The sequence below is a fragment of the Pragia fontium DSM 5563 = ATCC 49100 genome, from assembly GCF_900112475.1.
Lineage (GTDB): Bacteria > Pseudomonadota > Gammaproteobacteria > Enterobacterales > Enterobacteriaceae > Pragia > Pragia fontium.
This window is the reverse complement of the sequence record NZ_FOLW01000018.1, coordinates 1-45,786: the sequence shown is the minus strand read 5'-3', so window position 1 is coordinate 45,786 and position 45,786 is coordinate 1. Positions and strand designations below refer to the sequence as shown.

Here is a 45,786-nt window from a genome sequence, read left to right as displayed (position 1 = left end):
ATCAAACTCTTCAATTAAAAGCTTGATGCTCAAAGATTACTTTCAATAATTCACAAATGAATTACTGTCTGGTCACTCTTTAAGACTTGGTATTTTTTGTTGCTGAACACCGAAGTGTTACAGCGTGAGATACCGTCTTGTGAGTGCCCACACAGATTGTCTGATAAATTGTTAAAGAGCATGGCCAACAGTAAGCTTCGCTTGCCGTGGCACGGGCTGCGTATACTACGCTTTCCCGCTACAGAGTCAAGTGTTAAATCACAGATTTATTCATCTTAACCTCTGTCTTCGCCGGCTGTTGCCGGGTCAGTGGAGGCGCATTATAGGGACTCAGATTTATCTGGCAAGCGCTAATTGCAAAAAAGTGACTGAACGCTCTAATTTTCACCAAAATGGCCTAATTGATTAAATAGTGTCTGGTAAGTTCACAGTATTCAATAATACTGACTAAATGAAATCTCATTTAGTTACATAGATAAAAACACATTATCTACTTTCTATAGTTCATAATATAAAGATTACGTTATTACTTTTCCTATTATTAGGACAATAAGGCTTCTCCATCTATCCGGCTCGTTATACATTACCTATAAAAAGAAACAGATTTACCTAATATCTGCTACTAGCTACTACTCGCATAAAAGGATAACAAAATAATGCAATTTAACGTTCAGCAACAAGCTGCCCATCGAAATCTGTCTTATCTTGTGGCAGAAAAAATAGCGCATCGTATTCTTTCAGGTGAATTTGCCGCCGAAAGTATACTCCCCGGTGAAAATGAGCTCTGTGAAATATACAGCGTAAGTAGAACAGCTATTAGGGAAGCAGTAAAAATGCTAACGGCAAAGGGAATGTTACTCGCCAGACCACGCATAGGTACTCGAGTCATGCCTCAGTATTATTGGAATTTCCTTGATAAAGATCTGCTATCTTGGTGGATAACTAAGGATAACTTTTTTGAAGTCACCCAACATTTTGTCGTATTACGCCGAGCGCTTGAGCCACAGGCTGCGGCATTAGCAGCCATCAATGCCAGTAATGAACAACGCTATCAACTCTCACTGCTGATGGCTGAAATGCGTTCGTTGCACAAGGCGTTTGATGCTGAAAAATGGGTAAACGTTGACACCGAATTCCATAAGCTCATCTATAATGCGAGCTGCAATCCACTATTAACTTCATTTTCCAGTTTATTCAGTTCGATTTATCAAACGTACTTTAAATCCGTTACCAACAATGAAGTTATAAAATTAGAACATCACCAGTCTATTGTTGATGCAATTCTGAAGAAAAATAGCGCTGATGCACTCAAGGCAACTCAGGACTTATTAGAGAAGGACATAAAAGTTTATAATATTTAACTCCGGCAGGCCAAATAGAGCAATGAATGACTCAATTAGCTCATAATGTCGTTGGCCTACCCTAAGTTGCGACAACTAAATAAAGAAAAGAGTGCTAAGAAGCTCGTGAGCTTTCTAGATATGATTTCAAAGAGAAGCCAATAAAGTGCTTCTCCTTTCAATTCTGGATTAGATTTTTCTAATTTATAACTATTTTAAAATTAAATATCTATTTGGGTACCTAACTCAATAACCCGGTTAGGCGGTATTTTAAACTGATCGGGTGCCCGCAGCGCATTACGGTTAAGCGCCAGAAACAGTTGCCCCCTAACCCTTAAATACCATGGTCGTTTACTCAATTTAACCGACTCATGAGACAAGAAGAATGATGTTTCTTCCATGCGAAACGACAATCCTTCCAACCCACATAAATAGAAAATATTCTCAACGTTTGGTGTTTCTTTATAGCCATAACGAGTGACTACACGCCAAAATGTTGGCGATAACTGCTCAATAGTTACTCGTTGCGCATTATGTACATAAGCGGTATCCACCGTCTTGATAGTCATCAAAACGACTCTTTCATGCAATACCTTATTGTGAGTTAAATTATGCAGTAATGAGAATGGAATAACATTGGTTGTTCGTATCATAAATACCGCCGTTCCTTTAACTCTGGTAGGCGGATTTTTTTCTAATGAGGCAATCAATGCTTCCAATGAATTACCGTGTTCATTTAGTCGACGCAGCAACCGGAAACGCTCACTTTTCCAGGACGTCATAATAATAAACATACACAGCCCCAGCAACAATGGGAGCCAACCACCAGAGAACACCTTAATCAGGTTAGCGGTAAAAAGAGGTACATCAATGCACAGTAAAATAGTCAGAATGGTGACAGTAGCAATTTTAGGCCAGTGCCAGTTTTGGTAGGCCACGGTGCAAGAAAGTATCGCCGTAATAACCATGGTTCCGGTTACGGCAATACCATACGCAGCGGCCAAATTACTTGAGTGCTTAAAGGTAACAATAACCATAACAACAGCAATAAACAGCAACCAGTTAATGACCGGAATATAAATCTGCCCGGCCTCCATATCAGAGGTGTGTAAAATGCGCATTGGTGGCAGATAACCCAAATGTACTGCCTGCCGGGTCAGGGAAAATACGCCGGAAATAACCGCCTGAGAAGCAATCACCGTGGCTAACGCAGCCAAAATAAGCAAAGGTATTAATGCCCAGTCAGGCGCTAGCAGGAAAAATGGATTTTTAATCGCTTCTGGATTTCTTAACAATAATGCCCCTTGGCCAAAATAGTTCAGAACCAGACAGGGCAACACTACGGTAAACCAAGCATAACGAATCGGCATTTTGCCAAAATGTCCCATATCAGCATACAAGGCTTCAACCCCGGTAATCGCTAATACAACAGCACCTAAAGCAAAAAAAGATAATGATTTGTACTGAAGAAAAAATCCTATCGCCCAAGATGGATTAAGTGCATAAAGAACTTGAGGACTGGCAAGAATACTGCGGAAGCCTAGCAAGCCAATAACAATAAACCACAGCAGCATAATCGGCGCAAAAACCTTACTCACGCCCCCCGTTCCATGCTTTTGAATACAAAAAAGAATCGTTAAGACGACAACAGCACAAGGAACAATATAGGCTTCAAGAGAAGGCGCTAATATTTCCAAACCTTCCAACGCAGACATAACAGAAACGGCTGGAGTAATTACAACCTCACCATAAAAGAAACTACCGCCGATCAGTCCGATAACCACCACTAGCGCCGTTTTTTTATCGCTGGCATATCTTCCTGCCAGTGACATTAAAGTCAGAATACCGCCTTCACCCGCGTTATCTGCCCGCATAACAAAACTAAGATACTTTAGGGAAACAACAATAATTAACATCCAGAAAATTAAAGATAAAAAACCAAAAATAACATCTGGTTGAACGCTAAATCCATAATAGCCAGAAAAACATTCTCTTAATGTATAAAGAGGACTGGTACCTATATCACCATATACAACACCAATTGTTGCTAACATCGCGGCTGGTAATGGGCGTTTATTATCTGTACTCATCATTATTTTTTGTTGTCCGCAGTTTACACGATCGTTCCATAACCCAAAGGTATAACAATATGTTTGGCTTTAATATAAACCAGATTTCAATAGTATGTTCCGGCTGCTATTTTTACAAAAAAATAAATGTGTTATCTGATAAAGCGCTTTTAATTCTAAGATAAAAGCATTATTAATCATATATCTGCTATAATTTTCTAACTTTATATTATTTAGTTATATTTATTATGCTTAAACCTAAAACACTATCTGAAAGGATGACTCACCTAAGTGCTATTTTGGAAACCGGACTCTATGAACGACAGCATGTCGTCAGGTTATGTCTATTAGCGGCACTCTGTGGAGAAAGTGTATTTCTACTTGGCCCACCAGGAATAGCAAAAAGCCTGATAGCACGACGTTTAAAGCATATGTTTAAGCATGCCAATGCTTTTGAATACTTGATGACGCGTTTTTCAACCCCAGAAGAAGTATTTGGCCCCTTATCTATTCAGGCCTTAAAAGAAGATGGGCGCTATATCAGGTTAACCAAAAACTACCTTCCTGAAGCAGAAATCGTTTTTCTGGATGAAATATGGAAAGCAGGTCCGGCAATACTCAATACATTATTAACAGCAATAAATGAAAGACGATTTCGTAATGGCGATACAGAGTCCGCTATTCCAATGAGGTTATTGGTCACAGCCTCCAATGAATTACCGGAAGATGATAATAGCCTGGAAGCGCTCTACGATCGGATGTTAATTAGATTATCCTTAAATAACATACAAGAAAAATCTAACTTCCTGTCACTGATCGGTCATCAAAAAGATGAAAAACTAAACCCTGTAATCGAGTCACTTAGCATTAGTGATGAAGAGTACTGCCAATGGCAAGAAGATATTAATCACATTAAATTACCTAATGATGTTTTCGAGCTTATTTATAAACTACGTGAGAATATTAATGCATTAGATAATGGCCCTTATATTTCAGACCGACGTTGGAAAAAAGCGATTCGTTTATTGCAAGCCTGCGCTTTTTTCAACGATAGAGAATCCATTAATCCAGTCGATATCATTTTATTAAAAGACTGTCTTTGGCACGATATCAATTCATTAGCCTTAATAGAACATCAAATAGACCAGTTAATCACTGAACAGGCATTCCAACAAAAAAGCATTCTTTTACAAATTCAACAAATTAATAGTGACTGGTTAAAATACAAACAACAACAATCAAACCAGTTATCACTCAAGGTTGAGCGTAAAAATAACTTATTTAATCGTAAACAAATCTATTCCTTATCCACCATTATTGATGAACCAAAGATAACTTTAATGTTAGAAACTCCACTGAAGTTACACGGTATGGAAGTCACCCATATAATCATTGAAAAACAGCAACTTGATTTATGGTTAACCAAAGGTGAAACCTTAAAAGGCAAACTAAATGGCATTGGTTTTTCACAGTCTCTGGATATTAGCGTTGATGATAAACAACAGTTGATTATTCGCGATTTGTCCCTTGCCTCTTCAACATTACACTTATCAAACAAGACGTTTCATATCGAACCAACCAATGAACTCTCCCAACGCCTGCAAAATGCACAATTTAGATTGAACGAGCAGCGTAAACGTTTTATGGATGTTCAACCTTGTTTGTTTATCAATAAAGAGTGGCTTGCCAGAATAGAGGCTAGTTTACTGGCGGTTAATGACGAAATAGACAAACAAAAACAGCGCTTTACTGGGGCTGAAATATAATTATGAGTCTACAAACTATTGAGTTATTGCTCTCTATTAGCGAGAGCGAAATAGTTGAAGAATTAATTATAAGTCTGTTAGCTGCTCCTCAACTGGTTATTTTCTTTGAAAAATATCCCAAAATTAAGCATGCCTTCAACAAAGAAATTACCGCATGGAAGGCCAAATTAGGTTATACGCTACAACAATCTGAAATTCCGCCAGCAATATCAGCAGAGTTTTCTTTATATAAAGAAACCTTATTGTTGGATAACCTTTCATTTTTTAACCAACTGAATAATCTTGTCCTAAAGCTTGAAGATATTGGCTCCTCCTTTGCCCAACAGGCTAAAAAGCTGGCATCGACTTCTGAACACCGCAACGATAGCTTCCAAAGCCTATTTTTACGCGAATGGCGAAAAAGCTTCTCAGTTCAAGTAACCTCATTGCACAAATCCCTAATAGAAGAAGATTGGGAACAATTAATGTCTCAACTTCAGGAGCGTCTGGCAATAAACAGTATGCTGGAACCTTTTCTGGTAGAGAACGATAGAAGTTCAGGTCACTTATGGGATATGAGCCGCGGTGAAAAATACCGATCGGACTGTAATCTACTCATTGAATACGGCAAGTTTTTATCTCAACAGCCTGAATTACAAAAACTGGCTGAACAATTAGGTCGAAGCTATCAGCCAACGTCCATCGCTCGTAAAGATACCCAGTATGAAAAATATCGTATCATGGTCAGAGAACCCGCTACGCTACCGGAAAGCGTCAACGGTATTTATCAAAGCAACGATATTATTCGTATGCTGCCCACCGAAATGACGCTACTGAATATTGATGAGCTGGAACTGGAATTCTATCGCCGATTTCTGGAACAGCGACTACTCACCTATCAGCTCAAAGGTGAAGTTTGGCGCGAACAGGTGAAAACCCGGGCAATAACCAAAACGGTAAATGAACAGCTCCCCAAAGGACCATTTATTATTTGCGTTGATACTTCCGGTTCTATGGGCGGTTTTAATGAAAAATGTGCCAAAGCATTTTGTCTGGCGTTATTACGTATCGGTATGGCTGACAATCGGCGTTGCTATATTCTACTATTTTCAACGGAAGTCATTCACTATGAACTGACTTCTCAGACCGGTATCAATGAAGCTATCCGTTTTCTTAGCCAAAGTTTTAGAGGAGGTACCGATCTGGCCGCCTGCTTATCAGAAACACTGGAGAAAATAGATCAAAAAGCGTGGCAGGATGCAGACGTTGTCATTATTTCAGATTTTATCGCTCAACGTTTACCGGAAGATTTGATCGCTCAAATAAAACTAAAGCAGAAAAAACATAGCCACCGTTTTCATGCGGTGGCTATGTCAAAACACGGTAAACCTAACATTATGAAGATATTTGATCACGTATGGCGGTTTGATACCGGTATTAGCCAGCGGCTACGCCGCCGCTGGAATATGAATGCCGATTAAAGCATGCAGTCTACAGATTCACGTAATTCAGGAGACCAAACACCACACTGAACCTGACCAATATGCTTCTGCTGTAGTAACAGCATAACCAAACGAGATTGACCAATACCACCACCAATCGTTTGAGGCATCTCTCCTTTGATTAAAGCTTTATGCCACTCTAACTGTAAACGATCTTCATTATCTGTCATGGCCAGCTGGCGTTTCAGCGTTTCTGCGTCAACGCGAATTCCCATTGAAGATAATTCAAAAGCATCTTCCAAAACAGGGTTCCATACCAGAATATCCCCGTTCAGACCTTCGCCATCTGCGCCAGGTGTTGTCCAGTCATCATAGTCAGGTGCACGCACATCATGTGATTCACCATGAGATAACTTAGCCCCAATACCAATCAAGAATACTGCACCCAGCTCTTTTGCTATTGCACGTTCACGGCCTTTAGCATCCAAATCGGGATAACGTTGTAGTAACTCTTCACTATGCACAAAATGAATTTCTGCGGGTAAAAATGGCTTCAAACCAAATTCCTGAGCTACCGCAGCTTCAGTTTCTTTTATTGCCGCATAGATAGTACGAACCGTTTGCTTCAGATAATCAGAGCTACGTTCTGAATCAGACATAACGCGCTCCCAGTCCCACTGATCAACATAAACAGAATGAATTGGGCTTAAACGATCTTCATCAGGACGCAGAGCCTTCATGTTGGTATAAATACCTTCACCGGCAGTAAAACCAAAACGTCCCAGAGTTTGACGCTTCCATTTAGCTAATGAATGAACCACTTCAAAGGTTGCACCAGGAATAGCTTTAACTTTTACCTGAACCGCTTTCTCAGATCCGGACAAGTTATCCTGAGTACCATCACCAACACGACTTAAAATAGGTGCCTGAATTTCAACCAGACCCAATTTTTTTTCCAACTGGCGGGAGAAGAACGATTTTACAAAACTGATTTGTTGCTGCTTTTGAATAAAGGGCTGTTTCATTATGGTTATCTCAATACTGTGATGTCATTGCTAAGTATTAAGCAACAAAACAGGTACACAATTCAATATTCAATAGCAAATATAGCCAAACAGATTTCAATTATTCATTTTTTTAGCTAAATTTATAACAATCATGCAAAAAAGGGGATTAAAAATGGCCGATAATTACCAGATCGATAATTTGGACCGTGACATACTTAACGAATTAATGAAAAACGCTCGTATTCCTTATGCTGAATTAGCTAAAAATTTCAGCGTTAGTCCAGGAACAATCCACGTCCGAGTGGAAAAAATGAAACAAGCGGGAATCATTCTGGGCACACAAGTAGAAATCAGCCCAAAACAGCTTGGATATGATGTCTGCTGTTTTATCGGCATTATTTTGAAAAGCGCCAAAGACTATCCCTCTGCATTAACCAAACTGGAAAACCTGGAGGAAGTGGTTGAAGCCTATTACACCACTGGCCACTACAGTATCTTTATTAAAGTCATGACCCGATCGATTGATGGACTACAGCAGGTACTTATCAACAAGATCCAGACCATTGATGAAATACAATCTACGGAAACACTGATCTCTCTTCAGAACCCAATCATGCGGACGATCCGTCCTTAACATATTTTTACTATACCCACATTATCCACAGGTAGATCCCAGCTCTTTCACAGCGTACAATAATCAGCAAATGAAAAAAGAAAGAGCCTTTATGTCAGAAATAACCTTAATCAGCGGCAGTACATTAGGTAGTGCCGAATATGTTGCCGAACATCTTGAAGAAAAACTTACGGAAGCAGGTTTTTCTGCAGAAGTTCTTCATGGCGCAGAACTGAATGAATTAAAGCATGAAGGTATCTGGTTAATAGTGACATCAACTCACGGTGCTGGTGAGATCCCCGAAAATCTACAACCGTTATTTGAACAAATAGAAGAAGAGAATCCGGATCTCAGCAAAGTCAGATTTGGTGCCATCGGTTTAGGAAGTAAAGAATACGATACATTTTGCGGTGGAATAAAAACTGCAGATCGCATTTTGCAGGATCATGGGGCAAAAAGGATCGGCGATCGTCTGGAAATTGATGTCACTGAACATGAGATTCCGGAGGATCCGGCAGAAATTTGGCTACAAGATTGGATTATTTTACTCAATAACGATTAAATAATACGCAGTCAGTTGTGTATAAGTCTGGTCTAAAGCAGGGTTTAACCTGTAGTTATCCAAAGAATAACTTTATCATGAAGACCACCCTGTGGATAAAGAGTCATATTGCACCCAGCTTATACGAGGTAAGATCACCGATCTTCCACAGTAAAAGGATCCCATCAATAAATTGATCCTTAAAGCAAATTATTCCTTATCCACAACATGGAAGGATCCTAATAGTAGATCTAATAAGAAGATCTCTAAATAAAAAGATCTTTCTTTAATTAACCAAGATCCAAGGCAGTTGGACTAAACTTCAAAGTTAAGTAGAATCGCTGGCTCAAGATCATTTATCTCGATCGTTCGTACATCCTGAGGTGTCATACCATGTTTTATCCAGATTCCTTTGACGTCATCGTTATTGGCGGTGGTCATGCCGGAACTGAGGCCGCGATGGCTGCAGCCCGTATGGGGCAACAAACACTTTTATTAACCCATAACATTGATACTTTAGGATTAATGTCTTGTAATCCGGCTATCGGTGGTATTGGTAAAGGACATTTAGTCAAAGAAGTGGATGCTCTGGGCGGCTTAATGGCACATGCCATTGATAAAGCAGGGATTCAATTCAGAATACTCAATGCCAGTAAAGGACCAGCGGTCAGAGCAACTCGTGCTCAAGCCGATCGAGCTTTATACAAACAAGCGGTAAGATCCGCCTTGGAAAACCAACCCAATTTGATGATCTTCCAACAGCCAGCAGAAGATCTGATTGTCGAGAATGACAAAGTGACCGGAGTTGTCACTAAAATGGGATTGAAATTTAGATCTAAATCCGTCGTTCTGACAGTAGGTACTTTTCTGGACGGTAAGATCCATATTGGTTTGGAAAACTACAGCGGTGGTCGTGCAGGAGATCCTCCTTCCATTGGCTTATCCCATCGCTTACGTGAACTCCCTTTACGCGTTAATCGCTTAAAAACCGGAACACCACCAAGAATTGATGCACGTACGATCAACTTTGATATTTTGCAGCAACAACATGGTGATACACCATTACCTGTTTTCTCATTCATGGGAAATGTGGCTGAGCATCCAACTCAGATCCCGTGTTACATCACTTATACCAATGAAAAAACTCATGATGTGATCCGTAATAATCTGGATCGTAGCCCAATGTATGCTGGGATCATTGAAGGGATCGGTCCACGATATTGTCCATCGATCGAAGATAAAGTTATGCGTTTTGCCGATCGAAATTCACACCAGATCTTCCTTGAACCAGAAGGATTGACCAGCAACGAAGTCTATCCAAACGGGATATCAACTAGCCTACCGTTTGACGTACAAATGCAGATCGTTCGCTCTATGGTGGGAATGGAAAACGCAAGGATCGTTCGCCCTGGTTACGCTATTGAATATGATTTCTTCGATCCTCGCGATCTCAAACCAACGTTGGAAAGCAAATTTATCAGCGGATTATTTTTTGCCGGACAGATCAACGGAACAACTGGATACGAAGAAGCTGCGGCTCAGGGAATACTGGCTGGATTAAATGCTGGTCGTTTCTCATCAGAAAAAGAAGGATGGTCACCGCGTCGCGATCAAGCCTACATGGGCGTTTTGGTTGACGATCTTTGTACCTTAGGTACTAAAGAGCCCTATCGTATGTTTACGTCTCGTGCTGAATACCGTCTGATGTTACGTGAAGATAATGCGGATTTACGTTTAACCGAGATTGGACGTGATTTAGGTCTGGTAGACGATCAACGTTGGGAACACTTTATCCGTAAGCAGGAAATTATTGAGCTGGAACGCCAACGACTGAGAAATATTTTGGTTCATCCTAACTTACCTCAAGTTGAAGAGATCAATGCGCTATTAAAATCACCGCTCTCCAAAGAGGCAACTGGCGAAGAGCTGTTAAAACGCCCTGAAGTGGATTATGCCACGTTATCAACCTTATCCCTGTTTGCACCTGGGGTAGAAGATCCACAGGCTGCTGAGCAGGTTGAAATTCAGGTTAAATACGAGGGATACATCGCTCGTCAGCAAGGTGAAATTGATAAACATCTGCGCAATGAAAGTGCGGTACTGCCAGCCGATCTGGATTACTATCAGGTTCCAGGACTTTCCAATGAAGTCAGGGCTAAACTGATCGACCATAAACCAAGCTCTATTGGTCAGGCATCTCGGATTTCAGGTATTACACCGGCTGCAATCTCTATTTTGCTTATCTGGCTGAAAAAACAAGGGATGCTGCGTCGCAGCGCTTAAGGGAACTACGTTTTGCAAAATCAATTTGATCAACTGCTTAAATCGGCTGAAATAGACATTACCGATCGCCAGAAGCAGCAGCTTCTGGCCTATGTCGCTTTGTTGCACAAGTGGAATAAAGCCTATAATTTGACTTCTGTCCGCGATCCTCAACAAATGCTAATTCGTCACATTATGGATAGCATTGTGGTTAATTCTTATTTGCAGGGCGATAGTTTTATTGATGTTGGAACGGGGCCTGGTTTACCAGGGATACCTTTAGCCATTGTTCGCCCCAACGCACAATTCACTTTGTTAGACAGTCTGGGAAAACGCATCCGTTTTATACGCCAAGTTCTGCATGAATTGGAGATGACTAATGTCACTGCTGTTCAGTGTAGGGTAGAGGAATTTTCTGTTCCTGACGGTTTTGATGGTGTGATTAGCCGAGCTTTTGCCTCTCTTCAAGACATGCTGACTTGGTGTCATCACCTACCGGCTAAGCCACATGGTAAGTTTTATGCGCTTAAGGGAATGATTTCACAGGAAGAGCTAAAACAGATCCCTGAAGGATTTATTGTGCAAGATATTATTCGACTGAACGTTCCTGAACTGGATGGTGAACGTCATTTAGTGATAGTGAGTGGTTAAATTACCACCGATGGGTTTAATTATTTGTGCGATAAATGAATAAATAGTGCTCTTACAAAAAAATTTTAAAAGTTAAAATTAATAAGAATTTCTAAGTAAAATGAGTCTTGAATAATGCCTGTTTTTAACATTTTGACCACAACTCTAGTTCTTATTTGCGTGTGCTTGATTGAGTTGACCAATAGTTATCGAACAAGCCTTTGAAAAACCATTAAGAATGTATGTTTTGTGTTGAATCCATTCAGGTCATTGATTTTATATAAATTCACTAATAATTAATAAGATATGTGATCTTTGGTTAGTCTGGTTAAGCTAAATTATTTATGTGACTAAACTCACAAAAGGATAATTAATCGAAACATATTTAACTTTATTAGTAATAATAGGCCCCGTTTTGATTAAAAACGGTGAAAAGTGAACATTTGGGAATTTAAACATTTGTTCACTTTTTTGTTACTTAAATATAGAATTAGCCGCGTTTGTTCGTATCATTTACTCGCTTTTTCTGGCTTGACTCTAGCGGATAAAGGCAGTTTTATACACGACTCGGTTTCTACTTTTTAGGTAGAGAGATAGCTAACGCTCAAAGAGATAACAACCATGTCTGTAGCGCTTTATGATTCAGTAGCTGCCCGCAGACTTCTGTTAGTTCAATTTATCGTCGTTGTTTTACTGAGCGCGGTTTTTTGTCTTAACGGTCAAAAATGGGCTATTTCTGCTTTTTTGGGTGGTTTATCAGCTTGTTTACCCAATGCGCTGTTTTTACTGTTAACATGGCGGCAGAAGGACAACAATCAGGCTAATGGACGGCTGGCTTGGTCGTTTTTTATCGGCGAGATAGTAAAAATTATTATGACCATCGCTTTACTGGTTGTTGCGTTGGGCATTTTTAAGGCAGATTTTTTGCCTCTTTGCGTGACTTATTTAGCGGTGTTAGTGGTGCAAATACTGACGCCTGCTGTAATGAATATTTTTCGTAACTAATTGATAACAAAGAGTGAGAGGCATCATGTCTGCATCAGGGGAAATCTCTACTCCACAGGATTACATTGGCCACCACCTGAATAACCTTCAGTTGGATCTACGTAGCATGGAACTCGTTAAACCTGGCGTTGATTCGCCCGGTTTTTGGGCAATTAACATCGACTCGATGTTCTTTTCTATTGTGCTTGGTTTATTGTTTTTGCTGGTTTTCCGTCGCGTTGCGGTGAAAGCCAGTAGCGGTGTACCAAGTAAATTCCAGTGTGCGGTAGAGCTGATAATTGGTTTTGTTGACGGTACGGTTAAAGATATGTACCACGGCAAAAGCAAGGTTATCGCGCCATTGGCACTGACGGTATTCGTTTGGGTTTTCTTAATGAACCTAATGGATTTACTGCCGATCGATTTACTACCATATCTTGCTGAACACGTTCTGGGCTTACCTGCTTTGCGCGCGGTACCGACAGCGGACGTGAGCGTTACCCTTTCAATGGCAATAGGCGTATTCATTCTGATTCTTTTCTACAGTATCAAGATGAAAGGCGTTTCAGGTTTCGTAAAAGAACTTACGATGCAACCGTTTAATCACTGGGCATTTATTCCAGTTAACCTTATTTTGGAAGGCGTTAGCTTGCTATCCAAACCTGTTTCCCTCGGTCTTCGACTGTTCGGAAACATGTATGCGGGTGAGTTAATTTTCATCCTAATTGCTGGTCTGCTTCCGTGGTGGTCACAGTGGTTACTTAATGTCCCTTGGGCAATATTCCACATACTGATTATTACGTTACAGGCCTTTATCTTTATGGTTCTGACGATTGTCTATCTATCGATGGCTTCTGAAGAACACTAATATTCACAACTTGCTAAGTTTTAACTGAAATAAACTGGAGACTGTCATGGAAAACCTAAACACGGATCTGCTGTACATGGCTGCTGCTGTAATGATGGGCCTTGCAGCTATCGGTGCTGCTATCGGTATCGGCATTTTGGGTGGTAAATTCTTGGAAGGTGCTGCTCGCCAACCAGATCTTATCCCATTATTACGTACACAGTTCTTTATCGTTATGGGTCTGGTTGACGCCATCCCGATGATTGCTGTTGGTCTGGGTCTGTATGTCATGTTCGCTGTTGCGTAGCATTACACATTGAAACCACACCAAACTGTTAAATTAACAAGAGGCATTGTGCTGTGAATATTAATGCAACAATCCTCGGCCAGGCGATAGCGTTTGTCCTGTTTGTCTGGTTCTGTATGAGGTTCGTATGGCCACCGATTATCTCTGCCATCGAAAAACGTCAAAAAGAGATTGCTGACGGTTTAGCTTCTGCAGAACGGGCGAAGAAAGATCTGGATTTAGCGCAAGCCAATGTGACCGACCAGTTAGCTCAAGCCAAAGCTGACGCTCAGGTAATTATTGAGCAGGCGAATAAGCGTAAGGCTCAAATAGTTGACGAAGCTAAAGTTGAAGCTGAACAAGAACGCGCTAAGATTCTTGCTCAAGCTCAGGCTGAAATAGACGCAGAGCGCAAACGAGCGCGTGAAGAATTGCGTAAGCAAGTAGCTATGCTGGCGATTGCTGGTGCTGAGAAAATTATCGAACGTTCCGTGGATGAAGCTGCTAATAGCGACATCGTTGATAAACTGGTCGCTGAACTGTAAGGAGGGAGGGGCAGATGTCTGAATTTATTACTGTAGCTCGCCCCTACGCCAAAGCAGCTTTTGACTTTGCCGTTGAGCAAAACGATCTTGATAACTGGCAGCAGATGCTGGCATTTGCTGTAGAAGTCAGTCGTAATGAGCAGGTTGACGATTTACTATCCGGCGCAATGGCACCGGAACATTTAGCAAACATATTTATTGCTATTTGTGGTGAACAGCTCAACGAAAATGGTCAAAACCTGATAAAGGTCATGGCCGAAAATGGACGTTTAATCGTGCTTCCTGACGTGTTAGAACAGTTTATTCAATTACGTGCAGAGCAGGAGTCAACCATTGATGTGGATGTTACTGCTGCCGCTCCGTTGAATGACGCTCAGTTGGCAAATATTGCCACCGCGATGGAAAAACGTTTGTCACGCAAAGTTAAGCTAAATTGCAAAATTGATAAGTCTGTTATGGCCGGTTTTATCATCCATGCGGGTGATATGGTTATAGATGGCAGTATACGTGGCCGTCTGGAACGTTTAACAGACGTCTTGCAGTCTTAAGGGGACTGGAGCATGCAACTGAATTCCACCGAAATCAGCGAACTGATCAAGCAACGCATTGCTCAGTTCAATGTAGTGAGCGAAGCTCACAATGAAGGTACTATTGTTTCCGTTAGTGACGGAATTATTCGTATTCACGGTTTAGCCGATGTTATGCAGGGTGAGATGATTGCACTGCCTGGCAACCGTTATGCGATTGCGCTGAACCTTGAACGTGACTCCGTTGGTGCGGTAGTTATGGGTCCGTACACCGATCTTGCTGAAGGCATGAAGGTTAAATGTACTGGCCGTATTCTTGAGGTTCCGGTAGGTCGTGGTTTGCTTGGTCGTGTAGTTAACACGCTGGGTGCCCCAATCGATGGTAAAGGCCCGGTTGAAAATGACGGGTTCTCTGCTGTTGAAGCTATCGCTCCTGGCGTAATTGAACGTCAGTCGGTAGACCAGCCGGTACAGACCGGTTATAAGTCTGTTGACTCCATGATTCCAATCGGCCGTGGTCAGCGTGAGCTGATTATCGGTGACCGCCAGACAGGTAAAACTGCCATGGCTATCGATGCAATCATTAACCAGCGTGACTCTGGCATTAAATGTATTTATGTGGCTATTGGCCAGAAAGCTTCAACTATCGCGAACGTTGTGCGTAAGTTAGAAGAACATAATGCATTAGCTAACACTATCGTTGTGGTTGCATCTGCATCTGAATCAGCGGCTCTGCAATATCTGGCACCGTATGCTGGATGTGCAATGGGTGAATATTTCCGTGACCGCGGTGAAGATGCTCTGATTATTTATGATGATCTGTCCAAGCAGGCCGTTGCATATCGTCAGATTTCTCTGTTATTACGTCGTCCACCTGGACGTGAAGCATTCCCTGGTGATGTGTTCTATCTCCACTCCCGTTTGCTGGAGCGTGCGGCGCGTGTTAATGCGGAATACGTTGAAGCCTTTACCAAAGGTGAAGTGAAAGGTAAAACCGGTTCTCTGACCGCTCTACCGATCATCGAAACTCAGGCGGGTGACGTTTCTGCGTTCGTACCGACTAACGTGATTTCCATTACCGATGGTCAGATCTTCCTGGAATCTAACCTGTTCAACGCAGGTATCCGCCCAGCGGTTAACCCAGGTATCTCTGTATCGCGTGTTGGTGGTGCTGCTCAGACTAAAATCATTAAAAAACTGTCCGGTGGTATCCGTACCGCGCTGGCACAGTATCGTGAACTGGCGGCGTTCTCTCAGTTTGCGTCTGATTTGGATGATGCAACGCGTAAACAGCTGAATCATGGTCAGAAAGTTACCGAATTACTGAAGCAAAAACAGTATGCTCCGATGTCAATTGCTAACCAGTCTCTGGTGCTTTTTGCAGCTGAACGTGGTTATCTGGAAGATGTTGAATTAGAAAAAATCGGTAGCTTTGAAGAGGCATTATTAGCTTATGCCGAGCGTGACCACGCTGAGCTTTTACAGCAAATCAACCAAACCGGTGGTTACAATGATGAGATCGAGGCAGGGTTTAAAGCCATCCTCGAGACTTTCAAGGCAACCCAGTCTTGGTAATACCCAACGGCCTTTAGGGGCCGTCAGGTAGTGAGGAGAAGCTTAAATGGCCGGCGCAAAAGAAATACGTAGTAAGATCGGCAGCGTACAAAATACGCAAAAGATCACCAAAGCGATGGAGATGGTTGCTGCTTCTAAAATGCGTAAATCGCAAGAACGCATGGCGGCAAGCCGTCCTTATGCTGAGATGATGCGCAAAGTGATTGGTCACCTTGCGTTGGGTAATCTTGAGTATAAGCACCCTTATCTGGATGAGCGCGAAGTTAAACGCGTTGGTTATCTGGTAGTGTCTACTGACCGTGGTTTATGTGGTGGTTTGAATATTAACTTATTCAAGAAACTGCTGAATGAAATGAAAGAGTGGAATGATAAAGGCGTTAGCGTTGATTTAGCCGTAATCGGTTCTAAAGGCGCTTCATTCTTCTCATCGGTAGGTGGAAATATTGTGGCTCAGGTCACCGGTATGGGCGATAGTCCTTCGGTATCTGAACTGATAGGCCCGGTAAAAGTTATGCTACAGGCCTATGACGAAGGTCGTTTAGACAGACTGTATGTTGCCAACAACAAGTTTGTTAACACCATGTCGCAATCACCAGAAATCGGACAGCTGTTACCATTGCCGCAGTCAGATAACGAAGATCTCAAAAATAAGTCCTGGGATTATCTATACGAGCCCGATCCGAAGGCGTTACTAGATACCTTGCTGCGCCGTTATGTCGAATCGCAGGTTTATCAAAGTGTAGTAGAAAACCTGGCCAGCGAGCAGGCCGCACGAATGGTAGCGATGAAAGCCGCAACCGATAACGGTGGTGAGCTGATTAAAGAGCTTCAGTTAGTTTATAACAAAGCGCGTCAGACCAGCATTACTCAGGAACTTACCGAGATTGTCTCGGGAGCCGCGGCGGTCTAGGGCTTGGTTTAGGAATTACGTAGAGGATTCAAGATGGCTACTGGAAAGATTATCCAGGTTATCGGCGCCGTAGTGGACGTCGAATTTCCTCAAGACGCCGTACCAAAAGTGTACGACGCGCTTGAAGTTCAGAACGATGCCAAGCTGGTGCTGGAAGTTCAACAACAGCTCGGTGGTGGTGTCGTTCGTTGTATCGCAATGGGTACTTCCGATGGCTTAAGCCGCGGTTTAAAAGTGCTTGATTTAGAACATCCTATCGAAGTACCGGTTGGTACTGCGACGCTGGGCCGTATTATGAACGTGCTCGGTCAGCCAATCGATATGAAAGGCGATATTGGTGAAGAAGAGCGTTGGGCTATTCACCGTGAAGCACCAAGTTATGAAGATTTATCTGGCGCCAATGAACTGCTGGAAACGGGTATCAAGGTTATCGACCTGATTTGTCCGTTTGCTAAAGGTGGTAAAGTTGGTCTGTTTGGTGGTGCGGGTGTAGGTAAAACCGTAAACATGATGGAGCTGATTCGTAACATTGCGACTGAGCACTCAGGTTACTCCGTATTCGCCGGTGTAGGGGAACGTACCCGTGAAGGTAATGACTTCTACCACGAAATGACCGAATCAAACGTACTGGATAAAGTATCTCTGGTTTATGGCCAGATGAACGAGCCACCAGGAAACCGTCTGCGCGTGGCGTTAACGGGTTTGACCATGGCTGAAAAATTCCGTGATGAAGGTCGTGACGTTCTGTTATTTATCGATAACATTTATCGCTATACCTTAGCCGGTACCGAAGTATCAGCACTGTTGGGGCGTATGCCATCAGCGGTAGGTTATCAGCCAACGTTAGCAGAAGAGATGGGTGTGTTGCAGGAACGTATTACTTCAACCAAAACCGGTTCAATCACTTCTGTACAAGCAGTATACGTACCAGCGGATGACTTAACTGACCCATCACCGGCAACAACCTTTGCCCACTTGGATGCTACCGTTGTATTAAGTCGTCAAATCGCCTCTCTGGGTATTTACCCTGCGGTTGACCCACTTGATTCAACCAGCCGTCAGTTGGATCCATTAGTTGTTGGTCAAGAGCACTATGATTGTGCCCGTGGCGTTCAGTCTATCCTACAGCGTTATCAGGAACTGAAAGACATCATCGCCATCCTGGGTATGGATGAATTGTCAGAAAGCGACAAACTGGTGGTATCTCGTGCTCGTAAGATTCAGCGCTTCCTGTCTCAGCCATTCTTCGTTGCTGAGGTATTTACCGGTTCTTCAGGTAAGTATGTATCGTTGAAAGATACTATCCGTGGCTTTAACGGCATCATGAATGGTGAATACGATCATCTGCCGGAGCAGGCTTTCTATATGGTTGGTTCCATTGACGAAGCTGTGGAAAAAGCCAAGAAACTGTAAGCTGCAATAGGAGGGCTACATGGCTGTATCAACTTTCCATCTGGATGTGGTGAGTGCGGAAAATAATATGTTTTCCGGCGAAGTACAAAGAATCCAGGTGACGGGTAGCGAAGGTGAATTGGGAATTTATCCTCAGCACACGCCGTTGCTCACTGCCATCAAGCCGGGCCTGATTCGTATCGTTAAGCTGAACGGTGATGAAGAGTTTATCTACCTTTCTGGTGGTATTCTTGAAGTCCAACCGACGATTGTCACCGTTTTATCTGATACGGCTATCCGCGGACAGGATCTTGATGAAGCTCGGGCAATGGAATCCAAGCGTAAAGCGGAAGAACACATCCGTAATTCGCATGGTGACGTAGATTATGCACAAGCATCCGCTGAGCTTAGTAAAGCGATTGCAAAACTGCGCGTAATTGAATTGACCAAGAAATTGATGTAATAACTTATATACGGTATTTGTTGTCACATTCGTTATAAAAAGCCAATCTGTTTACAGGTTGGCTTTTTTACTATGGGATAATAAGGATGTTACCTAATGAGAAACGTTGTTTTTGCCATTATTTTGCTGCTGATTGCCATTGTTGGCTATCTGATATATCTCAATATTTCCCAATATCTGGCAGTGACAACCAGCCCTGATGAAGAGATTGAACAACGACAGCCGATGCAGCCAGTCAAACAGATAAAATCAGGCGATCGCCTGTATATGCGGTTATTGAAAGCCGAAGATAAGTTTGAACTGTGGTTTAGTTCAGAAGGTAAACCTTATGAGCTATATAAAACCTATGTTATCTGTACCTATTCAGGCGGACTTGGCCCCAAGAAGAAAGAAGGTGACAGGAAGAGCCCGGAAGGCTTTTATTCTACTCATAGAGGGATGCTTAATCCGAATAGCCAATATCATCTCTCTTTTAATATTGGTTTCCCCAACGCCTATGATAAAGCCCACGGCTATACCGGTAGTTTCTTAATGGTTCACGGTGGCTGCGCCTCTATTGGCTGTTATGCCATGACCGATCCAGTGATAACCGAAATATATGGGCTGGTGGAACAGGCGATTGATGGCGGTCAGAAAACTATTCCTATTCATATTTTTCCGTTTGCCATGACACCACAAAAAATGAATCAGTATAAGGATTCCGCCGATTTCAATTTTTGGCAGTCGCTGAAACCTGCCTATGATTATTTTGAACAGCACCATCAAGTACCGGTAATTGAAGTTAAAAATAAACGTTATGCGGTGCGTGCTGGTTGATGTAATAAATAAACCAACAATCATCATAATCAGTCATTGCTGCATTTTTATTTACAACATGGTTTTTATTCGTTGGCTAAGAAAATCAAGAAAGCAGGTAATCCGAGCAGATAGCTGAGTATTTCGGTAATAAACCGCATTAATGGGTTGCATGATCTTTACTGTTTGCTGCGGTAATATTTCTATCAATTTTCCATTTTTCATGTCGTTATGGGTCATGAAATCAGACAAACAGACAATACCTTCTCCAGCCAGCGCAAGCTGCCTTAACGTTTCCCCACTCGATGCAGATAGGTTAGGCGTAATATGTAACAGATGGCCATTTTCATCATTAAAAGGCCAGTCGTTTAGCCGGTCTACTTGGGTAAATCCGAGTAATTGATGATGCTGAAAATCTTCAGTGCAGGTAATTGGTGGTTTATTAGCTAAATATTGTGGGCTTGCCAGTACACGCCTTTGGCTGGAGCCTAAATGTCGGGCATGTAGCGTTGAATCACGTAATTCACCAATGCGGATCGCGATATCCGTTTTGTGTTCCAGTAAATCAATAAAATGGTCGTTGGTGTTTAATTCCAGCTCAATCTGCGGATAAAGCTGCCGAAAATCGCCAATAATAGGAACAATAGAGTGGGACATAAATGGAGATGCGGCATTGATACGTAACAGCCCCGATGGCTGCTGACGGCGAATAGCCATTTGATCTTCTGCTTCATCAACAGAAGACAGAATTTTTCTGGCATGAACCAGAAAAGCTTCACCTTCTTCCGTTAATACCAATCGGCGAGTTGTACGGTTCAGTAACGATGTTTCCAGCTTATCTTCTAATCGTCCTAAAGCCCGGCTAATGCCAGAAACGGTTTGATTTAACTTAACCGAGGCTTTGGTGATGGAATGACAATCAACAACGGTAACAAAGGCCAGAAGCTCTTCAAGGGTAGTTTTCATTTTGGATTATTGACTGTTTATCAACGATAATAACTATATAGGTTTCTTCAGTGCAAAAAGCAAACAGATAGTTTAGTGCACGGTGGAATAATGAATAGAGATAGTTGGCTGGATTGCTTCTTTTTGGCTGTAACCGATATATTCTCTCTATTCTACTTACTTAATATGCGTTAAGAAAAAAGTGGTTTATCCCCTGTTATAACGCGTTATGATCGTGCCATTACATCGGAAAACTTGTCGCCGAACGCAGACAGTTTTTCGATTATTTTTCGGTAAACCTGTTTTTTCCATCAAGCCTTGTCGCATAAGGTGTTGCAGCGTTTTTTGATGAAAAATAAGTAGCAATTTTGTTGTTAAACATGTTTACTTTCGCCAATCAATTTTTTAGCAGGTTGTTTATGTCAAAGTCTCAACTTAGCGTGGTTATCCTTGCCGCAGGCAAAGGTACACGTATGTATTCTGACCTTCCTAAAGTGTTGCACCTGTTGGCTGGTAAGCCAATGGTTCAGCACGTTATCGATACTGCGTCTAAACTGGGTGCACAACAGGTTAACGTGGTTTACGGCCACGGTGGCGATCTGTTGAAACAAACTTTAGCCGGTCAGCCGATTAATTGGGTGTTACAGGCTGAACAGTTGGGAACTGGCCATGCCATGCAACAGGCTGTTCCTTATTTCGCCGATGATGAAAATATTCTGATGCTGTATGGCGATGTTCCACTTATTTCGGAAGATACGCTGCGTCGTTTGGTTGATGCCAAACCGGAAGGTGGTATTGGATTGTTGACGGTGAAACTGGACGATCCAACCGGCTATGGCCGCATTGTGCGTAAAGACGATCGTGTGGTGAGCATTGTTGAACATAAAGATGCTACTGCGGAGCAGCACAAAATCAATGAAATCAACACCGGTATTTTGGTTGCCAGCGGCAAAGATTTAAAACGCTGGTTAGGTAAGCTCAACAACAATAATGCTCAGGGTGAATATTATATTACTGACATCATTGGCTTAGCCTATGATGAAGGTCATCGTATTGAAGCCGTACACCCTTCTCGCTTAAGTGAAGTAGAAGGGGTCAATAACCGCTTGCAGCTTTCTCGTCTGGAGAGGGAATACCAGTCAGAACAGGCTGAGCGTTTATTACTGGCTGGCGTAATGTTGATAGATCCAGCCCGTTTTGATCTGCGCGGCGAGTTGGTTCACGGTCGTGATGTGGTAATCGATACTAATGTGATCGTCGAAGGTAGAGTGGTGTTAGGCGATCGTGTCCGTATTGAAAGCGGCTGTGTACTGAAAAACTGTGTGATTGGTAATGACAGTATTGTCAGTCCTTATAGCGTTATTGAAGACTCAACCCTTGGCGTTGGCTGTACCGTGGGTCCATTTGCCCGCCTACGTCCAGGCGCTGATTTGCTGGATGAAGCTCATGTTGGCAACTTTGTTGAAATCAAGAAATCGCGTTTGGGCAAGGGCTCTAAAGCCGGACATTTGTCCTATTTAGGCGATGCTGAAATTGGCGATCGGGTAAATATTGGCGCTGGTACCATTACCTGTAACTACGATGGTGCTAACAAGTTTAAAACCATTATTGGTGATGATGTGTTTGTGGGCTCTGATACGCAACTGGTGGCACCGGTTAGCGTAGCGAATGGCGCTACCATTGGTGCAGGAACCACCGTAACGCAGAATATCAATGAAAATGAGTTGGTGATTAGTCGAGTAAAGCAACGGCATATTACCGGCTGGCAGCGCCCGGTGAAGAAGAAGTAATTCATCCGATACTTATCATCCCGATTTTATCGGGATGATAAGCCAGCATCTTGTATTTTGTTTTGCTGCTACCCTTAGTTTCGTAAGAGCAACAGCAAAACATAATAATCCCCAACTCTACAGGCTCGGGGAAACCGGAAAAACCGGTATCAAAGGTCAAGGTCATCGCAGAACTGGATAAACCCAGTTCTTAAATCAGGAATAGAAACGATGTGTGGAATTGTTGGTGCAGTAGCACAACGAGATGTAGCTGAAATATTATTAGAAGGTTTACGTCGTCTGGAATACCGTGGATATGATTCAGCGGGTTTAGCGGTGGTTGATGAAGCCAATAACCTACAGCGGATTCGTCGCTTGGGTAAAGTTAAAATGCTTAGCGATGCCGTAGATGAATACCCATTATCTGGCGGTACCGGTATTGCTCATACCCGCTGGGCTACCCATGGCGAGCCTTCTGAAACTAATGCTCATCCTCACGAGTCCGGTTTTATTGCCGTGGTTCATAACGGTATTATCGAAAACTATGAATCCCTGCGTAATGAATTAGTCGCGAAAGGCTATGTATTTACTTCAGAAACCGATACTGAAGTTATCGCTCACTTAGTGCATGAAGAGCTGAAAAATAATACAGAACTTAGCCTGATTGAAGCGGTACAGCGGGTACTAAAAGTATTACGCGGCGCTTACGGTACCGTGATTATGGATCGCCGTAATCCAGATATTTTAGTGGCTGCCCGTTCTGGTAGTCCAATGGTGATTGGTTTGGGACTGGGTGAAAACTTTATTGCTTCTGACCAGTTGGCCTTATTGCCGGTAACCCGCCGCTTTATTTATCTGGAAGAAGGAGATATTGCCGAAGTTACCCGCCGTTCAGTGACTATTTTTGATAAAGCAGGCTCATTGGTGGATCGCCCATCGATAGAGTCTACCAGTCAGTATGATGCCGGTGATAAAGGCATTTACCGTCATTACATGCAAAAAGAAATTTACGAACAACCGCTGGCGATTAAAAATACCCTTGAAGGCCGTATTAGCCATGGTTTGGTTAATTTGGATGAACTGGGTCCATCAGCAACGACGCTGCTGGAAAAAGTACAGCATATTCAAATTGTTGCCTGTGGTACCTCCTATCATGCAGGTATGGTAGCTCGTTACTGGTTTGAAGCAATTGCTGGTGTACCTTGTGATATCGAAATTGCGTCAGAATTCCGCTACCGCAAGCCGGCAATGCGTAAAGGTAGTTTGCTATTAACCCTATCCCAATCTGGTGAAACGGCGGATACGCTGGCTGCTCTACGTTTATCTAAAGAGCTGGGCTATTTAGGTTCTCTGGCTATTTGTAACGTGAATGGTTCTTCGCTGGTGCGTGAATCAGACATTTCTCTGATGACCCGTGCGGGGGCAGAAATTGGCGTTGCTTCCACTAAAGCATTTACCACTCAGTTGACAGTTTTACTGCTGCTGGTTGCACGCATTGGCCGTTTACACGGTATGTCAGAACAGGCTGAACACGATATTGTTCATGCTTTGCAAGCGCTGCCTAATCGTATCGATCAGATGCTATCACTGGATAAATCCATTGAAGTATTAGCGGAAGATTTCTCAGAAAAACATCATGCTTTATTCCTGGGACGTGGCGATCAGTATCCTATCGCTATGGAAGGGGCGCTGAAGCTGAAAGAGATCTCCTATATCCATGCAGAGGCTTATGCCGCCGGAGAGCTTAAACACGGCCCATTGGCGCTGATTGATGCTGATATGCCAGTTATCGTGGTTGCACCAAATAATGAGCTGTTAGAGAAGCTGAAGTCTAATATCGAAGAAGTCCGCGCACGCGGTGGTCAACTTTACGTTTTCGCTGCGGAAGATGCTGGATTTACCAGTATGGAAGGCATGACTATTATTCCTCTACCCTACGTAGAAGAGATAGCGGCACCAATTTTCTATACCATACCGCTTCAGTTGCTTTCTTATCACGTAGCATTAATCAAAGGTACTGACGTTGACCAGCCAAGAAATTTGGCTAAGTCTGTTACCGTTGAATAATTAGTCTTTATTCAGTTAGAAAGGCCCGTTAATGGTGTAATGCGATTAACGGGCTTTTTACTTGATTTTTCTGCCAAAAATTCAGCCTTCTGACCCTCATCTATTCTCGTTATTTATTCGGCTACGTTTAACCGCTAAATAGCGGTTTTTTCTTTAAGCGGAATATTTTGCTATACTCGAGTATATTATTTTTAATTTTATTGGTTTTTTATGCTGATATAAAAATAACTGGTTTATTTTATCTTGTTGTTTTTAATAATGAAATTATTTAATAAGGAATAATTAACGCCATTACTTTTCATTGCTTTTATCATAAGGAGAAACGCGTATATGAGTCATCAGGAAGAGCCTGAATTAGCCTCCCCCCGCAGCAAAATTAATGCTCCCGTATTCTTTACTGCAGCAGTATTAATATTGCTACTGGTTCTCTATGCGGTACTAAACCCAGAGAATGCCAATTCACAATTTAGCTATGTACAGACGCATATCGTTGATAATTTTGGCTGGCTATATGTTTTAGCCGTTGCCTTAATTCTGATTTCTGTCACCTACCTGGGATTATCCCGCTACGGCAACATTAAACTGGGACCGGATCATTCCCAGCCAGATTTTAGCTATCCTTCTTGGTTTGCGATGTTGTTTTGCGCCGGCATGGGTATTGGCCTGATGTTCTTTGGCGTTGCTGAACCGGTGATGCACTATCTGGCTCCGCCAGTCGGTGATGCCGGAACCATTGAAGCCGCTAAAGAAGCCATGAAGCTGACCTTTTTCCATTGGGGACTGCATGCCTGGGCTATTTATGCCATCGTTGGCCTGATATTGGCTTTCTTTAGCTATCGCCATGGACTACCGTTGACGCTGCGCTCAGCTTTGTACCCGATTATCGGCGATCGAATCTATGGGCCGATTGGCCATGCAGTGGATGTTTTCGCCATTCTGGGTACGGTATTCGGTGTTGCTACATCAATGGGTTATGGCGTTTTACAGGTGAACTCCGGGCTGAATTACCTGTTTGATATACCGGTTAATGCAACGACCCAAGTGATTCTGATAGTGATCATTACCACCATAGCAACCCTGTCTGTTGCCAGTGGGTTAAACGGCGGATTGCGTCGCCTGTCAGAGTTAAACCTGATTTTGGCTTTCATTTTGTTGGTATTGGTAGGTGTTTTAGGCCCAACGGTATTACTCATGAAATCGTTTGTGCAGAATACTGGCTCCTATCTGTCTGAGATTGTTAGTAAAACCTTCAATATGTATGCTTACGAACCGTCTAAAGGTACCAAAGATTGGTTAGGCGGTTGGACCTTGCTGTATTGGGGATGGTGGCTGTCCTGGTCGCCTTTTGTCGGTATGTTTATTGCCAGAGTCTCTCGTGGGCGTACTATTCGACAGTTTGTTATTGGCGTGATGTTTGTACCCGCAGGTTTCACCTTATTATGGATGACATTCTTCGGTAACTCGGCAATTAATCTGATTATGAACGGCGCAACCGATCTGGCTACTGCGGTTCAGGCCGACTCCTCAGTTGCCCTGTTTAAGTTTTTAGAATATTTCCCGTTTACTCAGGTCTTGTCGATATTTGTCATGATAATGGTCATTGTTTTCTTTGTGACCTCGGCGGACTCAGGTGCAATGGTTGTTGATATGTTGGCATCCGGTGGCGATGATGATACCCCGCTCTGGCAGCGTATTTTCTGGTCGGCGCTGATGGGTGTGGTCGCTATTTCCCTGCTATTTTCCGGTGGGTTAAGCGCATTGCAAACCATGACAATAGCCTCGGCGTTGCCTTATTCAATGGTATTGCTGCTCTCGATATATGGATTGCTGAAAGCGCTACGGATAGACGCCTATAAACGAGATAGCCAGCAAACAACGACATTGGCGCCTAGCGGTAACCGTAACCCTATTCCGTGGCAGCGCAGAATTAGAAATATCGCCTATTTCCCCCGTCGCTCTCACGTAAAACGCTTTGTTGATGAAGTGGTGGCGCCGGCTATGCAGATGGTTGGAGATGAATTGCAGAAGCAAAACATCACCTCGCAGGTTGTAGAAGGCGATAATGATAAAAAGATGATTGAGGTCGATCTGGGTGAAGATTTGAACTTTACCTATGGCATAAAGCTAAGATCGTATATTCAACCGGCATTCTCTCTGCTTGATATTAAGGATGAAGATCGTAACGAAGAGCAGAAATATTATCGGGCGGAGGTCTTTTTACGGGAAGGCAGCCAAGACTATGATGTGATGGGCTGGACCAAAGAACAAATCATTAACGATATTCTCGATCAGTATGAAAAACATCTCCACTTCCTGCACTTAGTCAGATAACAAGTCATTAGCCAATATCACCGATGCTGGTGATATTGGCGCGTATGATTATGTTAAGCTCCAGACAAAAGTATGCTTGTCACAGTTGCTGTTAGGCTGATACAGCGCGGCTATTCTGCCTAATCCACCTTCAGGTAATCCTTGTCCAACTTCCTCGAGTAAATCCGCCGAAAGAATACGTCGGCGAAAGGATTTCTTCTCAATACGCTTTTCTAGCAGCTCTTCAAAAGTCTGCTGTAGCTGAGTTAAGGTAAAAGGCGTATTCAATACGTGAATAGGAAGAATGGTATAGGCGGTCTTATTTTTTAATCGCGCTCTGGCTGTTTCTATTAGCTGATGATGATCGAAAGCCAAATCTAATTCCAATGCCTGTTCGTAGGGCCACCAGCGAGCATCGGTAACGGCCTCAACAAACTCAGAGGTTGGAGAGTAGGGAATCAGCGCCATATACAGAGAGGTGACTGACCAGCCGCGGGGATCGCGAGTTTGGTTGCCGATGGTTTCAACTTGCTCCAAATGCGGGGCTGTTACCCCAGTTTTTTCCGTTAGCTTTCTTAATGCACAGGCGTGTAAATCCTGATCTTGCTGCTTATCAATAAATCCGCCGGGAAGTGCCCAAACGCCCTTAAAAGGATAGTCGCCACGCTCAACCAGCAAAATGTGCAGTTTCCCTTCAATCAAGGTAAATATGGCAATATCAATGGATAACAGCGGAATATCATAGTGATGGATACTGTAATTGTTTAAGTATTCTTGTTCTGATGAGTACATGGTTTGGATCATCCATTTACGATAAAAATTGTGCTTGCCAATATAGTGGCTATAAGCCAATAATAGAGTTAACGGAACCCGATCACAAGGTTTATCCATTATTTGTTTTATCCGGCGGAGAGATAGACTCACCGCTTATACTTATCCGCAAGGAGCTTGCGATATGAACAAACCCTATGATTTCACAGTTTTTATTGGTCGTTTTCAGCCTTTTCATGCCGGTCACTTAAGGGTTGTGCGTGAGGGATTAAATCAGTCAGATAAAATGATTCTGCTGATTGGTTCGGCATGGGAGCCGCGTAATCCGCGCAATCCCTGGACCCATCAGGAAAGGGAGGACATGGTACGTGCCTGCCTGACCGAAGCAGAGAATGCTCGCCTGCTGTGTTTGCCGTTAATGGATGTATTGTATAACGATGAACTTTGGGTGCGGAATGTCCAGTCAACGGTAAATGGGTTAGTAACTGCTCACCATATTGTGCCTCATCGACCGGCAAAAATAGCGCTTATCGGCCATCGGAAAGATCAAACGGGCTTTTATCTCAGCCTGTTTCCGCAGTGGCACAGTATCAGTATTGAAAACTATCGTGCCATCAGTGCTACACCAATCAGGGAATCTTTCTTTATTGATAATCCTCAGCAAGTGGTTGAAGAATTAGTCAAAACTGAAATTTTGCCTGAGCAGGTAGCAAACTATCTAATCCGTTTTTCTCAGAATAATGGCGGATTTCAGCAGGTTCATGACGAAATACTGTTTATTAAAAAGTATCAGCAAGCCTGGAGCGTCGCACCTTATCCACCCGTTTTTGTCACCGTAGATTCAGTAGTGATTCAGTCCGGCCATATTCTGTTAATTGAACGCAAAGCCCGACCGGGAAAAGGGCTGTGGGCTTTACCTGGTGGCTTTGTCGATCAAGGTGAGCGCTTACTGGAGGCCTGCCTGAGAGAACTAAGGGAAGAGACACGGCTAAAAGTACCGACCCCAGTACTAAAAGGCTCAATCCGCCGTCAGGCGGTATATGATGCCCCTTACCGCTCAGCGCGTGGCAGAACCATTACCCATGCTTTCTGTATTGAGCTAGAACCGAGTACAGCGCTGCCAAAGGTAAAAGGTGGCGACGATGCCAGAACGGCTCGCTGGGTTCCCCTTAGTGAACTCGATCCACAGGAGATGTTTGAAGATCACTACTTTATTATTCAGGATATGCTGGGCGCGGTTTAAGTCAGGTATTAAGCTGATAAAGTGTGAGAGCCTTATTTCTATTCCATGCCTTTCAAAACAAGCGCTGAAACCAGCTGACGACTGAATGAGGGTAGCATGAGCAGCAAGGATGCTGCGAAAGGGCGTTCGCCTTAACGCCCTTTACTCGCCGCCGATACGGTTATAGAACTATGCAATGAACTTATGGCGGCGAAATAATCGCTATTTCTAATGCCTACGGCGATTTTTTTAAAAAGTTCAGCAATAGTCTTTAAACTTCGATACTAATAATCAACCATACCCCAACATTTGAGCCCCGATCACCACTATGCTGGAGAAAATAAACAACAGCAGCATAAAACGCCAACTAAAACGTATCCAGTTACCCCAATCGACTCGACATACGCCCAGCGTGCCCATCAATGAAGCGGATGTTGGTATAACTACGTTAGTGAAACCATCCCCTAGCTGGAACGCCAATACTGATACCTGACGGTTTACTCCAACTAAATCACCCAAAGGCGCCATCAGAGGCATAGTTAATGCGGCCTGAGCGGAACCTGAAGGCACAAAGAAGTTAAACACTGACTGGAATAGATACATACACCACGCGGCAAAGATATCGTGCATACTGCTAATTGCACCGGCGGCACTGTTTAGAATGCTGTTTAATACGCTTGGTTCTGTCGAATCAGCGCTGCTGATTAACAGCATAATACCTTTAGCAAAACCAACCAGTAGCGCAGGGGTAATCATAACCGTAGCCCCTTCTTTAAACGCATCGGCCATATCGTTTAGCGTCATATCATTGAGCTTAAATATCACGCCAATCAGACCGGCAATTAACCCCATGGTAAAAAACTGCCCAGCGATTTCCGGGATATACCAAGAATGAACCAGAACACCCCAAATGACCCAAACCATAACGCCAACAATGGTTATCAGCACCAGCCAGTAGCCTAAACCAAATGAGGTTTTCCCAATATCAACGGACTGGGAGCGAAAGTGCATATCACTCTGATAGCTGTAGGATTTTTCCGGTGATTTTTTAATTTTTTGGGCATAGAGTATGGTGAAGAGAATACCAAACAGGGTAAATCCAACCCATAAAGCAATACGTAAACCCGCGCCTGATAACACAGGCACATCGGCAATTCCTTGGGCAATAACGACGCTAAACGGGTTCATCCATGAAGTCGCAAAACCGACTTGGGTAGCGACATAGGTCACCATCACAGTGGTAATGCTGTCATAGCCTAAGCGAACCATCAGCGGGGCGATAATAATCGCAAAAGCGATAGCCTCTTCCCCCATACCAAATACTGCTCCACCGAGTGAAAACAGAAAGAACATGGCAGGAACAAATAGAATCTCATTACCGTGGGTTTTATCGATTAGCCGCAAAATACCGTTATCAATGGTACCAGTACGCATCACAATGCCGAATGCACCACCGATAACCAGCATAAACATGATAATCCCGATGGCTGAACCAAATTTACTACCGGAGGCTAATCCTTCAAAAGGAAAATTCAGCAGGCCGACGTCATCACCACTGGCAAATAGAGAGACTTGTTTATACAGCGGTTGGCCTTCGGCATCGGTGGCATAGGTAAATGAAGCAGGATCAACGACTTTACGCGTTTTCTCTACCCCTTCAACTAAATAGTGAACCTCTTTGCTTTGGAAAGTGCCGACGGGAATAAGATAAGTCATAGCAGCAGCGAAAATACCGATAAAAAAGATAATTATCAGCGTGTCTGGCATTCTACTGCGTGAGTTGGGTTTTGAGATTGGCGGGTGCGAATCTTCAACGTTTCCCTGAGGTTGTAGTGTGTTATCCATTGTTTGATTTATAAGTTTTGTAGAAAAGGAGCAGGAATAGTAATCAAGGTGGGAGCATGCTTCAAGCATAGATATTCATGGATATTGCATGATTTATGCAAAAAAACAGCCAACCCCTAGGTTATTTCTCGGGGTTGGCTGGATGATAAAACAAGAAAAATTAACCAACAGAGACGCTATCGTTCATCGCTAATAAGCGAATGTTATCCAAAGAGTAGTCCATGATTAACTGTCCATCCCGATATATCGGAATTAACAGATTTTCTGATGGGTCTATGCTATTACGTGAAACCGTTTTAAATTCGCCCTGCTGGTTAATTAATGCTAAACGCCCTTTTTTAGAACGCTTAACCCGGTCAGTAATCGGATCTTTATAGACATCCTTCCATTCACCATTGATACAGATAGCGGAGGCTTTCATGGCAAACCGTTGTGTATCGCGATTGACTTTCTGTAGTAGCTCTCCCCCCATACCGAAAGAGACATTTTCAGCGCTTAGCTTACGCTTTTTCATTTCGCATAGAATCTCCTCGATGGAGCTGACGGATACACCATCTCCCTGAATCAGGCGGATAAAATCGGGTAATACCTTGTAGCCTTTACTGTTGATGGTATAGCCAAATTTAGCCATTAAACGTTCAATCGCTTCCGGCACGATTTCTACCGGTTCACCGGAGTCGGGGCGTATTACCAGCGTTCCGCCATTGTTTTCGACCTGTGATTTCAGTTCACCGCCCCAAATATTATCGATAGCATTCCAGATGTCATAAGAATCGCTAACCACGGCAACGGTTTTACCTTTTCCGCCAAAGCGTCTTAGCATATTGGCGTAGGCTGCAGCCTCACCTTCACGCCCCCAACTGGTAATTGTACTGTGCTCGGCTGCGGGAATAGAGAACCCGGCCATTTCTTTATGATAATAACGGCGGGCCGCCATAACGCCTGACAGGCTATCGGTACCCATAAAGTTAACCAAATGAGCCAAACTACCAATGGCTACGCTCTCTTCTGAACTGGCACCGCGTGCACCGAAGTCATGCAGCTTAAACGGTAGACTGTTCAGGTTATCTGCGGTTTCCGACAGATAGGCGTCCAGAATGGTATGACAGGCTTTTGAAACCGTGGCAACGGTGGTCGGATACCAGATTGCGCGCAGTAACGCAGTTTCAATATAGCTGGTTAACCAGGCACATTGAGGGTCGGTATTCACTACCTGAACCAAAACATTACCGGTTGGTACCAATGTTCCTTCTGGCACCGCTTCAATCTCCAGCGGTAAATAACCGTTATGCTGTTTCAGAATATGCATCCAGCCTTCATAGTTAAAAGGCAAACCGTGCATCGCTAACACTTCTTCAGCTTCGTTAATATCCGTCAGGGTGATGGGTTTGGTCAGATACTGTTTAATGAAAATTTGTAAACCGAAAAACAGGGTTTTTGGATAAGAACCGCCGCGGGATTCAATGTAGCTGGATACATATTCTGTTCCCTGTGGATACTGAAGGAAATGTGAAGTTTTATAAGAGTCGGTGTTCAGTATTAGGTTATGCATGATGGAAATCCTCCAATCAATTGATGTTCTATGCGGGTCTGTCCTGCATAGTTATTAGGGTAGTTCATACCGTTGAAATATATAGTGGCATATAGACACTATAGTGGTCAATAATAATTAGTGTCATAAAGCCACTATGTTGTTATTTTTTGTTTAACTTATTAAATTATATAAATAAATTATTTTAATTAGGCTTGTTTTTTACTTTGGGTAATCAAGAAGATTATTGGCAGTAACAGAAAATACAGAGTTTGCCGGTGGATAAACTATCTGGATATATCCACTCGGCATGATGCGGCGGGTTGATTAGGAAAGAGGAATTTCCAGAATCAAAATATACTTCTTCAATTTACTGCTGCTGGAAAAACTACGCAGAAATTGGTCGCGCTGATGTTTATCCGCCAGATTGCGACGATACACTTTTCTGGCTTTTCCAGTGGTTTGGTAAAGCCAGATCTCACCTTTATCATTCACATAAATTAGCCCGACGTGATAATGCTGTATGCCCGGTGCTTTGCCAGAGTCACGGTTAAAGCTGACAAGATAGAGGTTATCCGGTTTTAGTCTGGAGGGTAATTCATCCCAGGTTTGCTGAGAATGCAGATCGAAACCACGGGGTGAAAATCCGTTGACCTGTGGGTCGTTTTTATCGCGACGTTCGCCGTTGGGGAGAATAAAAGTAGCGGGGGAATCTTGTGCAATATTTAAGATAAGATCCCAGCCAAAGTCCCAGTCTTCACCATAGGGGGAGTTTTTAGCGCTATTCAGTAAGCGATCTACCTTGGCGGCGGATACGGTTATATTTTTATCTAACAGAAAGCGTGAGGCTTCAAGAACAAAACCGCTACAGTTCAAACCCGGGGTGGCTAAATAGGTATTAGGCTTAGCAAAAAGCGCATATTTTCCGGTTTCAGTAATTACCCCATCAATCCGATAAGAAATTCCCAATAAACCGTTTAATTTTTTTTCAGGCGTATCTTGCGACTCGATGGGATACTGCATTCCCGCAGGTAATGGGATACTTGATTCGGCCAAAGGACTTGCGGTGATGGTATGGGTAACCAATAGCCCACAGCATAAGCACAAAAACAGCATCCATTTTCTATATTTATTCCTGCTACTGCGGATTAAACTCATTTTTTCCTCAAAATTTTATTGCCGAGTAGTGCTACTGCTGCACCCATTCCATTTGTGCACCTCAACTTAACATTATCAACTATAGTTGTAGTGAGGAACATACCCATATCATTCAATTGTCAGTGAATATGTTTTGTTTAATCGCAGATAAGACCCGAAGACATTTTTTTCGTTTATTTCAGTAAATCTCTCATCGTCATAAAACTGTAATAAAGCTGACATTATACTGTCATTAAACGGTCTTATATTTTCGCTTGTACTCATCACCAGTCTGATTATTAACCGAACAGATCCAAACAAATTCCTTCAGGAGGAATGATGAAATTGATACGTACAACAATTGCTTATGGTATTGCCGTCACCGTTTCTATCAGTGCTCTGTCAGCCCTAGCGGCGGAAAATATTACCGGTGCAGGTGCAACGTTCCCCGCCCCGGTTTATGCCAAGTGGGCCGATAGCTACCAAAAAGAGACCGGCAACAACATCAACTACCAGGGAATTGGGTCGTCCGGTGGGGTTAAACAGATTAATGCCAATACCGTCGATTTCGGTGCATCAGATGCGCCTCTGGATGATAAACGTCTGGCTGAAGATAATCTGTTCCAGTTTCCAACCGTCATTGGCGGCGTAGTGTTGGCAGTTAACCTTGAAGGGATTAAATCCGGCCAGCTAACGTTAGATGGTAAAACTCTGGGCGATATCTATCTGGGCACCATTAAGAAGTGGAATGACCCAGCGATTGCTAAGCTTAACCCTGGGGTTAAATTACCAGACCAAAACATTGCTGTGGTTCGCCGTGCTGATGGTTCCGGTACTTCGTTTGTATTTACCAGCTATTTGGCCAAAGTTAATGCTGAATGGAAAGAGAAAGTTGGTGTAGGTTCCACGGTTAAATGGCCAGTAGGTTTAGGCGGTAAAGGCAACGACGGTATTGCTGCCTTTGTTCAACGTTTACCGGGTTCCATTGGCTATGTTGAGTATGCTTACGCTAAACAGAACAACTTGGCTTATACCAAACTGATTTCTGCCGACGGGGAAGCGCTCAGTCCAACTCAAGGCTCATTTAGCGCAGCCGCAGCCGGTGTTGACTGGTCTAAATCATTTGCCCAAGACCTGACCTTCCAGAAAGGGAAAGGTGCATGGCCGATTACATCAACCACTTTTATACTGGTACATAAAGATCAGAAAGATGCGAAACGCGGCGCAGAAGTGCTGAAGTTCTTCGATTGGGGTTATGCCAAGGGCGGCGCACTGGCCAAAGAGCTGGATTATGCCGTACTGCCTGACTCTGTGGTTGAACAAGTCCGTGCCGCATGGAAAACTCAAGTGAAAGATAGCAGCGGTAAAGCGCTTCGTTAATTATCTTCTTGCCCTCTCTCGTTGATGGAGAGAGGGCTAAAGTTTTAAAGAGAGACTCAATGGCGGAATATAAGCCGGTAATGAAAGCTCCGGGAAAACAGGGTGATATTATCTTCGGCGCGCTGGTCAGACTGGCTGCGCTGATTACCCTTTTATTATTGGGCGGCATTATTGTTTCACTGATAATTGCTTCATGGCCCAGCATTCAAAAATTTGGTATCGGTTTCCTCTGGAATAAAGAGTGGGATGCACCCGCCGGAGAGTTTGGTGCGCTGGTCCCTATTTACGGCACCATTGTCACTTCTATTATTGCCTTATTGATTGCCGTGCCGGTTAGCTTTGGTATTGCTCTATTTCTCACCGAGCTGGCACCAGCATGGTTAAAAAGACCCTTAGGGATAGCCATTGAACTGTTAGCGGCGATTCCCAGCATTGTATATGGTATGTGGGGGTTGTTTATTTTCGCTCCGCTGTTTGCTGAGTATTTTCAGCAGCCAGTGGGGAACGTAGTCGCGAATATTCCCATTATTGGCACGTTGTTTTCCGGTCCGGCATTTGGCATCGGTATTTTGGCTGCTGGTGTTATTTTAGCCATTATGATCATTCCCTATATAGCCGCAGTTATGCGCGATGTGTTTGAACAAACGCCAGTGTTATTAAAAGAGTCGGCCTACGGTATCGGCTGTACTACTTGGGAAGTGATTCGGCGGATTGTGTTGCCGTATACCAAAAATGGGGTGATTGGCGGCATCATGCTTGGTCTGGGTCGTGCACTGGGTGAAACCATGGCGGTAACCTTTATTATTGGTAATACCTACCAGCTCGACAGCTTCTCGCTGTTTATGCCGGGTAACAGCATTACTTCTGCGCTGGCTAATGAATTTGCTGAAGCCGAATCTGGTCTGCATACCGCCGCGCTAATGGAGTTGGGGCTGATACTGTTTGTGATTACCTTTATCGTTCTTTCCTTGTCCAAGTTGATGATTTTAAAACTGAACCGCAATGAGGGGCGCTAAGATGAGCATAATAAATCAATCTGATAGCGCTTTCTCTGATGCCAGCCGTCGGCGTATGCAGGCGTGGCGTCGTCAAAAGAATCGGTTAGCGCTGTTTGTCTCAATGATGGCCATGGCCTTCGGCCTGTTCTGGTTAATCTGGATCCTGTTTGCCACCATTACCAGAGGTATTGATGGCATGTCGATGGCGCTGTTTACCGAAATGACACCGCCGCCGAATACCACCGGAGGTGGATTAGCCAATGCGCTAGCGGGTAGTGGCCTATTAATTCTGTGGGCAACGGTTATTGGAACGCCCTTGGGCATTTTGGCGGGGATTTATCTGGCTGAATATGGGCGAAAATCGCTGTTAGCCTCCATTGTGCGCTTTATTAATGACATTTTGTTATCTGCACCTTCCATTGTGGTTGGCTTGTTTGTCTATACCATTGTGGTTACTCAAATGGAGCGCTTTTCCGGCTGGGCCGGGGTGATTGCTTTGGCGCTGTTGCAAGTACCGATTGTTATCCGTACGACGGAAAATATGCTGCGCTTGGTGCCGGATACCCTGCGGGAAGCCGCTTATGCTCTGGGTACCCCAAAATGGAAGATTATATTATCCCTGACGCTGAAAGCGTCGGTTTCAGGGATAGTGACCGGTGTTTTGTTGGCGATAGCGCGTATTGCTGGTGAGACGGCACCACTGCTGTTTACTGCGTTATCCAACCAGTTCTGGAGCCTCGACCTGAGTCATCCAATAGCTAACCTACCGGTCACCATATTCAAGTTTGCGATGAGTCCGTTTGCCGAATGGCAACAGCTGGCGTGGGCAGGCGTATTGCTGATTACCCTATGCGTTTTATTGTTGAATATTCTGGCGCGTGTGATTTTTGCCAAGAAAAAATACTAAGAGAGACTGTTTAATGAATTTAGTGAGTGATAACTCAACCGATAGCAAAATTCAGGTACGCGATCTGAACTTTTATTATGGGAAATTCCATGCGTTAAAGAATATCTCATTAGATATTGCCAAAAATCAGGTAACGGCGTTTATCGGCCCATCCGGATGCGGTAAATCTACCTTGCTACGCACCTTTAATAAAATGTATCAGCTTTACCCTGAGCAAACGGCTACTGGCGAAATTTTGCTGGATGGCAAAAATATCCTTGAGGATAATCAGGATGTGGCGCTGCTGCGTGCGAAAGTTGGCATGGTTTTTCAGAAACCAACGCCATTCCCTATGTCTATTTATGACAATATCGCCTTTGGTGTTCGCCTGTTTGAGCGCCTTCCCCGCACTGAAATGGATGAAAGAGTGCAGTGGGCATTAACCAAAGCCGCGCTGTGGGATGAAACCAAAGATAAGCTTAATCAAAGTGGTTACAGCTTATCTGGTGGTCAGCAGCAACGTTTGTGCATCGCCAGAGGGATTGCTATTCGTCCGGAAGTACTGCTGTTGGATGAACCTTGTTCGGCTCTTGACCCGATCTCTACTGGTCGAATCGAAGAACTGATCAGTGAACTGAAATCAGACTATACCGTGGTGATTGTTACCCACAATATGCAGCAGGCGGCGCGTTGTTCAGACCATACGGCGTTTATGTATCTGGGGGAGCTTATTGAATACGCTGACACCGATATGATGTTCACCGCACCGCAAAAAAGACAGACAGAAGACTACATTACCGGTCGCTACGGTTGATAACGGGGAACCCACATGGAAAACCTTAATTTAGGCAAACATATTTCTGGTCAGTTTAATGCGGAACTGGAACATATCCGTACTCAGGTGATGGTCATGGGTGGGCTGGTGGAACAGCAGCTAACCGATGCTATCAACGCCATGCATCAGGCCGATGAAGAATTGGCTCGGCGGGTGATTGAGGACGACCGTAAGGTCAATAATATGGAAGTAGCTATCGATGAAGCCTGCGTGCGAATTATTGCCAAACGTCAGCCCACGGCCAGCGATCTGCGTTTAGTGATGGCAATAACCAAAACCGTTTCTGAACTGGAACGTATCGGTGATGTGGCGGATAAAATCTGTCGTATGGCGCTGGAAAAATTCTCCCAACAGCATCAGCCATTGCTGGTGAATCTGGAATCACTGGGGCGTCATACGGTACAAATGCTGCATGATGTGCTGGATGCCTTTGCGCGTATGGATATTGATGAAGCAATTCGTATTTATCGTGAAGACCAAAAGGTCGATCAAGAATATGAAGGCATTATTCGTCAGTTAATGACCTATATGATGGAAGATCCACGCTCTATTCCCAGCGTATTAACCGCATTGGCCTGTGCCCGATCCATTGAACGTATTGGCGACCGCTGCCAGAACATTTGCGAATTTATCTTCTATTTCGTCAAAGGCCAAGACTTCCGCCACCGTAGCGGTGATGAAGTTGAGAATTTATTGGCTAAAAAATAATTAATACTCCAACGCCCTTTCCATTAATATGGTTGGGCGTTTCTATTAATTTTGTTTTTTTATCTATTAATCCCCTTCTTATTTATATTCCGCTCATTATTCATTCCGTTATTTGTTTTTTAATTGATTTATACTTTTCTTTTAACTTTTTTTATATGGTTTTTATTTGATTAATTCGTTGTTTTATATCTAAACCTGTTAAATATACCAGTATTGATGGGGTGTCTGGTTGTGTGTTATTTTTTGTTTAACTTATGGGGTTAATTATAATTAATGTTAGTTATTAATGACTTTTTAATAAAACCCTAGCGTTAAGGAATATTAAGCTTTTAATATTAAATAATGAATAGGGATATTATTTATGGATACTGGTTTATATTTCTCCTGTAAAATTGGAAGTCTGTCTGATTCAACTTTTGATGTAGTTGATTTCACGCTGGAAGAAGCATTATCAACCTTATTTAAACTGGAAGTTAAGGTAGCCAGTAACGATGCCAGCATCGATATGGATGGGCAGTTGCTACAGAAGGCATCACTGGTTATCAAGGTTGATGGGCAGGTTCAAAGAACTATTAATGGCATTGTGGCAGAAGCATTCTATGGTGATAGCGGCTTCCATCGCACCTACTACACCTTTACTATTCGTCCTGAGCTCTGGCTGCTTACTTTGGCACAGGATAATCGAATTTTTCACTTCAAATCGATCCCTAATATTTTAGATGAACTATTAAAAAAACATAATGTTAGGGCTGAATCTAAACTGCTCGACTCCCATAAACAGTGGGAATATACCACCCAACGTGATGAAACGGATTATGACTTTTTTAGTCGGCTAGCGGCAGAGGAAGGGATTGTTTTCTGGTTTGAAGAAAATAATATGTTCTATAGCGATAGCCGGACAGGAATGACCGGTGGTGAATATCTACTGTATAACGCGCATGTTCAAAGCGCTAACCGAGAACAGGTAATCCATAAACTCCAGTATGGGGCTAAAATGAAGCCCAATGCTGTTCACCTTAAAGATTATAAATTCTCTCACCCTGATGTTGGGCTGGATTCTAAAGCGAAAAAATCCGGTAAGCGTCCTTTATATACGATTTATGAAAGTTACGGTCGTTATGATGATGATGCTGTTGCTCAGCAATATGCTAAATATCGTTTGGAAGCCTACCAGGCAAATAGCCTGTCAGGTAAAGCCGAAAGTAATAGTATTCATTTAATGCCGGGTAAGATGTTCACGATTGCCGAACACCCGTCAGAGGCGATTAATAGTAACTGGCAGATTGTCAGCATTGTTCATCGGGGAACATTACCGCAGTCTGTAGCAGAAGAATCTTCCGGCGGTACTGCCGCAATAACCAACCAGTTTACCTTTATTCCCGGCTCTGTTGATTGGCGAGCACCGTTTAAGCCCAAGCCAACGGTATTTGGCGATGAAACCGCCACAGTTGTTGGGCCGGCGGGAGAAGAAATTTATGTTAATGAGTTTGGTCAGGTAAAAATTCACTTTCACTGGAATAAATATGATGCGCCAGATGAAAATGCATCCTGTTGGATCCGTGTAGCACAAAACTGGAATGGTGATGGTTTTGGCTTTCTGTCAACGCCTCGGATAGGCCAAGAGGTGGTTGTCTCTTACTTAAATGGTGATATTGACCAACCCATGATCATGGGCACCACCTATAACGGCAAAAACAGTCCTCCGCTAGATTTACCCGCTGCGAAAACTCAGATGTCGATAAAATCGAAAACCCATAAGGGCGAAGGTTTTAATGAACTGCGCTTTGAAGATTCAGACGGCAATCAAGAAGTGTTCATGCACGCCCAGCGCGATATGAATACCAGCGTGCGTAATAACCGCACCACCGATGTCGATATGGACCATACGGAAAACATTGGCCAACACCAGACAATAAACGTAACGGGTAATCAGAGTACCAATGTCACCGGTGACCAGTCGATAGATGTGACCGGCCAGCGAACCGACCACGTGGTTAAAGATGAAACGGTAAATATTGATGCTAATCAGAAGATTACCGTAGGGGCTGACCAAACGATTGACGTTACCGGTAGCCGTACCGATCACGTTAAAGTTAATGAAACGGTGAATATTGATGGTAATCAGGAAACCACGATTCTCGGCACTCATACGGTCAAAGTGACCGGTACTCAGGATGTTACGGTTACCGGTGTAGAAACGACGACTTATGAGAATCTACATAATTTCACTGTTAATGGCGATCAGGATGCCAAATATCTTTCTAACCAAAAAGTATTGGTTCAGGGCACCCAGGAAACGACGGTTAATGGCACTAAAACAGTGACGATTCATGGTTTGATGACGGAAACATTTCAGGCTTCCCATAAGGTCAATGTGACTGGTAATCAGGAATTGATTGTGACGGCAGAGCAAAAGCTACAGTCCAGTAATTTAGTTATCTCTGCGGCTGACAGCATTGTTATTGGCTGCGGCAGCTCACAAATTACCATGGATTCCGCCGGTAATGTACGAATTATGGGGGTGAATATTACGGTGGCTGGTCAGAGTGAATATAGCGTGGTGGCGCCAAAGGTTCACTCAAACGGCAGCTCGGAAAATATTGTTGAAGGTGCGGTTGTGAAGCTCAATCCATAAACACTGATAGGTATACGGATAGGGAATAATCAAAGGTGAATACACATGGATAATTGGCAGCCTTCAAACCCGGTAGAGCGTCGTTTTATGCAGGCTCATGAAGATTGTTTAACGTTTGCTGAACAACCAGATGCCAGATTACTGTACTGGCAGGCTAACGAAGACGATCTTTATTTACTTAATACTTATTTTCAGGTTCAGCAGGAAAATGGCTGCTGTACTATGCAGTTTTATGAGGATTTCACCTCTGGTGAAAAGTATGCAGCCCAGCTAGCGCAACACATTATTTATTTTTACGACCAGCGGCGTGATGGTTCTTTAGCTCAGGGAATCGAAGCTAACTGGTCAGTACCTGAAAAAGCAAAAGGAATAACGGAAACTCAATATCTTCTGCAAATTTGTCATAGTCTGATGGCATACCATCCAGACATATTTCCTGGCTTCATGCTTATTTTCTCTCCCTCTAACTTAAAAAGTTTGGCAAAGATGGAGTCGTGGCTCGGTACATTAATCAGTGAAATCGTCTCTGGAAATTGGGCCTCTGACCGTATCCGTCTGGTTATTTATACCGCTGAAGAGGCGCTCTTTTCTAAGCTCGCAGACGAGCATACGGGAAGAGTTCATAGTATTACTGGAAAGTATTTTTGTGAAAACGTCCCGCGCGAGATGATTGCTGAATCTAACGAAAGGGGAGATAGCGGTAAGTTCAGGCGCTTATTTGTTGAACTAACAGAGACCTTAAAGAATAACGATCCGCAACGTTTAGAAAGTTTATCTCAATCAGCATTGGCTATCACCAATAAAGCCGGATGGTTCGATCAGAGTGTGGTCGTTCATTTGATTGCCGGTGCCGCTTATTTAAAGTGGCAGGATAAAAAGAATTCTCTCCATGCTTATGAGCAATCTCTTCAGGCCGCGGAGCAGGCTAAGGCAGCGCAGCACCCGGCGGGTAATAAGCTGATTGTTAATGCGCTGTTTGGCATCAGTAGTGTGTATCTCTTTGATAAAGAGTATCAAATGGCGGCGGAATATTATGACCGTATTCCAACCTATTCCCTTGAAGATCAAGATTATATTCTGACGGTTGAAGCCGACAGAATGCGTGCGGAATGCTGGGAAAAAGCCCGGCATTCCGCCACTGCGATTGAGGCCGCTTTTGACGGTGTTGATGCCGGTTTATGTATGGAAGTGGATTGGCGTAAACAAAGTTCTTTACCCTTAGTCACCCACTGGCTTTATCAGCGTATCAGTTCCATTGATGTCCGACACGCAGAAATGGTGGAGAAATTTGCCGAGTTATACGGCGATGATTGGGAGGACTTTGTCCGTATCGATCCCCTTAATCCGCCTCAGGAAGAGGAGATTAACGTATGAGTTTATTAGCTTCTACTCATTTGTCGCCGGTGGTTGGTGTTGATGTACATATGGTGAATGTGCCGACGCCGACACCAATACCTCACCCTCATGTTGGGGCGGTGATTGATTTTCGCGAGCTGGTTAATGGCGCAAAATCTTTTGTTGGCTCAATGGTGATGAATTTTGTTCAAGAGAATGTGCCTGACGAAATGATGGCCGGTGCCATGGATATCATGGATAAAGTCGGTAAGGTACAAGAAGTGGCTGGTGTCGCTTCAGCTATTGCCAGAGGCGATTACAAGTCTGCCGCTGCTCAGGTCGGTGGGAAATTATGGAACAGTGAGTCCGTTCAAAATAATCCGATGATTAAATCGGCAGTTGGCCTGACTAATTCGGTAAAAGATGCGTTGGGAGCCGGTGCAGGGCAAGGTGGTGGCTCTAACCGTCCTGTTTTAGTCAATAATCTAATGCGAGCCACGGTAGGCACCAACTCACGCCATATTCCTGGATTACACTTTCCTTTAGGAGCTGGTTATGCACAAAAGTTGCCGTCTTGCGATGCTGAAGCTTTTATGGGCAGTAAAACGGTAGCGGCGAACGGCGATCCCTTTTCCTATCTGGCACTGCCCTCTTTAAGCTGCTGGTTTGCCGGTATGTTACCCACCGGAAAAAATGCCGCCCATACGGAAAGGAAGGAACTCTCTTTACCAACGGCGGTAACGCTGCCGATTCCCGTTGGGCGTCCGGTTCTGATTGGCGGAACGCCAACGTTAAACCTGCTGGCGATAGGACTGGCACTGTTTAAGGCGTTTCGTGGTTCAAAGCTGGCGAAAAAGCTGTTTGAAAAATTTCCTAAAGGTTTCATTAAATGCGTTATTTTTGATGCCGAACCGGTTAATTCGATTACCGGCGAAGTAATTGTTCAGCAGAATGATTTTGAGGTGGCCGGGCGACTACCGCTGATATGGGACCGCTATTACTCAGGACATCAGGCTCATCAGGGAGCCGTTGGACATATCTGGCTGACGCCAGCTGATATTCATCTGGCGCTGGTGGTGAATGACGGTATTTTGGGCGCCATTGCGCAATTTGCCGACCACAAAACCGCTTTTGAAATGTTGCCTGCTTTTGAGGGATGGGAACATCGCAGTCACGACTGGCAGCAGGGACATGCCATCTATCGGCTTGATGATTCATTAATCTTACGCACCAAACAGGGCATTGAGTATCATTTTCCATTGCCAATCGGCTGGTTACAGCAGGCTGAACAGTTAGCGGAAGAGCAACAGATTACCCTGTGGTTTAATCATATGGTCGATCTGAATGGTAACGGCTGGCATTTTGAGCGTGATGGGCAACATCGTTTACAGCGATTGGTTGAATATAATCTTGAAGGTGAAACTGGGCGCAAAATTGTCTGTCATCATGAAGAACGCGGCTATTTAACCGATCTGATTTTATTTGAAAGCGATACCGACAGAGACGGCGTGTTATTGGCCGGCTATCGTCAGGATATTCACGGCAATATGGTTTCCGTGTTGGATGCACATCAGCAACCCTACTGCTTTGAATATATTGATAATCACCAGATGATTCGGCATACCGATCGCAATGGTTTGTCATTCTATTATGCCTATACGCTGCATGATGATGGCATCCAGCGAGTGCATCATGCCTGGGGCGATCATGGGCTGTTTGATTATACATTTGTTTATCATCCAGAACGTCAGGAGACGTTGATCACCGATTCCCTCGGTCATACGACCATTCTGCAATATGACGAGCGTCAGCTTCCTTTGGTACGTATTGACCCATTGGGAGGAGTAAAATCCTATCAGTATGACGCTCAGCAGCGCGGTATTTCAGAAATCGACCCGGGGGGGAATAAAACCGAATGGGAATATGATATCTGTGCCAATATTGTGCGTCGACGTTACCCTGACGGCAGCGGTATTGATATTGAATATAATGAGCTCAACCGGGCTGTAGCCATTACCGATGCGGAGAAAAAACGCTGGTTACAGCAATGGGATGACAAGGGCAATCTGGTTAGCCAAAGAAATCCGCTAGGTCAGGAAAGCACTTACGACCACGATGCGCTAGGACAATTAATCTCGGTAAATCATGCTCAGCAGCGTACGGTATTGGCCTACGATGAACTGGGTTTTTTGCATCAGCTTCAGGACAGTGCCGGACGAGTGACTTATTTTGAATTTAATCGCTATGGTTATTTACAGAAACGTCGTTTAGCCAACGGTGATGAAACCCGTTATCACTATGATAAAAAAGGTAGATTGACCGCCTGTCAGTTGGAGGATGGTGGATTTATCAGCTGTCGTTATGATGATGAAGATAATCTGATTGAATACCGCGATCGGGGCAAGAAACTTACGCAGTTTGCTTATTTTGGTCAGGGGCGATTAGCGAAGCAAACGTTGCCTGACGGGCATAGCATTCAATATCACTATAATACCGAAGAGCAATTAATTGGCGTGACTAACCAGCGTGGTGAACGCTGGGAACTGAATCGCGATGCGGTGGGGCGCCTGACAGAAGAGCGGGATTATTGGGGTAAAGCGCGCACCTATCATTACGATGAAGCCGGGTATTTAGCGCAGAGTATTAACCCATTGGGTCAGCTGTTGGCGGTGACCTGCGATAAAATGGGGCGAATTGTCAGTAAAACTCCGGAAAACCAGCCAGAAAAGGCAGAAACTTATGCCTATAACAAACGCGGTCAATTGACGCTGGCGAAAAACCGATATTGTGAAGTCACCCGCCAGTACAATGCTATTGGGGCATTAACTCAGGAATGTCAGCGTCAGCAGGACGTGACGGGTCAGTTGGATTATCACTACAATGCCTTCGGTCAGTTAGCTGAGCAGCATCATTTGTTACGCCACCATAGCCAGACCGAAGAAAGCGCCTTTAAACAACGTCAGCGTTTTGAGTATAACGAACTGGGGCAGTTGGTTCGCCAGCAGGTGGATGACCATACCCCGGTGGAGTTTGGTTTTGACGAAATTGGCCGTTTAACCCGCCAGCAGCAGAGTGAAGCTCTGTCAGTTTCATTTGAATATACGCAATCCGGTCAGCTAAAGCGCCAGAGTCTGCATCGAACAGATAGTATTCACAGTGACTATATTGAATATCATTATGACAGCGCCGGAAATCTGGTGATGCGTAATGATAGTCGGTCAGGTACTGATAATTATCACTATGATGTTTTGGGTCAGATAACAGAACACAGTAACCCGATGGGGAAAATCCAGCGCTATGTGTATAGCGCCAGCGGTGACCGATTTGTGGAAAGTACCAGCGTAGACGGTGAAAGGGAGCTGACGTTTAATGATGGGGTGCGTTACCGGTTAAATCAGGCAGGACAGCTGGTGGCCAGAGAGAGCGAAGCACGCAGTGA

The 45,786-nt window shown here is 43.7% G+C and carries 36 protein-coding genes; 29 read left to right on the top strand and 7 right to left on the bottom strand.

Annotated elements, in window-relative coordinates:
• Nucleotides 1-656 precede the first annotated feature (656 nt).
• On the top strand, nucleotides 657-1,361 hold the full coding sequence (locus BMZ28_RS16530; RefSeq protein WP_047782407.1) for a FadR/GntR family transcriptional regulator: 705 nt from the start codon (nucleotides 657-659) through the stop codon (nucleotides 1,359-1,361).
• Between the two features lie 200 nt (nucleotides 1,362-1,561).
• Here BMZ28_RS16530 and kup read toward each other — a convergent pair whose 3' ends face one another.
• On the bottom strand, nucleotides 1,562-3,430 hold the full coding sequence (kup, locus tag BMZ28_RS16525; RefSeq protein ID WP_074824992.1) for a low affinity potassium transporter Kup: 1,869 nt from the start codon (nucleotides 3,428-3,430) through the stop codon (nucleotides 1,562-1,564).
• A gap of 227 nt (nucleotides 3,431-3,657) precedes the next feature.
• On the opposite strand from kup, the gene ravA reads away from it, so the two are divergent.
• Both ravA and viaA read left to right on the top strand, forming a co-directional pair.
• On the top strand, nucleotides 3,658-5,175 hold the full coding sequence (ravA, locus tag BMZ28_RS16520) for an ATPase RavA (RefSeq protein ID WP_074824987.1): 1,518 nt from the start codon (nucleotides 3,658-3,660) through the stop codon (nucleotides 5,173-5,175).
• Complete coding sequence (gene viaA / locus BMZ28_RS16515) at nucleotides 5,175-6,635, top strand: ATPase RavA stimulator ViaA (protein ID WP_074824983.1); 1,461 nt, start codon at nucleotides 5,175-5,177, stop codon at nucleotides 6,633-6,635. Before ravA ends, viaA begins: the two co-directional genes overlap by 1 nt.
• On the opposite strand, the gene asnA is transcribed toward viaA, so the two are convergent.
• Nucleotides 6,632-7,621: an aspartate--ammonia ligase gene (gene asnA / locus BMZ28_RS16510; RefSeq protein WP_047782410.1), complete on the bottom strand. Its 990-nt coding sequence runs from the start codon at nucleotides 7,619-7,621 to the stop codon at nucleotides 6,632-6,634. The two genes, viaA and asnA, sit on opposite strands and share 4 nt — an antisense overlap.
• Before the next feature lie 154 nt (nucleotides 7,622-7,775).
• On the opposite strand from asnA, the gene asnC reads away from it, so the two are divergent.
• The 14 genes from asnC (at nucleotide 7,776) to BMZ28_RS16440 (ending at nucleotide 19,994) form a co-directional block, all read left to right on the top strand.
• Entirely contained in the window at nucleotides 7,776-8,237 is a 462-nt protein-coding gene (asnC, locus tag BMZ28_RS16505) for a transcriptional regulator AsnC (RefSeq protein WP_074824981.1), read from the top strand.
• Between the two features lie 91 nt (nucleotides 8,238-8,328).
• A complete protein-coding gene (gene mioC / locus BMZ28_RS16500) occupies nucleotides 8,329-8,778 on the top strand; it encodes an FMN-binding protein MioC (protein ID WP_074824979.1) in 450 nt (149 codons plus the stop codon).
• A gap of 372 nt (nucleotides 8,779-9,150) precedes the next feature.
• Nucleotides 9,151-11,040 (top strand): tRNA uridine-5-carboxymethylaminomethyl(34) synthesis enzyme MnmG, encoded by a 1,890-nt coding sequence (gene mnmG, locus BMZ28_RS16495; protein WP_047779401.1) that lies wholly within the window; start codon nucleotides 9,151-9,153, stop codon nucleotides 11,038-11,040.
• Between the two features lie 12 nt (nucleotides 11,041-11,052).
• Complete coding sequence (gene rsmG, locus BMZ28_RS16490; RefSeq protein WP_074824976.1) at nucleotides 11,053-11,670, top strand: 16S rRNA (guanine(527)-N(7))-methyltransferase RsmG; 618 nt, start codon at nucleotides 11,053-11,055, stop codon at nucleotides 11,668-11,670.
• Nucleotides 11,671-12,270: 600 nt separating this feature from the next.
• Nucleotides 12,271-12,654, top strand: coding sequence for a F0F1 ATP synthase subunit I (gene atpI, locus BMZ28_RS16485; RefSeq protein ID WP_047779403.1), 384 nt, complete (start codon nucleotides 12,271-12,273; stop codon nucleotides 12,652-12,654).
• Nucleotides 12,655-12,679: 25 nt separating this feature from the next.
• Entirely contained in the window at nucleotides 12,680-13,501 is an 822-nt protein-coding gene (atpB, locus tag BMZ28_RS16480; protein WP_047779404.1) for a F0F1 ATP synthase subunit A, read from the top strand.
• Between the two features lie 46 nt (nucleotides 13,502-13,547).
• Nucleotides 13,548-13,787 carry a F0F1 ATP synthase subunit C gene (atpE, locus tag BMZ28_RS16475; RefSeq protein WP_047779405.1) on the top strand — a complete coding sequence of 80 codons (240 nt, stop codon included), beginning with the start codon at nucleotides 13,548-13,550 and terminating at the stop codon, nucleotides 13,785-13,787.
• 53 nt (nucleotides 13,788-13,840) lie between these two features.
• Nucleotides 13,841-14,311: a F0F1 ATP synthase subunit B gene (gene atpF / locus BMZ28_RS16470; RefSeq protein WP_047779406.1), complete on the top strand. Its 471-nt coding sequence runs from the start codon at nucleotides 13,841-13,843 to the stop codon at nucleotides 14,309-14,311.
• A 14-nt stretch (nucleotides 14,312-14,325) separates the two neighbouring features.
• Nucleotides 14,326-14,859 carry a F0F1 ATP synthase subunit delta gene (atpH, locus tag BMZ28_RS16465; RefSeq protein WP_047779407.1) on the top strand — a complete coding sequence of 178 codons (534 nt, stop codon included), beginning with the start codon at nucleotides 14,326-14,328 and terminating at the stop codon, nucleotides 14,857-14,859.
• 12 nt (nucleotides 14,860-14,871) lie between these two features.
• On the top strand, nucleotides 14,872-16,413 hold the full coding sequence (gene atpA, locus BMZ28_RS16460) for a F0F1 ATP synthase subunit alpha (RefSeq protein WP_047779408.1): 1,542 nt from the start codon (nucleotides 14,872-14,874) through the stop codon (nucleotides 16,411-16,413).
• A 46-nt stretch (nucleotides 16,414-16,459) separates the two neighbouring features.
• The gene (gene atpG / locus BMZ28_RS16455; protein WP_047779409.1) at nucleotides 16,460-17,323 is read left to right on the top strand and encodes a F0F1 ATP synthase subunit gamma; all 864 of its coding nucleotides are present in this window, start codon (nucleotides 16,460-16,462) and stop codon (nucleotides 17,321-17,323) included.
• 33 nt (nucleotides 17,324-17,356) lie between these two features.
• Nucleotides 17,357-18,736 carry a F0F1 ATP synthase subunit beta gene (gene atpD / locus BMZ28_RS16450; RefSeq protein WP_047779410.1) on the top strand — a complete coding sequence of 460 codons (1,380 nt, stop codon included), beginning with the start codon at nucleotides 17,357-17,359 and terminating at the stop codon, nucleotides 18,734-18,736.
• Nucleotides 18,737-18,755: 19 nt separating this feature from the next.
• Nucleotides 18,756-19,178: a F0F1 ATP synthase subunit epsilon gene (locus tag BMZ28_RS16445; RefSeq protein ID WP_047779411.1), complete on the top strand. Its 423-nt coding sequence runs from the start codon at nucleotides 18,756-18,758 to the stop codon at nucleotides 19,176-19,178.
• A 96-nt stretch (nucleotides 19,179-19,274) separates the two neighbouring features.
• Nucleotides 19,275-19,994 (top strand): L,D-transpeptidase family protein, encoded by a 720-nt coding sequence (locus tag BMZ28_RS16440; RefSeq protein WP_074824974.1) that lies wholly within the window; start codon nucleotides 19,275-19,277, stop codon nucleotides 19,992-19,994.
• A gap of 51 nt (nucleotides 19,995-20,045) precedes the next feature.
• On the opposite strand, the gene BMZ28_RS16435 is transcribed toward BMZ28_RS16440, so the two are convergent.
• Entirely contained in the window at nucleotides 20,046-20,939 is an 894-nt protein-coding gene (locus BMZ28_RS16435) for a LysR family transcriptional regulator (RefSeq protein WP_074824970.1), read from the bottom strand.
• Nucleotides 20,940-21,337: 398 nt separating this feature from the next.
• Between BMZ28_RS16435 and glmU the strand changes: the two genes are divergently transcribed.
• The 3 genes from glmU (at nucleotide 21,338) to betT (ending at nucleotide 27,085) form a co-directional block, all read left to right on the top strand.
• Nucleotides 21,338-22,708 (top strand): bifunctional UDP-N-acetylglucosamine diphosphorylase/glucosamine-1-phosphate N-acetyltransferase GlmU, encoded by a 1,371-nt coding sequence (glmU, locus tag BMZ28_RS16430; RefSeq protein ID WP_047779413.1) that lies wholly within the window; start codon nucleotides 21,338-21,340, stop codon nucleotides 22,706-22,708.
• 210 nt (nucleotides 22,709-22,918) lie between these two features.
• Nucleotides 22,919-24,754 carry a glutamine--fructose-6-phosphate transaminase (isomerizing) gene (glmS, locus tag BMZ28_RS16425; protein ID WP_047779414.1) on the top strand — a complete coding sequence of 612 codons (1,836 nt, stop codon included), beginning with the start codon at nucleotides 22,919-22,921 and terminating at the stop codon, nucleotides 24,752-24,754.
• A 330-nt stretch (nucleotides 24,755-25,084) separates the two neighbouring features.
• Nucleotides 25,085-27,085, top strand: a complete 2,001-nt coding sequence (gene betT / locus BMZ28_RS16420; RefSeq protein WP_074824965.1) for a choline BCCT transporter BetT — start codon at nucleotides 25,085-25,087, stop codon at nucleotides 27,083-27,085.
• Nucleotides 27,086-27,133: 48 nt separating this feature from the next.
• Here betT and BMZ28_RS16415 read toward each other — a convergent pair whose 3' ends face one another.
• Nucleotides 27,134-27,955, bottom strand: coding sequence for an NUDIX hydrolase (locus BMZ28_RS16415; RefSeq protein ID WP_074824962.1), 822 nt, complete (start codon nucleotides 27,953-27,955; stop codon nucleotides 27,134-27,136).
• Nucleotides 27,956-28,019: 64 nt separating this feature from the next.
• On the opposite strand from BMZ28_RS16415, the gene BMZ28_RS16410 reads away from it, so the two are divergent.
• Nucleotides 28,020-29,078 (top strand): bifunctional nicotinamide-nucleotide adenylyltransferase/Nudix hydroxylase, encoded by a 1,059-nt coding sequence (locus BMZ28_RS16410; protein ID WP_074824960.1) that lies wholly within the window; start codon nucleotides 28,020-28,022, stop codon nucleotides 29,076-29,078.
• 270 nt (nucleotides 29,079-29,348) lie between these two features.
• Here the strand turns inward: BMZ28_RS16410 and yfcC are convergent, their stop codons facing one another.
• The 3 genes from yfcC to BMZ28_RS16395 all read right to left on the bottom strand — a co-directional run bounded on the left by yfcC (nucleotide 29,349) and on the right by BMZ28_RS16395 (nucleotide 33,591).
• Entirely contained in the window at nucleotides 29,349-30,824 is a 1,476-nt protein-coding gene (yfcC, locus tag BMZ28_RS16405) for a putative basic amino acid antiporter YfcC (protein ID WP_211201781.1), read from the bottom strand.
• A gap of 238 nt (nucleotides 30,825-31,062) precedes the next feature.
• Nucleotides 31,063-32,454 (bottom strand): nicotinate phosphoribosyltransferase, encoded by a 1,392-nt coding sequence (locus BMZ28_RS16400; protein WP_074824956.1) that lies wholly within the window; start codon nucleotides 32,452-32,454, stop codon nucleotides 31,063-31,065.
• A 306-nt stretch (nucleotides 32,455-32,760) separates the two neighbouring features.
• A complete protein-coding gene (locus tag BMZ28_RS16395) occupies nucleotides 32,761-33,591 on the bottom strand; it encodes a hypothetical protein (RefSeq protein WP_136655907.1) in 831 nt (276 codons plus the stop codon).
• 318 nt (nucleotides 33,592-33,909) lie between these two features.
• On the opposite strand from BMZ28_RS16395, the gene pstS reads away from it, so the two are divergent.
• The 8 genes from pstS to BMZ28_RS16355 form a co-directional block, all read left to right on the top strand.
• A complete protein-coding gene (gene pstS, locus BMZ28_RS16390; protein ID WP_074824950.1) occupies nucleotides 33,910-34,950 on the top strand; it encodes a phosphate ABC transporter substrate-binding protein PstS in 1,041 nt (346 codons plus the stop codon).
• A 59-nt stretch (nucleotides 34,951-35,009) separates the two neighbouring features.
• Complete coding sequence (pstC, locus tag BMZ28_RS16385) at nucleotides 35,010-35,966, top strand: phosphate ABC transporter permease PstC (RefSeq protein ID WP_047779420.1); 957 nt, start codon at nucleotides 35,010-35,012, stop codon at nucleotides 35,964-35,966.
• A 1-nt stretch (nucleotide 35,967) separates the two neighbouring features.
• Nucleotides 35,968-36,855, top strand: coding sequence for a phosphate ABC transporter permease PstA (gene pstA, locus BMZ28_RS16380; protein ID WP_074824948.1), 888 nt, complete (start codon nucleotides 35,968-35,970; stop codon nucleotides 36,853-36,855).
• A 13-nt stretch (nucleotides 36,856-36,868) separates the two neighbouring features.
• Nucleotides 36,869-37,648: a phosphate ABC transporter ATP-binding protein PstB gene (gene pstB, locus BMZ28_RS16375; RefSeq protein ID WP_047779422.1), complete on the top strand. Its 780-nt coding sequence runs from the start codon at nucleotides 36,869-36,871 to the stop codon at nucleotides 37,646-37,648.
• 15 nt (nucleotides 37,649-37,663) lie between these two features.
• Nucleotides 37,664-38,377, top strand: a complete 714-nt coding sequence (phoU, locus tag BMZ28_RS16370; protein ID WP_047779423.1) for a phosphate signaling complex protein PhoU — start codon at nucleotides 37,664-37,666, stop codon at nucleotides 38,375-38,377.
• Nucleotides 38,378-38,738: 361 nt separating this feature from the next.
• On the top strand, nucleotides 38,739-41,012 hold the full coding sequence (locus BMZ28_RS16365) for a type VI secretion system Vgr family protein (RefSeq protein ID WP_074824944.1): 2,274 nt from the start codon (nucleotides 38,739-38,741) through the stop codon (nucleotides 41,010-41,012).
• Between the two features lie 45 nt (nucleotides 41,013-41,057).
• Nucleotides 41,058-42,386: a hypothetical protein gene (locus BMZ28_RS16360; RefSeq protein WP_074824941.1), complete on the top strand. Its 1,329-nt coding sequence runs from the start codon at nucleotides 41,058-41,060 to the stop codon at nucleotides 42,384-42,386.
• A partial coding sequence (locus tag BMZ28_RS16355) for a DUF6531 domain-containing protein (RefSeq protein WP_074824938.1) occupies nucleotides 42,383-45,786 on the top strand: 3,404 nt, incomplete at its 3' end. The genes BMZ28_RS16360 and BMZ28_RS16355, both read left to right, overlap by 4 nt.

What these genes read in the sequence shown, in the direction of transcription:
- BMZ28_RS16530 (WP_047782407.1), top strand. Translation starts at nt 657, where the DNA reads ATGCAATTTAACGTTCAGCAACAAGCTGCCCATCGAAATCTGTCTTAT.
- kup (WP_074824992.1), bottom strand. Translation starts at nt 3,430, where the DNA reads ATGAGTACAGATAATAAACGCCCATTACCAGCCGCGATGTTAGCAACA.
- ravA (WP_074824987.1), top strand. Translation starts at nt 3,658, where the DNA reads ATGCTTAAACCTAAAACACTATCTGAAAGGATGACTCACCTAAGTGCT.
- asnA (WP_047782410.1), bottom strand. Translation starts at nt 7,621, where the DNA reads ATGAAACAGCCCTTTATTCAAAAGCAGCAACAAATCAGTTTTGTAAAA.
- asnC (WP_074824981.1), top strand. Translation starts at nt 7,776, where the DNA reads ATGGCCGATAATTACCAGATCGATAATTTGGACCGTGACATACTTAAC.
- mioC (WP_074824979.1), top strand. Translation starts at nt 8,329, where the DNA reads ATGTCAGAAATAACCTTAATCAGCGGCAGTACATTAGGTAGTGCCGAA.
- mnmG (WP_047779401.1), top strand. Translation starts at nt 9,151, where the DNA reads ATGTTTTATCCAGATTCCTTTGACGTCATCGTTATTGGCGGTGGTCAT.
- atpI (WP_047779403.1), top strand. Translation starts at nt 12,271, where the DNA reads ATGTCTGTAGCGCTTTATGATTCAGTAGCTGCCCGCAGACTTCTGTTA.
- atpB (WP_047779404.1), top strand. Translation starts at nt 12,680, where the DNA reads ATGTCTGCATCAGGGGAAATCTCTACTCCACAGGATTACATTGGCCAC.
- atpE (WP_047779405.1), top strand. Translation starts at nt 13,548, where the DNA reads ATGGAAAACCTAAACACGGATCTGCTGTACATGGCTGCTGCTGTAATG.
- atpH (WP_047779407.1), top strand. Translation starts at nt 14,326, where the DNA reads ATGTCTGAATTTATTACTGTAGCTCGCCCCTACGCCAAAGCAGCTTTT.
- atpA (WP_047779408.1), top strand. Translation starts at nt 14,872, where the DNA reads ATGCAACTGAATTCCACCGAAATCAGCGAACTGATCAAGCAACGCATT.
- atpG (WP_047779409.1), top strand. Translation starts at nt 16,460, where the DNA reads ATGGCCGGCGCAAAAGAAATACGTAGTAAGATCGGCAGCGTACAAAAT.
- atpD (WP_047779410.1), top strand. Translation starts at nt 17,357, where the DNA reads ATGGCTACTGGAAAGATTATCCAGGTTATCGGCGCCGTAGTGGACGTC.
- BMZ28_RS16445 (WP_047779411.1), top strand. Translation starts at nt 18,756, where the DNA reads ATGGCTGTATCAACTTTCCATCTGGATGTGGTGAGTGCGGAAAATAAT.
- BMZ28_RS16440 (WP_074824974.1), top strand. Translation starts at nt 19,275, where the DNA reads ATGAGAAACGTTGTTTTTGCCATTATTTTGCTGCTGATTGCCATTGTT.
- BMZ28_RS16435 (WP_074824970.1), bottom strand. Translation starts at nt 20,939, where the DNA reads ATGAAAACTACCCTTGAAGAGCTTCTGGCCTTTGTTACCGTTGTTGAT.
- glmU (WP_047779413.1), top strand. Translation starts at nt 21,338, where the DNA reads ATGTCAAAGTCTCAACTTAGCGTGGTTATCCTTGCCGCAGGCAAAGGT.
- glmS (WP_047779414.1), top strand. Translation starts at nt 22,919, where the DNA reads ATGTGTGGAATTGTTGGTGCAGTAGCACAACGAGATGTAGCTGAAATA.
- betT (WP_074824965.1), top strand. Translation starts at nt 25,085, where the DNA reads ATGAGTCATCAGGAAGAGCCTGAATTAGCCTCCCCCCGCAGCAAAATT.
- BMZ28_RS16415 (WP_074824962.1), bottom strand. Translation starts at nt 27,955, where the DNA reads ATGGATAAACCTTGTGATCGGGTTCCGTTAACTCTATTATTGGCTTAT.
- BMZ28_RS16410 (WP_074824960.1), top strand. Translation starts at nt 28,020, where the DNA reads ATGAACAAACCCTATGATTTCACAGTTTTTATTGGTCGTTTTCAGCCT.
- yfcC (WP_211201781.1), bottom strand. Translation starts at nt 30,824, where the DNA reads ATGCCAGACACGCTGATAATTATCTTTTTTATCGGTATTTTCGCTGCT.
- BMZ28_RS16400 (WP_074824956.1), bottom strand. Translation starts at nt 32,454, where the DNA reads ATGCATAACCTAATACTGAACACCGACTCTTATAAAACTTCACATTTC.
- BMZ28_RS16395 (WP_136655907.1), bottom strand. Translation starts at nt 33,591, where the DNA reads ATGAGTTTAATCCGCAGTAGCAGGAATAAATATAGAAAATGGATGCTG.
- pstS (WP_074824950.1), top strand. Translation starts at nt 33,910, where the DNA reads ATGAAATTGATACGTACAACAATTGCTTATGGTATTGCCGTCACCGTT.
- pstC (WP_047779420.1), top strand. Translation starts at nt 35,010, where the DNA reads ATGGCGGAATATAAGCCGGTAATGAAAGCTCCGGGAAAACAGGGTGAT.
- pstA (WP_074824948.1), top strand. Translation starts at nt 35,968, where the DNA reads ATGAGCATAATAAATCAATCTGATAGCGCTTTCTCTGATGCCAGCCGT.
- pstB (WP_047779422.1), top strand. Translation starts at nt 36,869, where the DNA reads ATGAATTTAGTGAGTGATAACTCAACCGATAGCAAAATTCAGGTACGC.
- phoU (WP_047779423.1), top strand. Translation starts at nt 37,664, where the DNA reads ATGGAAAACCTTAATTTAGGCAAACATATTTCTGGTCAGTTTAATGCG.
- BMZ28_RS16365 (WP_074824944.1), top strand. Translation starts at nt 38,739, where the DNA reads ATGGATACTGGTTTATATTTCTCCTGTAAAATTGGAAGTCTGTCTGAT.
- BMZ28_RS16360 (WP_074824941.1), top strand. Translation starts at nt 41,058, where the DNA reads ATGGATAATTGGCAGCCTTCAAACCCGGTAGAGCGTCGTTTTATGCAG.